General features: G+C 52.7%; 51 protein-coding genes, 1 other RNA gene and 2 pseudogenes (2 of these 54 running past the window's edge). 27 read left to right on the forward strand and 27 right to left on the reverse strand.

The window, feature by feature from the left end; all coding sequences use genetic code 11:
- The 6 genes in view from KO1_RS04715 to KO1_RS04740 are tightly spaced (at most 10 nt apart) and all read left to right on the forward strand, a layout consistent with a single transcriptional unit that may run on beyond the window.
- Positions 1–342: the 3' portion of a hypothetical protein gene (locus tag KO1_RS04715; protein WP_016808669.1), read on the forward strand. Its footprint begins 303 nt before the window's first position; the window shows 342 of its 645 coding nt (coding positions 304–645); its start codon lies off the left edge, out of view; it ends in the stop codon at positions 340–342.
- A complete protein-coding gene (locus KO1_RS04720) occupies positions 343–1653 on the forward strand; it encodes an ABC transporter permease (RefSeq protein WP_024273840.1) in 1311 nt (436 codons plus the stop codon). It begins immediately after the preceding gene.
- Between the two features lie 9 nt (positions 1654–1662).
- Complete coding sequence (locus tag KO1_RS04725; RefSeq protein ID WP_064406848.1) at positions 1663–2451, forward strand: outer membrane lipoprotein-sorting protein; 789 nt, start codon at positions 1663–1665, stop codon at positions 2449–2451.
- A complete protein-coding gene (locus KO1_RS04730) occupies positions 2448–3836 on the forward strand; it encodes a hypothetical protein (protein ID WP_024273841.1) in 1389 nt (462 codons plus the stop codon). The genes KO1_RS04725 and KO1_RS04730 overlap by 4 nt, the downstream gene beginning before the upstream one ends.
- Before the next feature lie 9 nt (positions 3837–3845).
- A complete protein-coding gene (locus KO1_RS04735; protein WP_004099500.1) occupies positions 3846–4778 on the forward strand; it encodes an ACP S-malonyltransferase in 933 nt (310 codons plus the stop codon).
- Between the two features lie 10 nt (positions 4779–4788).
- Positions 4789–5775, forward strand: a complete 987-nt coding sequence (locus tag KO1_RS04740) for a YcdU family protein (RefSeq protein WP_004099501.1) — start codon at positions 4789–4791, stop codon at positions 5773–5775.
- Between the two features lie 150 nt (positions 5776–5925).
- Here the strand turns inward: KO1_RS04740 and KO1_RS04745 are convergent, their stop codons facing one another.
- The 10 genes from KO1_RS04745 to KO1_RS04790 form a co-directional block, all read right to left on the reverse strand.
- Positions 5926–6252, reverse strand: coding sequence for a hypothetical protein (locus KO1_RS04745; RefSeq protein WP_004099502.1), 327 nt, complete (start codon positions 6250–6252; stop codon positions 5926–5928).
- A gap of 796 nt (positions 6253–7048) precedes the next feature.
- The gene (locus KO1_RS04750; RefSeq protein ID WP_004099503.1) at positions 7049–8434 is read right to left on the reverse strand and encodes an MFS transporter; all 1386 of its coding nucleotides are present in this window, start codon (positions 8432–8434) and stop codon (positions 7049–7051) included.
- A 156-nt stretch (positions 8435–8590) separates the two neighbouring features.
- Positions 8591–9769 (reverse strand): Gfo/Idh/MocA family protein, encoded by a 1179-nt coding sequence (locus tag KO1_RS04755; RefSeq protein ID WP_017146503.1) that lies wholly within the window; start codon positions 9767–9769, stop codon positions 8591–8593.
- A gap of 89 nt (positions 9770–9858) precedes the next feature.
- The gene (locus KO1_RS04760) at positions 9859–11259 is read right to left on the reverse strand and encodes an MFS transporter (RefSeq protein ID WP_017146502.1); all 1401 of its coding nucleotides are present in this window, start codon (positions 11257–11259) and stop codon (positions 9859–9861) included.
- A gap of 404 nt (positions 11260–11663) precedes the next feature.
- Positions 11664–13028: an MFS transporter gene (locus KO1_RS04765; RefSeq protein WP_004099507.1), complete on the reverse strand. Its 1365-nt coding sequence runs from the start codon at positions 13026–13028 to the stop codon at positions 11664–11666.
- Between the two features lie 10 nt (positions 13029–13038).
- Complete coding sequence (locus KO1_RS04770; protein WP_064406849.1) at positions 13039–13857, reverse strand: sugar phosphate isomerase/epimerase family protein; 819 nt, start codon at positions 13855–13857, stop codon at positions 13039–13041.
- A 64-nt stretch (positions 13858–13921) separates the two neighbouring features.
- Positions 13922–15625 (reverse strand): FAD-dependent oxidoreductase, encoded by a 1704-nt coding sequence (locus tag KO1_RS04775; protein WP_017146500.1) that lies wholly within the window; start codon positions 15623–15625, stop codon positions 13922–13924.
- Between the two features lie 10 nt (positions 15626–15635).
- Positions 15636–15956, reverse strand: a complete 321-nt coding sequence (locus KO1_RS04780; RefSeq protein WP_004099512.1) for an NIPSNAP family protein — start codon at positions 15954–15956, stop codon at positions 15636–15638.
- A complete protein-coding gene (locus KO1_RS04785; protein WP_024273843.1) occupies positions 15946–17646 on the reverse strand; it encodes an FAD-dependent oxidoreductase in 1701 nt (566 codons plus the stop codon). Before KO1_RS04785 ends, KO1_RS04780 begins: the two co-directional genes overlap by 11 nt.
- A complete protein-coding gene (locus KO1_RS04790; RefSeq protein ID WP_017146498.1) occupies positions 17643–18464 on the reverse strand; it encodes a shikimate dehydrogenase family protein in 822 nt (273 codons plus the stop codon). Before KO1_RS04790 ends, KO1_RS04785 begins: the two co-directional genes overlap by 4 nt.
- A 153-nt stretch (positions 18465–18617) precedes the next feature.
- Between KO1_RS04790 and KO1_RS04795 the strand changes: the two genes are divergently transcribed.
- Positions 18618–19376: an IclR family transcriptional regulator domain-containing protein gene (locus KO1_RS04795; protein WP_004099518.1), complete on the forward strand. Its 759-nt coding sequence runs from the start codon at positions 18618–18620 to the stop codon at positions 19374–19376.
- Positions 19377–19429: 53 nt separating this feature from the next.
- Here KO1_RS04795 and KO1_RS04800 read toward each other — a convergent pair whose 3' ends face one another.
- The 8 genes from KO1_RS04800 to KO1_RS04835 all read right to left on the reverse strand — a co-directional run bounded on the left by KO1_RS04800 (position 19430) and on the right by KO1_RS04835 (position 27412).
- Positions 19430–19762 (reverse strand): hypothetical protein, encoded by a 333-nt coding sequence (locus KO1_RS04800; RefSeq protein WP_004099519.1) that lies wholly within the window; start codon positions 19760–19762, stop codon positions 19430–19432.
- A 282-nt stretch (positions 19763–20044) separates the two neighbouring features.
- Positions 20045–20932, reverse strand: a complete 888-nt coding sequence (gene cyoE / locus KO1_RS04805) for a heme o synthase (protein WP_004099521.1) — start codon at positions 20930–20932, stop codon at positions 20045–20047.
- An 11-nt stretch (positions 20933–20943) separates the two neighbouring features.
- Positions 20944–21273 carry a cytochrome o ubiquinol oxidase subunit IV gene (locus KO1_RS04810; RefSeq protein WP_004099523.1) on the reverse strand — a complete coding sequence of 110 codons (330 nt, stop codon included), beginning with the start codon at positions 21271–21273 and terminating at the stop codon, positions 20944–20946.
- A complete protein-coding gene (locus KO1_RS04815; RefSeq protein WP_004099525.1) occupies positions 21273–21884 on the reverse strand; it encodes a cytochrome o ubiquinol oxidase subunit III in 612 nt (203 codons plus the stop codon). The genes KO1_RS04810 and KO1_RS04815 overlap by 1 nt, the downstream gene beginning before the upstream one ends.
- Positions 21874–23865, reverse strand: a complete 1992-nt coding sequence (gene cyoB / locus KO1_RS04820) for a cytochrome o ubiquinol oxidase subunit I (protein WP_024273844.1) — start codon at positions 23863–23865, stop codon at positions 21874–21876. The genes KO1_RS04815 and cyoB overlap by 11 nt, the downstream gene beginning before the upstream one ends.
- Positions 23866–23884: 19 nt before the next feature.
- Positions 23885–24832 (reverse strand): cytochrome o ubiquinol oxidase subunit II, encoded by a 948-nt coding sequence (gene cyoA / locus KO1_RS04825; protein WP_004099529.1) that lies wholly within the window; start codon positions 24830–24832, stop codon positions 23885–23887.
- Between the two features lie 480 nt (positions 24833–25312).
- Positions 25313–26788, reverse strand: coding sequence for a muropeptide MFS transporter AmpG (gene ampG / locus KO1_RS04830; RefSeq protein ID WP_004111020.1), 1476 nt, complete (start codon positions 26786–26788; stop codon positions 25313–25315).
- Positions 26789–26833: 45 nt separating this feature from the next.
- Positions 26834–27412 (reverse strand): lipoprotein, encoded by a 579-nt coding sequence (locus tag KO1_RS04835; protein ID WP_004111021.1) that lies wholly within the window; start codon positions 27410–27412, stop codon positions 26834–26836.
- Between the two features lie 305 nt (positions 27413–27717).
- On the opposite strand from KO1_RS04835, the gene bolA reads away from it, so the two are divergent.
- The 9 genes from bolA to KO1_RS04880 all read left to right on the forward strand — a co-directional run bounded on the left by bolA (position 27718) and on the right by KO1_RS04880 (position 38163).
- Positions 27718–28035 (forward strand): transcriptional regulator BolA, encoded by a 318-nt coding sequence (gene bolA, locus KO1_RS04840; RefSeq protein ID WP_004133447.1) that lies wholly within the window; start codon positions 27718–27720, stop codon positions 28033–28035.
- A 347-nt stretch (positions 28036–28382) separates the two neighbouring features.
- On the forward strand, positions 28383–29681 hold the full coding sequence (gene tig / locus KO1_RS04845) for a trigger factor (RefSeq protein WP_004099537.1): 1299 nt from the start codon (positions 28383–28385) through the stop codon (positions 29679–29681).
- 315 nt (positions 29682–29996) lie between these two features.
- Positions 29997–30620 carry an ATP-dependent Clp endopeptidase proteolytic subunit ClpP gene (clpP, locus tag KO1_RS04850; RefSeq protein WP_003021624.1) on the forward strand — a complete coding sequence of 208 codons (624 nt, stop codon included), beginning with the start codon at positions 29997–29999 and terminating at the stop codon, positions 30618–30620.
- A 132-nt stretch (positions 30621–30752) separates the two neighbouring features.
- Positions 30753–32027, forward strand: coding sequence for an ATP-dependent protease ATP-binding subunit ClpX (clpX, locus tag KO1_RS04855; RefSeq protein ID WP_004099538.1), 1275 nt, complete (start codon positions 30753–30755; stop codon positions 32025–32027).
- A 183-nt stretch (positions 32028–32210) separates the two neighbouring features.
- Positions 32211–34565: an endopeptidase La gene (lon, locus tag KO1_RS04860; protein ID WP_004099539.1), complete on the forward strand. Its 2355-nt coding sequence runs from the start codon at positions 32211–32213 to the stop codon at positions 34563–34565.
- Positions 34566–34773: 208 nt separating this feature from the next.
- Positions 34774–35046 (forward strand): nucleoid-associated protein HU-beta, encoded by a 273-nt coding sequence (hupB, locus tag KO1_RS04865; RefSeq protein WP_002444653.1) that lies wholly within the window; start codon positions 34774–34776, stop codon positions 35044–35046.
- 213 nt (positions 35047–35259) lie between these two features.
- Positions 35260–37134: a peptidylprolyl isomerase gene (ppiD, locus tag KO1_RS04870; RefSeq protein WP_023320447.1), complete on the forward strand. Its 1875-nt coding sequence runs from the start codon at positions 35260–35262 to the stop codon at positions 37132–37134.
- Between the two features lie 148 nt (positions 37135–37282).
- Positions 37283–37651 carry a helix-hairpin-helix domain-containing protein gene (locus tag KO1_RS04875; RefSeq protein ID WP_016808684.1) on the forward strand — a complete coding sequence of 123 codons (369 nt, stop codon included), beginning with the start codon at positions 37283–37285 and terminating at the stop codon, positions 37649–37651.
- Positions 37652–37761: 110 nt separating this feature from the next.
- On the forward strand, positions 37762–38163 hold the full coding sequence (locus KO1_RS04880) for a YbgC/FadM family acyl-CoA thioesterase (protein WP_024273845.1): 402 nt from the start codon (positions 37762–37764) through the stop codon (positions 38161–38163).
- A gap of 264 nt (positions 38164–38427) precedes the next feature.
- Here the strand turns inward: KO1_RS04880 and queC are convergent, their stop codons facing one another.
- The gene (queC, locus tag KO1_RS04885) at positions 38428–39123 is read right to left on the reverse strand and encodes a 7-cyano-7-deazaguanine synthase QueC (protein WP_024273846.1); all 696 of its coding nucleotides are present in this window, start codon (positions 39121–39123) and stop codon (positions 38428–38430) included.
- A 66-nt stretch (positions 39124–39189) separates the two neighbouring features.
- On the reverse strand, positions 39190–40890 hold the full coding sequence (locus KO1_RS04890; RefSeq protein ID WP_024273847.1) for an SgrR family transcriptional regulator: 1701 nt from the start codon (positions 40888–40890) through the stop codon (positions 39190–39192).
- Between the two features lie 126 nt (positions 40891–41016).
- On the opposite strand from KO1_RS04890, the gene cof reads away from it, so the two are divergent.
- Positions 41017–41835 carry an HMP-PP phosphatase gene (cof, locus tag KO1_RS04895; protein WP_004111026.1) on the forward strand — a complete coding sequence of 273 codons (819 nt, stop codon included), beginning with the start codon at positions 41017–41019 and terminating at the stop codon, positions 41833–41835.
- A gap of 46 nt (positions 41836–41881) precedes the next feature.
- On the opposite strand, the gene KO1_RS04900 is transcribed toward cof, so the two are convergent.
- Positions 41882–42934 (reverse strand): PLP-dependent cysteine synthase family protein, encoded by a 1053-nt coding sequence (locus KO1_RS04900; RefSeq protein WP_004099565.1) that lies wholly within the window; start codon positions 42932–42934, stop codon positions 41882–41884.
- A 115-nt stretch (positions 42935–43049) separates the two neighbouring features.
- Between KO1_RS04900 and KO1_RS04905 the strand changes: the two genes are divergently transcribed.
- From KO1_RS04905 to amtB, 5 genes are all read left to right on the forward strand, one after another.
- A complete protein-coding gene (locus KO1_RS04905; protein WP_004099567.1) occupies positions 43050–43508 on the forward strand; it encodes an Lrp/AsnC family transcriptional regulator in 459 nt (152 codons plus the stop codon).
- A 42-nt stretch (positions 43509–43550) separates the two neighbouring features.
- A complete protein-coding gene (locus KO1_RS04910) occupies positions 43551–45323 on the forward strand; it encodes a SmdA family multidrug ABC transporter permease/ATP-binding protein (RefSeq protein ID WP_004099569.1) in 1773 nt (590 codons plus the stop codon).
- Entirely contained in the window at positions 45316–47094 is a 1779-nt protein-coding gene (locus KO1_RS04915; protein ID WP_004099570.1) for a SmdB family multidrug efflux ABC transporter permease/ATP-binding protein, read from the forward strand. The genes KO1_RS04910 and KO1_RS04915 overlap by 8 nt, the downstream gene beginning before the upstream one ends.
- 243 nt (positions 47095–47337) lie before the next feature.
- Positions 47338–47676 (forward strand): P-II family nitrogen regulator, encoded by a 339-nt coding sequence (gene glnK / locus KO1_RS04925; RefSeq protein ID WP_004099573.1) that lies wholly within the window; start codon positions 47338–47340, stop codon positions 47674–47676.
- 33 nt (positions 47677–47709) lie between these two features.
- The gene (gene amtB, locus KO1_RS04930) at positions 47710–48996 is read left to right on the forward strand and encodes an ammonium transporter AmtB (RefSeq protein WP_004099575.1); all 1287 of its coding nucleotides are present in this window, start codon (positions 47710–47712) and stop codon (positions 48994–48996) included.
- Between the two features lie 55 nt (positions 48997–49051).
- Here the strand turns inward: amtB and KO1_RS04935 are convergent.
- Both KO1_RS04935 and KO1_RS04940 read right to left on the reverse strand, forming a co-directional pair.
- Positions 49052–49792 (reverse strand): annotated as a pseudogene (locus KO1_RS04935) (DUF554 domain-containing protein).
- Between the two features lie 108 nt (positions 49793–49900).
- The gene (locus KO1_RS04940) at positions 49901–51385 is read right to left on the reverse strand and encodes a UbiD family decarboxylase (protein WP_024273848.1); all 1485 of its coding nucleotides are present in this window, start codon (positions 51383–51385) and stop codon (positions 49901–49903) included.
- A gap of 171 nt (positions 51386–51556) precedes the next feature.
- On the opposite strand from KO1_RS04940, the gene KO1_RS04945 reads away from it, so the two are divergent.
- On the forward strand, positions 51557–52483 hold the full coding sequence (locus KO1_RS04945) for a LysR substrate-binding domain-containing protein (RefSeq protein ID WP_004099580.1): 927 nt from the start codon (positions 51557–51559) through the stop codon (positions 52481–52483).
- A gap of 43 nt (positions 52484–52526) precedes the next feature.
- On the opposite strand, the gene tesB is transcribed toward KO1_RS04945, so the two are convergent.
- A complete protein-coding gene (gene tesB / locus KO1_RS04950) occupies positions 52527–53402 on the reverse strand; it encodes an acyl-CoA thioesterase II (protein WP_004099582.1) in 876 nt (291 codons plus the stop codon).
- A gap of 529 nt (positions 53403–53931) precedes the next feature.
- On the opposite strand from tesB, the gene KO1_RS04955 reads away from it, so the two are divergent.
- Entirely contained in the window at positions 53932–54441 is a 510-nt protein-coding gene (locus KO1_RS04955) for a YbaY family lipoprotein (RefSeq protein ID WP_004099583.1), read from the forward strand.
- Between the two features lie 39 nt (positions 54442–54480).
- On the opposite strand, the gene KO1_RS04960 is transcribed toward KO1_RS04955, so the two are convergent.
- The gene (locus KO1_RS04960; RefSeq protein WP_004099584.1) at positions 54481–54792 is read right to left on the reverse strand and encodes an MGMT family protein; all 312 of its coding nucleotides are present in this window, start codon (positions 54790–54792) and stop codon (positions 54481–54483) included.
- Positions 54793–54857: 65 nt separating this feature from the next.
- Positions 54858–55263: pseudogene (locus tag KO1_RS04965) on the reverse strand (dTDP-glucose pyrophosphorylase).
- A gap of 255 nt (positions 55264–55518) precedes the next feature.
- Between KO1_RS04965 and ffs the strand changes: the two are divergent.
- From ffs to KO1_RS04980, 3 genes are all read left to right on the forward strand, one after another.
- Positions 55519–55615: signal recognition particle sRNA small type (ffs, locus tag KO1_RS04970), an RNA gene on the forward strand.
- Between the two features lie 314 nt (positions 55616–55929).
- On the forward strand, positions 55930–56187 hold the full coding sequence (locus KO1_RS04975; protein WP_004099591.1) for a hypothetical protein: 258 nt from the start codon (positions 55930–55932) through the stop codon (positions 56185–56187).
- Positions 56184–56399: a hypothetical protein gene (locus KO1_RS04980; RefSeq protein ID WP_004099598.1), complete on the forward strand. Its 216-nt coding sequence runs from the start codon at positions 56184–56186 to the stop codon at positions 56397–56399. Before KO1_RS04975 ends, KO1_RS04980 begins: the two co-directional genes overlap by 4 nt.
- 133 nt (positions 56400–56532) lie before the next feature.
- Here KO1_RS04980 and yczR read toward each other — a convergent pair whose 3' ends face one another.
- A protein-coding gene (yczR, locus tag KO1_RS04985) for a MocR-like transcription factor YczR (RefSeq protein ID WP_023320453.1) crosses the window boundary here: on the reverse strand, positions 56533–57671 show its 3' portion. The gene runs 289 nt beyond the window's last position; the window shows 1139 of its 1428 coding nt (coding positions 290–1428); its start codon lies beyond the right edge, outside the window — the gene reads right to left on this strand; it ends in the stop codon at positions 56533–56535.

Here is a 57671-nt window from a genome sequence, read left to right on the forward strand (position 1 = left end):
GATGAAGCTGTGGATTTAAATCAAAACATACCACTCATCAGATATCTGCGTGCCAAGGTCGATGCGTACCTACCCGCCGAGTTGGGACGCTGCGTTATTACCCTCGAGGACACAGACATACTGCTAAAACAAGAATTAAGTAGCAGAATTCGAGATAACGTCAATGATATGCGCTACAGAGCATTTTATAACTGTAAACTTTATCAACAGGCTGGCCAATTATTATCAATATTACAGGTGGATAATCCAAATAAAAAAATTGATATGGCTTATAACGGTTCATCTACCTGGGGACTTGATGAAGTTACGCAAATTATTATACCCCTTATGAGGGCCAAATAAATGTCAGTGAATATGATCTTCGTAAATGGTTTTGTACTTATAATTGTTTTATTTATCATCTATTGTGTCGTTTTCCGCTTCCGTGATGCTAAGTTTTCTTTTTTGAATTTATTAAGGCATCGCAGAAGAACTTTGTCAACAATTTGTGCAATAATTCTTGGCGGTGTTGCTATATTTTTATATGGCGGCTTTATTAATTATTCTTTCTGGATTCTCCAGCAGCAAACAATCCGCACAAACATTGGTCATGTACAAGTTTATAACAAGGAGTACTTTGATACTGCAAACAAGAGTAAACATCTCATCAATAATTATGCTGCTCTAAAAAATGATATTATGCATAATTCTTCGCTAGCTAATGATATATCCACCCTTTCAGGGCAGCTTGAGTTTACAGGAGTTATTTCTCAATATGAAAATGAAACCTCAAGCTATTTTTCTGCTCAGGGGGTCGAGCCTTTACCTGCCCTGAAACTGGGTGCCTTTGATAAAATCATTTTAGGCAGTGATTTATCGCGCGTAAAACGTAATGAAATTACAATAGGCAGCGGGCTGGCAAAAACTCTTGCCGCGGGTTATGGCGACTGGCTTGATGTGATGGTAGTTAATACATCAGGTGGCCAGGGAGCTTTATCGTTAAAATTGCGTGGAATATTTGCATCCGGTATTAAAGATTATGATGATGTAGCATTGAAGGTTCCGCTAGATACAGCACAAAGGATTATGGGCACAGATGGCGTGAGTAAAGTACTTATATTGCTGAATAATAATAATATTGATGAATTTATAGTTAAGTTGAATAAATATATTGTTGACAATAAGTTGCCGCTGGTTGTGAAGGACTGGAAAGAAACATCTATTTTTTATCAACAGGTCGAGGGAATGCTCTCAGGCATATATTTCTTTATCAAACTTATTGTCGCGCTTATTGTCGTGTTTATGATTGGTAATTCAATAACGATGAATATTGCTGAGAGAACGCGTGAAATAGCCACCCTGAGAGCCATTGGTCTTGAGGCCACCCATGTGACATTATTATTTTGGCTGGAAGGTGTTTTTATTGGCGTGTTTGGTGCCATGGGGAGTGTTTTGGTGGGGTATTGCTTAGCTGCGATGATCAATGTTTATGGGATTGCTATGCCGCCATCCCCGGGTCAATCGATAGGATATACTGCGTTTATTAAGATTGATAATGTCGAGCTTTTCTGGACTACGCTGGTTTTACCGATTTTAACGTCAGCTCTTGCGTCTTTTCTTCCTTCGTATCGCGCATCACGGCTCAATATTTCTGCGGCGTTTAAATATTCCTGAGGAATGAGTATGAAACACCTGAAACTGCGCTTACTTATTCTTATTACTTTTTTTTCTTCATCCTGGTTAATAGCCGAGACTCCGGCACCTCAGGCTATAGATATTATACGTTTGGCTGATGATATACGTTCGCCTAATGTACCTTTCCGCTATACGGTAACTGTTCTTGAATATAAAGAGGGTGGCGAGCAGCCGGAGAGTAAACAAATTCTCGATGTGTCAATGCGTGTTATGAAACCTGAAAATGGCTCGCGGGCAGATGCGCGTTCTTTAGTCCGGTTTATTTATCCTCCACGGGATAAAGGGAAGATTATGCTTTCTGATTGGTACGATCTCTGGTTTTATACACCTGAACTACGAAAACCGATACCTATTTCACCGGCACAAAGGCTGAGTGGGCAAATCTCAAATGCAGACGTTATCGTCACTAATTTTGAGTACGCCTACGATTCTACAATCGAAGGTACTGAACCTTGCGGACAGAAAGTCTGTTATAGACTATCACTGATACGCAAATCGGATAAGGTAACTTATCCAAAGGTGATATACCTTGTAGAACAAGGAGATGATTTCAGGCCTTACCAGGCATCTTATTACTCCCTTGATAACCAATTGCTCAAAAAAGTCTCCTATAAAAATTACCAGAAAATTTTAGGTAAATATCGGCCATCTGAAATTGTCGTACAGAGTGCTCGATATGCAAAAGGCTATTCAGTGATGAAATATAGTAACGTAAGACTGGAAAAATTACCTGAGTATTTTTTTACAAAAGAGGCGATGTTAAGGGGGGGGCAATGAAAATATCTCTCTACGTCCTTATTCCCTTTTTTACTTTAGTCTCTACCCTGGTTCAGGGACACTGTCTGTCCGCAAGTGTGTTGCAAGATAATATGGATGTTACTTTGGCAGCGCAGATTTCATATGTAAATAAAGAACCGTCAATCTGGAAAATTGATGGTCGCAATCCGTACGTGGCCGACAATGTTTATAATGATATTGCGTTAGGCATAAAAGGTCAGTGCGATCTAGTGGATAATAATCTCAATATGGATTTTTCATTTTATTCTTTAGGTTATTATCCGATTCGCAGTCCCGGAGTCTTTGAAAAAGATAAAAATCGTGCAAGGATAATGATAGATCGACTGCGTTTTACCTATGCTTTATCTGATACAACACGCCTGGAAGGAGGGAAGCTGAGACCTTCAAAAGGGGCCTTTTTCTTAAGATCCCCCGCTGCATTGCTGACAAATTATTATTCCGGTTTTAAAACAAACCGAATATATGGGCCAGCAATGGAATCAGCTTATAGCGAATCATTTTGGGGGGGCACATTATCTAAAGAGTATCAGGATTATAATTTTTTACTTACGCTAGCTCCCAGATTGAGCAGTATCGATAAGTACTATGAATCATCAGGCAACTGGTCTGCAGCACAACGCTCAAATAGTGAAGAGCGTTACCTATTAACTTATAATGATTACCGACTAGCTAGTCATCGCCTGTCCGCTAATTTACTATTAGGCGATAATCCGGCGTTTTCATTATCAGAACTATATAATTATACATCACAGTTTTTAATTAATGCTGAGTTTTCCTGGCATAAAGGCCAGCAGTGGCGTCACTTCTCAAATGATAAAAAAGAGGCCGTACTGGCTGGCTCATTTCCATCCTCACTCTATTCTGTGGAGGATAAACAAGGCGTTGAGTTTGCGCTTGGCGGGCAGTATACAACTGATAGCTTTAGCGTATTCGGCTTAGAATACTATTTTCAGAGTGAGGGATATTCGAAAAAGGCCTGGCAGGAGCAGATTGATTTCATTCGCTTGATGGGATACAGGACTGGCTACGATTTTTTAGACCGGGCGTTTGATAGCTATAAGTATCTTATGGCCTCAGAGATTGGTAACACTTCAAATAAAGGCATGCTGTTATCCAAACATTACTTTAATACCTATTTTAGTCTGCGTAATAATGACCAGTCCACCCTGCAACCCTATGCAATGATAAATATAGCGGATGGCAGCGTATTATTTGGGGCCCATTTTATTAAACCCTTGCAAGGTAAGTGGGCGCCGTTTGAGTTATATGCCGGCGCATACAGCTCCCTGGGAGGTTCTGAATCAGAGTTTGCGCTATTTGGTGAAACACTAAGCATTTATGTCGGTTTTAAATACTATTTATAAGGATATTTTATGGTATCACAGCTATCAACACCTTCTGTCGCTCTTATCTTTGCAGGACAAGGTAACCCTGTTATTGGAATGGGGTCTGATTTGTGGGATCTGAATGCAGTCACAAAAAATATTTGGGACTGCGCGAGCGATATTACCCAAATTGATATTCGCCGTTTATGCGAGCGCGGGCCGATGAGTCGCCTGGTCCAGACAACGGCTCAGCAAGTTGCCGTTACGGCTATTAACGTGACGCTCTATTGCCTCTGTCTGGAAAAAATGCCTGATTTGCCAATCGTGGGTTCTTGCGGGCATAGCGTTGGCGAGTACAGCGCGCTTTTCGCTGCGGGTGCATTTAACCTGGAGGCGCTTTTTAGGATGATACATACCCGTTCAAAGATTATGAATGATTTAAGTAAAATTCATAAAGGAGCTATGCTCGCGGTTAAGGGCGCTGATTTTGAAACCTTAACTAACATGATTTCCGCATCTGGTATACCTGTCGAGGTGAGTTGTGATAACAGCTGTCGTCAGCAGGTTATCGGTGGCACGACTGCTGATCTGGGCCGTATCTCACAGATCCTTTATGGTGCCGGTTTAGAGGCGGTTAAACTGGGGGTTAGCGGCGCATGGCATACGCGTCTGATGGCCGATGGTGTTCAGATGATGCGCGATTTTTTGCAAAAAATCGATATTTGTTCGCCTAAATACAGCGTGCTGATGAATGTTACCGGGCAAGCAGAATTCCTTCCTGAGCAGATCAAAGAAAATCTGGCTCTACATCTGACGCATACGGTGCAATGGTCAAAATCTCTTACGGCTCATTTACAGAATTCTCAGCCGGTAACTTTTCTGGAGTTCAGCAATAAAGCTTATTTAGGACAACTCCTTTATGACTTCCGGCGTTTCGCGCCAGAAAATGTCGTGCATTGTAGAAAGCTGATTGGCTTGTAATGGAGGCGCTATGATCCCTGACTATTTAACATTTACTCGTTATCAGGATAAACGAGTGATTATTTATCTTTATCTTTTAACTATGTTTTTACTTTTCCTTTTCTGGAAAAACAATGGTTATAACTTACTGCCAAGTAATGTATTGAGCCTGAGCGTTATCCTGGCATTAATTGTCTTTTCTTTTATTTACGAGCTGAAAAACTATTGGGGTTATAAATGTGTCATGAAGCATATAGATTTTTCCTGTTTTCAGGGGAAAGCTATATCCTCGTATGAGGCGTTTTTGTGGCATCCGGCAGTGGTTACCTTCTCATACTTTGCGATCTTTTATCTTCTCATTACGAGCTGCCTGTCGTTTATGTCATCGGGTCATGCACTACTTTGTATTGCTATTATTTCGCCATTGGCTATTTACCTGGCGTTTAAATATGCACGTTATAGCTATGTGAAGCGAATGAAGGATTTTACTGCCCAAAAGGTAGTCTGGCGCAATCTACATCATTACGTCGGTTTTAATCTTTTTATCACCTTTTTAATGAATAGCTTGATAGTCAGCCCGTTAGCAAATGAGGATGATTTTTCTTTGGCGGATGGTTTTTTTTCAGCCAGATTAATGATAGCGATGTTTATTCTTTGCGTTATTGTTTTGTTTTTAGATATGATCTTCATCCGTCCATCGAAACGCTACATTTTTCTCGGGCGATTGTTCCTGAGGGAATTTGACTTCCATCTATCAAAGTCAATCCCCTGGCCATGGCTCTATAATAAAGCGATGTGGCTTAGATTATTCATGGTTTTAATCACTCAGTTTATTTGGATTGTATTGCTCAATGTCATTTTGGCATTTTCGGGATTGAGTATTTATTTTGAATTTTATTTTTTATCCTGCTCTCTGCCTTCATTTTTTTATTTCTATCTACATGCTTACTGGCATTGGCATAATGATTATATCGTCGCATGTGATATGTATTTTCGTTGCGATCGAATTGAACGTTAAAATGAAATAAAACTTACTAAGGAGATATGCACGACAGCATTGCAGTTTACAATCCTGAATGAGCGGATGTAGATTATATGTGAATGTTAATCTGAAAAGATGTATTGTTGAATGGATAAAGCCAGTCAGTTCCCTGACTGGCTTGGTTTTTTATTTCTGTAAAGAAGAAACTACGTCGCCCCAGTTCGTCGCTGCATCATAGACGAAGTTTGACCAGATACCTGATTTTTCATACATCATTGAATTCAGGTGATCTGCCAGTATGCTACCAATACTGGATGGGGAGCCACTCAGCAAGTTGCTAAGCATATCCAGAGAGGTTTCCAGCGCCGTTTTGGCAATGGTAAGGGAGCCATCAAAGCCGACTTTCATCAGTCCAAGTGCGGATTGAATAGTGAAATCAACCAGGGCACAAGGCAGGTCAAAGAGGCCAGCACCCGAGATATTTTCCATTTCATATTGTGTTAATTCTTTCATTTTTTATTCCTGTGCTATTACTATTTATAATTACTTAGTTGCGGGCAAGCTGAGTACACCCTCGTAAATATTAACCAGGGCTTTGTTTTGATAATAGTGAATATTTAAATGAACCGGTAATTCATTATGAATAGTTAACGTGATGATAAATTCGTGCTTCTAATAAAAATTCCGAATAATTGCGTTTTTTATAATTGATTGATTTTATATTTTATGGATATGGGTTTACTACCAATCTTTTATCTCTCTTACTGAAAGTAATCGCTATGTGGCATTTTTAGAACGTAATTTTTAAATTTTATGCTGCGGGTATTATGAATTCACATAGTGATGTTAGATTGTTTTATGTGAATGGCCCTATACTGCTATCCATAAAAATAAGCTATCTATAATTCACCGTCGCTTTCTTCGTTCTAATATAGATAATCCCTCAGGCAGTTCATGTTTGTCCTTTACCTATTTCAAAAAAGTTGTTTTTGATGTTTATCACCAGGTCAGAACAGCTGCACGGTGATAATCCCAGAGACTGAGCGGCGCTGCTATCCTCCCGGTGCGTTTATTGCGAAGCATCTCATGCCGCTTTCTGCTTGTCTGCCTGGGCTCAGCCCTCTTATGGGGAGGTGAAGTGGGGATTTGAAACGTAGCGTTAGCTTAAAGAAGATGAGAGGGATAACGCTAAACCAACGCTTAAAGCGGCGAAGATAATTGGGAGGGGAGACCGTCACGCAAGCTTTCGCCAGTACGCAGCAGGGACATCATACCTGCCACGTACCATGTCCCTGGCTGCTTAACCACTTTACGCGGGAACGGTCTGAACTGCCCCCTGCTTAATCACCTGCTCAATCTCAAAGCGGTTAGTCACCTTACTGTCGATTTTGATATACACCGAACGTTCGTTGTTAACTACCAGTACCTCTTTAACTCCTGCTTGAGCCTGTAGCCGTTGCTGTAGCATTTCATCCGCCACCACGTCGGCAGGGATCTCGACCCGCAGGCTACTAACGTAAGGCGGTTCGCTCATGGTGCTGGCCACCAGTAACCACAGCATTGCCAGCAGGGCGCCAAGCAGGAAAACGGTTTGTGAATCAAAAAAGCCGTCTACCCAGCCGCCTAGCGAACCGCCAATCGCGACTCCAAGAAACTGGCTGGTAGAGTAAATCCCCATCGCTGTTCCTTTGTAGCCGGCAGGTGATTCTTTACTGATTAACGAAGGCAGTAACGCTTCGAGCAGGTTAAACGCGAGGAAAAATAGCTGAACGCCGGCAACCAGTTCCCAGAAATAGCCTCCCGCTCCCCAAAGTACGATCTCGGCGATCAGTAAAATGGCAACGCAGAGCAGAAAAACGCGCTTCATTTTGCGCTTTACTTCGGCGTAAATAATAAACGGCACCACGGCAACAAAAGAGACCAGCATGGTGACCAGATAGATTTTCCAGTGCTCAGCTGCGGGAAAACCGGCAGCTTCCAACTGACCCGGCAGGGCAACAAAGGTGGACATCAGCATAATATGCAGGCACATAATGCCGAAATTGAGCTTCAGTAGTTTTGGCTCGGCAAGCACTTTGCTAAAGCAGCCTTTCACCATACCGGATTCACGGTTAAGCACGTGATTATGGCTATTTGGCACAACCCACAGCGTAAGCAGAATCCCGAGCATCGCCAGAGCGGCAATCATCCAGAATAAGGCGTGCAGGCCTAACTGGTGGGTGATAATAGGTCCGAGGACCATGGCGATGGCGAAGGTAATACCAAAGCTGACGCCGATAAACGCCATGGCTTTAGTGCGATTCTGTTCGCGGGTTAAGTCGGAAAGCAGCGCCATTACCGCTGCGGCAATCGCTCCGGAGCCTTGCAGCGCGCGGCCAAGAATAATGCCCCAGATCGATTCGGAAAGCGCGGCGATAATGCTGCCGAGAACGAAGATTAACAAGCCGCCGACGATAAGCGGTTTACGGCCAATGCGATCGGAGAGGAGGCCAAAAGGAACCTGGAATATTGCCTGCGCCAGTCCATAGATGCCTATAGCCAGGCCAATAAGGGCTTCACTTGCGCCCTGGAGCGCCATGCCATAAGTGGTCAGAACCGGCAGGACCATAAACATGCCGAGCATGCGCAGAGAGAAAACGGTCCCCAGACCCCAGGTTGCGCGCAGTTCGCCTGGCGTCATTTTGTTATCGTTCATTACCACCTCAATCTAAAAACTGCGCCTAGTGTAGTGGGGGGAGCCAGAAGCGTAAATAGATGTTTGTTTAACAGATATTACTGCTGTGTTGCACGATGAGGTGAGGGCGGTAGACAAAAAGAAACCAGCGGAGCGGGCTCCGCCGGCTAGCGGAGATTATTGGCAGTTAAAATCAACCCATTGGCCGCCTGCATCGGCGGATTTGACGCATTGCTCAACCCAGTAGACCCCGTGGAGCCCGGCTTCGACGTCCGGATACCAGAAGTTATCCAGAAACGCCTGGTCACTGCGATCCATTGCATCGATAGCGATGGCGTAACGGCGGTAAAGGTTGGCCCATGCCTCAAACAGCCCTTCCGGGTGGCCGCCGCCGATGCGGTCGTCTGCCAGCGCCTGCGGACTTAAATAGGGCATTCCACGTTCCAGAACGCGCGCGGGTTCGCCCTGCACCTCATAGCTGAGCTGATTTGGGCGCTCATCCCACCACTCAAGGCTGGCTTTTTCGCCAATGACGCGGACTTTTTGTGAGTGCATAGCGCCGCTGTTGACTGCGCTGGTCCACAGTGAACCGACGGCGCCATTATTATATTCCATCAGCACGAAGGCGTTATCTTCCAGCGGCGCGCGCGATTTGACGAAGCTCTGACGTGCGCACATCAGCCGGGTGATATTCAGATTTGGCACCATGGTTTCCGCAATAAATAGCGGGTGAGTCGCCAGATCCCCCAGCACGTAGCTAGGGCCGGCATATTTGGGCGTTACCCGCCAGCGGGTAGATTCAGCCTGCAGTTCAACGGCTTCATTATGAAAACCGTGGGCAAACTGCATATTGATAATGCGGATCTCCCCGAGCATACCCTCCGCGATCATCTGCCGCGCCTGCTGAATCATCTGGTGCCCGGCGTAGCCGTAGGTAACGCCGATTATTTTGTTCTGCTTTTTGCTCAGCGCCAGCAGCTCGCGGGCCTCGGCGGCGGTAAAGCACAGCGGTTTTTCGCAGATAACGTGCAGCCCCGCTTCCAGCGCTGCTTTGGTGATCGCGAAATGGGTATTGTTCGGCGTAGTGACCGAAACGGCTTCAATGCCGTCAGGGCGTTTGGCTTCCTCTGCAAATAGCGTTTGATAGTCGGCGTAGCAGCGCTCGGGGGCGATTCCGAGCTGCTCGCCAAATTGACGGCCGCGTTCGGCATCGATATCGAGCGCGCCGGCCAGCAGGGTAAAGACATTGTCGCGCAGCGCTGCACAGCGGTGGCTGTAGCCAATCTGGCTGGTGCCGCCGCCGCCGACCATTCCCCAGCGCAGGGAGCGAGATAAGGGTTTCATGCCGTTTAACATGATGATGCACTCCTCTAAATAGAGACTTCGGATTTCAGATGTTCTTCTGGATAGCCCGCACCCGGAGAGCGCGGACCGGGTTTCGGGCTTTACATTTCTCCACGCGCCTCGCGCTCTTTCAGCTCTTGCATAATCTGTGGGTACTGTTTATCCAGCCGATAAAACAGCAGGGTGATGATGACCACAATCCACAGGAAGAACGAGCCGTAGAGATAAACGTTATTAATCATGTCGATAGCGCTTTGCGGTTGAACGCCGGATCCGCTGCTGGAACTGACGTAGCCCGAGAGGCTTAACAGGCCGGAGATAACCGCGGCGGCAATGCCTGCGCCGAGCTTCGTACCGACAGACCCCGCAGAGAAGATCATTCCCTCCTGGCGGACGCGCGTTTTCCACTGGCCGTATTCGACGGCGTCGCCGCAGAAGCCGAATAGCACGGCATTCAGCGGCGCGAAGCCGATACCGCGAATAATGGCGTTGGCCAGCGCCCAGTGGTAGTCGTCAGAATTAAACATAAACAGCACCTGGCCTATGGTCGCCAGCACAATGCCGCAAAGGGCCACATTGCGTTTACCGTATTTTCGAATGGGGACGGAACTCAGGAAGGTGAAAATAATGATGCAGGCGGTTTCGGCCACGAAAATGGAGCTGTAGAAAGTATCGTCGCCTAGCACGTAGCGGCAGTAGTAAGGTAGCGCGATACCAACCACGGTGTAATAAACGCTCTGGGCTGTCCAGAGGATCGCACTGGCCCAGAAGTACTGGTTACGGAAGAGGGCGTAAAGCTGCGTTTTTACCGCTACGTTTCCCTGCTTTTCACGCGCTTTGATAACCACTTTTTCTTCACATTTGTAGAAGCAAAACAGCAGTAACAACAGCGCCAGAAAAGCCCAGATGGCCATGGTTTTAATCCATGCTGCCTGATCGTCGCCGAAATATTTCACCAGCGGCAACGTACAAGCTACGGCGAGGATGCGGCCAAATGGCGACATCGACATGCGGGTGATGCTAAGCATATCCCTTTCCCAGGAGGTCCGGGTCATCATCGCGGAGAGGCTGCCATAGGGGAGATTGATCGCGGTGTAGCACACGGTGGTACAGAAGTTATAGGCTACCAGCAGGTAGAGAAACTGCAGCGTTCCGGTGGTTTGGGGCACGGTAAACAGCAGAATCGCCGATACGGCGTAGGGGACGCTCATCCACAGCAGCCAGGGGCGTGATTTTCCCCAGCGAGAGTTTGTGCGCTCAACCATCAGACCCATAATGACATCGGAAACACCGTCAAACAGACGTGAGATCAGCATTACCAGACCGACCGTGGCGATACTAATGCCGACATAATCCGTATAGAAAAGCGTTAAAACTGTGCCGATCATGCCGAAAACGACGTTACAGGCGGTATCGCCTCCACCATAGGCTATTCGGGTTGTCCAGGTTAACTTATCGCCGCGTGATGCTACGGGAGAAATAAGGATCTGCTGTTCACTCATGGTCTATTCCTTTGTCGGGGGGACAAGTAAGGACCTCAGCGCCAGTTCCACCGGCACTACCTTATCCTGATGTCAGCCAGAACATAAGGAAATGTTTGTTTCGTTTCAATGGTTATATGAAATTTAACTTCTGTATATGAGAGGCGGATCGAAAAATAGAAAAGATTGTGCGTCCGATGTGGCTCGGGGAATCATCAAGTCATTCTGATTAATAAGGTTATTTGCTGCCTTTTTTGACGCTCATTGATTCATCTTGTATATGCTATTTGTGATTTTGAGTGCTGATTTTGTGAAGTGAATCGATAAGGCATCAGGTTTTTATTTTTCATTATTAATGTAAATTGAAATTAATTTTTCTTTTTTGTGGTCGGGCATGCTGCAGCATGCCCGACTGATTAACGCATTTAACCGGTATTGCCGAACGCGGCGGTGGAGGAGGTGGATTTTGGCGCCGAATCAGCCGCGAAAATTCCTTTGGCCGCGAGCCCGGCGACGGTGATCGCGGCGGGGATGCCAAGGATCAGAAAAACGCTTTCGAAGCTAATATTCAGCGCCAGCATCTCAGCTCCGGCAAAAGCGCTGAGGATGGCGCCCATGCGGCCCACGCCGTGCATCCAGCTGGAACCTGTAGCCCGCGCTTCGGTAGGATAGTAGCGGGCGGAAAGCGCATTCATACCGGTATTGGCGCCGTTTAAACAGGCTCCGCTGATAAACGCCAGCAGGCAGATGAGCGCAAAGCTTGCCGCTGCATATCCCATTGCCATCGTAAACAGGCCGCCAACGGCGTAAATCATTCCGAGCGCCCGATGCGGATTAATCCGGTCCATCAACCAGCCCGCAAACAGCGAGCCAATGGTTCCTCCCGCCTGGTACATTGCGGTCATCACCGCCGCCTGGCCAACCGTTAATCCCACCTCTTTCACCAGCGTCGGTAACCAGCTACCGAGAAGATAGACCAGAAAGAGCCCCATAAAATAGACCAGCCAGAGCATCATCGAACCGAAGCGATACTGGCGGGAGAGAACGATGCGCATCGCATTTGCCTGCACGGGCTGGGCTGGGAGAGTGAACTCGGCATCATCGGCGATTTGGCCCGGATAGAGGCGCTGCAAAATCAGCCGAATACGTCGGGCTGGCGCGCGCTTAACCACCAGAAAACGCACCGATTCCGGTAACAGCCAGATCAGGAGCGGCGCGAACAGCAGCGGGAGGATGCCGCCGAGCAGCATCAGCGAGTGCCAGCCAAACTTCGGGATTAGCCATGAGGCGGAGAATCCTCCCGCCGCGGCGCCAAAGGTGAAGCCGCAAAAAATAATCGTAATCAGAAACGAGCGCTGACGCTCAGGCGCATACTCCGACACCAGAGTGCCGATATTCGGCATGGCGGCGCCTAATCCGAGCCCGGTCAGAAAACGAAAAAGCACCATCTGTTCGATGTTTTGCGAAAGGGCGGTGGCAATGGTCCAGAAGCCGAAGAAGAAGACGCTATTGATGATGATTTTTTTCCGCCCCAGCCAGTCGGCGAGCGGCCCGGAGAATATAGCGCCCAGCGCAAGGCCTATCAGCGCGGCGCTGATGACAAAACCGAGTTCATGGTTGCTTACTCCCCATTCCTGCTTCAGCGTCGGGGCGATAAATCCCATGATGGCGATATCAAAGCCGTCCAGCGCAATCACGCAGAAGCCTAAAAACACCACCAGTTTTTGAAAGCGGCTGAGCGGATTGGCGTTGATTAACTCCCTGACGTCCAGGCGTTGAGTCTGTGTCATGGGATGCTCCTTATGCGCAAGGGCGCAGGTAGGACTGCGCGGCGTTAAACAGCAACTGAGCGCGAGTGAGTGCCGGCAGCGCGCCGCGTTCGCCGCTTAGCGGAACCTCGATAGAAACCGGCAGCGTCGCCGGAAGCGCCGCCATCAGTCCATGCAGATCGAGCCCGCCTTCGCCGGGCACCTTACGCGCGGCGCGGGCCTGGTAAATCAGCTCCTGTTCATCTGCTGGGATCTGCGGCGAGGCATCGCAAAGCTGCATATAGTTGAGGCAGTTTTTCGGCAGCGCGGCGAGCGTAGACAGCGACTCGCCTGAGCGCCAGAAATGAATCGCGTCGATCAAAATACCGATATCCTGGCGGCCGCTGGCGGCGATAAGCGCCTGGGCTTTGGCGATGGTGCGCAGCTGTGTCCAGGGCATGGGCTCCAGGTTCATGGTTAAACCATACTCCTGGCCAGCTTCGGCAAGCCGGGCCAGATTTTCCGCGCTGCGAGCGCGGTTGTCATCATTTCCGGCGACTAAAACCTGTCTGGCGCCCAGACGCGCGGCGGTATGGAGAAAGAGCTGCAAACGAGCGTCCAGCGAAAAATCTGGCGTCAGGCGGACTATCTCAACGTCCGAGACGCGAATACCGGTTTCTATCAGCGCTGCCAGGGTATCGCGGACAGCGGCAGTATCGCCCAGCATGCCATAGTCAGGGTCGGTCGCCGTGGCGGGAAGCAGGCGCAGGCCGACGTGAGTAAATCCGGTTTGGGCCGCGATCCGCACCTGTTGCGGTGGCGGGACGTCGAGTAGGGTAAGCGCGGCGAGTGACAGGGTTCGCATGTTCATAAAGGACTCCAGTACAGTTGCAGGTGATTGTTGTTATGCGTATTGCCGTCCCTGGTAAAATGCTTTACTGCGTTGCTTTATTAATGTTTTCTGCCAGTTTTTTACCGACCATGTAGCCAAAGGTCATGGCCGGACCAAGCGTGATACCGCCGCTGGGATAGAATCCCCGCATCACGCTCGACATATCGTTGCCGATGGCGTAAAGGCCCTGAATCGGCTGCTGCTGCGCGTTGAGAACCCGCGCATTCTCATCGGTAATTAAACCGCTGAAGGAGCCCAGCGAACCGGGCAGAATGCGTACCGCATAAAAAGGCGCGCGGCTGAGTTTCCCAAGCGTAGGGTGAGGGGAACGGCTGGCGTCCCCCTGCGCGCGGTTGTATGCCGACGCGCCGCGCTGATAATCCTTATCCTCTCCCTGGTCTACAAAACCGTTAAAACGGGCGATCGTTTCCGCCAGCTGCTGCGAATCGATAGCGCATGCTTTCGCCAGCGCTTCCAGCGTCTCGCCGACGTACAGATAGCCGGTGCGTCGCCAGGACTCCGGGGCAAAAGGAAAAGGGCGGGCATGGCCTAACCCATAGCGCCGAAGCGCACGGCTATCGCCAATCAGCCACGCCTGTGGCGCTTCGCCAGGCGGCGTGGCCTCCAGCAGCGCGGCGATAAAATCGTGGTAGGAATCAGCCTCATTGGTAAAGCGTTTACCGTTGGGCAGTACGGCAATAAAGCCGGGCTTGGCGCGTTCAACCAGATGTGGGAAGACCAGCTGCAGACCGCTGGCCTGCGTCACGCGCGAAACGGGCGCCCAGGCCATCGCATGCCTGAGCGTGGTATCAAACTGGCCGCCGACCGTTTCGCCAAGGCGGATGCCCTCCCCCTGATTACCCGGAGGCGCGGCGGAGAAGTGGCCATAGCCGCTGGCGGCGTGCGGCACGTTTTCGGCCAGGCGCTGTCTGTCGTGAGGAAAGCCGCCGCAGGCGAGGATCACCGCACCGGCCCGAACCTCTATCCGGCCGTCGTCGCTGCGTAATATCGCGCCCTTTACTCCGTTTCCGGATGCGAGCAGCCGTTCAACCGGCGCATTAAGCTGAAAAGTCACTCCTGCATCCAGCGCCGAGCGCAGCAGCCGGGCAACCAAAGCGTTGCCGTTAACCAGATGCTGTCCGCGTCCGGCGCGCAGTCGCTGCCAGCCGTGGCGCAGCAGGCGACGGCTGGCATACAGCGCCGATCGCGGCGAGCGAGTGGCGTTGAAAAAGTGTGCCATATCCGTGCCGCCGGCAATGCCCATCCCCGCGAGGCTGATAGTCTCCAGAGGCGGGCGCAGGCGATGCAGCCAGTCGCCGAGCAGCCGCCCATCGAAAGGCTGCGCCGTGACCGAGCGCCCTCCGGCGGCCGATCCCGGCGAATGATGAAAATCGGGCATTTTGCTGCCGGAAAGAAACTGCACGGCAGTATGGCGGCGGAAAAAGTCAATCATCTCCGGTCCGTGCCGTAAGTAGGCAAGCAGGCGCGCATCGGCCGGTTCACCGTTCATTTCATGCTGCAAATAAACCAGCGGTGCGTTGGGCTCTTCCTTAATCCCCTCTTCACGCGCCAGCGGATTATGCGGGATCCACAGCCAGCCGCCGGACCAGGCGCTGGTGCCGCCAATCACCGACTCTTTCTCCGCAACCAGCACGCTGGCGCCGCCAATGGCGGCAGTGACGGCGGCGGAGAGCCCCGCCGCGCCGGAGCCGACCACCAGAACATCCACGTTCATCTGCCCGCTCATAACCGACTCCTTATTGCAGCGGTGAAAAATCAGTAGGGCGCAGAAGAACCGACTCCAGGCGCTCAACGGCGGCCAGTTCGCGGTTCTTGCGTGAAAACGTCAGCCAGCGTTCGTCCTGCGCCATGCGCGCCCGACGCACCAGGCGATCGTCCAGGCTTTCATAGGCCCAGATATGCACCACTTGATTAACCACCCCAATTTCAGTAAAGAAAAAGCCGATGAGTTTGCCGAGATGTTCGGTTTGTACGGCGTAAGCATCGCTTTTATATAACGCCAGCCAGTCGGCCATTTTCAGCGGATTAATGGTGTAGGTACGTTTTTCATAGATCATAATTTTCTCCTGTTGAGAGTGCGTGTTGTTGCGCCATATGGCTGGCTGAGAGATAGCCGAAGGTGAGCGCCGGGCCGAGAGTAATGCCTGGACCGGGATAGGTGCCTGCCATAATCGAATCCATATCGTTACCGACGGCATAGAGCCCTTTAATGGGGCGCCCCTGCTGGTTAATGACCTGAGCATTGGCGGTAGTGACCAGGCCGCGCGAGGTGCCGAGATCGCCGGTATAGAGGGTAATGGCGTAAAACGGCGGGCTGGTCAGCGGAGCGTTACAGGCGTTTGGCCGATGGCCGGGATCGCCCATCGCGCGGTTATAGCTGTTGCCGCCTTTGGCGAACTCCGGGTCGTGGCCCTGGGCGGCATCGCGGTTATAGCGTGCCACCGTTTCTGCCAACGTCTGCGGGTCCAGCCCGAGCTGTTGCGCCAGTTCCGCCAGCGTTTCGGCCTGGTGCAGATAGCCCGCCTTCACCAGCGCGTCGTTATTCACCGGAGCAGGGCGCGCAAGGCCCAGGCCATAGCGCTTCATGGCCAGAGCATCACAAATCAGGAAGCAGGGGGCGTTTTCTGCCCGGCTTTGCATGGCGCTGGCGAAATGGTGATAAGAATTTGATTCATTCACGAAGCGAACCGCTCGCTGGTTAACGGCAATGACGCCGGGTTTCGCGCGGTCGGTGACCAGGTGAGGGAAGCGCTCTTGCGTGCCGTCGGGACGCCGTAAAACCGAGACCGGCGCCCAGAAAAAGTTAGACGGCAGATCGGCGCCTTCGCGGGCATTGACCGCGGCGGCAAGGCGCAGCGCGGCGCCGTCGTTGGCGGCGGGCGACATGGTGTAGTGCTCGCGAGTAGCAGGGCGATAGCGTTCAGCCAGTTTGCCTGCGGCAAAACCTCCCGCCGCCAGCACCACGCCGCAGCGGGCTTTGAGGAGCTGTGGCTGCCCATCGTTCTCGATTTCCACGCCGGTTATTTCGCCATTGCGTTCGCTTAGCGAAAGCACATTCACGTTGAGCCTGAGCTGCATTCCTTTGCGAAAGGCGAGCGTCGCCATGCGCGCTATCAGCGCGTTACCCATCGCCAGCCGTGTTCCTCGAGGGTATTTGAGCCGATCGCGGCCGTAGCGCAGCAGCAGCTTGCCGCAGTGGGTGATAGAGCGCAGGGAGCGGCGCAGATCGAGAAAGTGCTGGATATCGACCCGATTAACCATCATTCCGCCAAATAGCAGCATCCCCGGCGGAGGAGAACGGAGATCGCGGAAATATTCGCCTAGCTTGCGCCCGTCAAACTCCACCACCTCCAGCGCCCGGCCGACGTCGACGGCACCGGGTTCATCCGGGTAATAATCCGGAGAAAGCGGACGCAGGCTATATTTCACCGCCCCCTCTTTTTCAAGAAACGCCAGCGCCTCGCGTCCCGAAGAGATAAAAGCTTCGATCAGATCCTGACGATAGTTGGGCTCGCCGATGATGGTCCGCAGATAGGTTTTGATTGCCTGCTGACTATCGTCTGTAGTCATTGTTCGCGCCTGATCGCTATCGTGGATCCATACCGCGCCGCCGGAAATGGCGGAGGTGCCGCCAAACTGCGGTGCTTTTTCCAGCATCAGCACCGACAGTCCTTTACAGCAGGCGGTCACCGCCGCGGCAAAGCCTGCTGCGCCGCTGCCGATAACGATGACATCCCAGCTTTTCATGCTGCCGCTCCTTGTTCCTGCGGAATGGCGCCAATGAACTGCCCCATGAGTTTCATCTGCGCCAGCGCCATCTCCGGCCCGGTCTGGATAGTGCAGCCGCGATCGCGGGCGAAGGCCAGAAGCGGGGTGACGATCGGCGCGGTTACCACGTCAGCGACATGCGTTGCTGCGGGAAGGGTTTCCAGCAGCGCCTGCGGCAGCGGTAAAGAAGCGAAACCGGTCATTCCCGCCGGAGAGCCATTCACCACTAAATCCAGACCAGTAAGGGTAGCGGGCAGGTCGCTGAGCTGAACGTGGGGAAAATGGGCTGCCAGTCGGTTATGCAGTTGCTGAAGGGTAGCGGGATTCTGGTCATGCAGGGCCAGCTGAAGGATGCCCGCTTCGCATAATCCCCAGGCAATTGCGCTGCCGACGCCGCCGCAGCCGGAGAGCAGCGCCTTTTTACCCGCGGCATTAAATCCATGCGCCTCTGCGGCAAGCTGGAAGCCGACGCCATCCAGCATATCGCCTTGCAAACGGCCATCGGCCAGCTTACGGATGACATTGACGGCATTCAGGTGTCGGGCTCGCGGCGTTAACTCATCAACCAGGGCAGCGGCACGCTGTTTATGCGGAACGGTAACCAGCACGCCGCTCATGTTGTGCCAGCCGCGTAGCGTATTGAGATAATCAGCAACGGCATGCGGAGCGATATCCACCGGGATCATGACACTATCCATCTGTCGTTCGGCAAAGTAGCGGTTGAAGTTCTCCGGCGATTTAACCTGGGTAATCGGGTGGCCGATAACGGCGACGACCTGAGTGAATCCACTGACCATTTCCAACCTCATTTTGTTAAATGAATGTTGTGAAAGTATTTCAGCGGAAGCTGAGAGCGACAACGCAGAATTCGGCCATACTGGTTGTTAATCGCACCACCACTGCGATAATCGCGCTAAACTGATCATATTGTTGCGAAAGTGTGAACAGCTATGCAAAACCAGATTCATTCCCGCGATCTAATCGTCGGCCTGCAAAAGGGGCTGGCGCTGATCCAGCTATTTTCGAAAGAGTTTCCGCGTCTCACGGTGCCGCAGGCGGCGAAAATGAGCGGTCTGACGCCTAGCGCCGCACGCCGTTTTTTCCTCACGCTGCTGCATGAGCGCTATCTGCAGACCGACGGACGTCACTACTGGCTGACGCCCAAAGCGTTAAGGCTGGGGCAGGCGTATGTGGATTCGGCGCAGTTTCCGCGGATGGTGCGACCGATCGTGGAGTACATCGCCAGCCGAACGGAAGAGCATGCTTCGGTAGGTGTGATTGATGACGATGAGCTGGTTTATATTGCCCGCAGCAAGCATACGCCGTTTAACTCGACTTCAGTGCGTCTGGGAGAAAGGGTGCCGATTTACTGTACCGCCGGAGGGCGGCTCTGGCTGGCTTCGCTGGCGGAAGATGAATGTGAAACCGTTTTGCAGCGGATCCGCCGCGAACAGCGCACGCCCTATACGGTAACGGACGTAGCGGCTTTAATGGAAAAGATCGCTCAGGTGCGTCGGCAGGGCTATGCCGCGATTGAGCAGGAGTTTGAAATTGGCATGCTGGTGCTGGCGGTGCCGCTGTCCGACAGGGAAGGGCTCTACTGGGGGGCGCTGAGCTTAACCAGCCATCAGTCGAGAACCTCGCTGGAGGCGCTGTGTCGCGATCATCTGGATTTACTCTATAGCGCCCAGGCGATGCTGGTGGGCTAACCCGCGTCGCAGTGCGGAGTAGAAATGGGCAGGCTGATAGCCTGCCCGCATAATTACGCTTTCGCGACGTCGATAAAGCTGTTCCAGTCGGAACCTGCGTTGTTAACGAAGGTTGACCAGCTGTTAGAGGCCGTATTAACGAAGCCATTCCAGTTATCCAGACCTGCGGAGACAAAAGCGTTCCAGTCCACTTGACCGCTGAGGAATTTGCCAAACTGTACCGTGCTATCGATCACGAAGTTAGCGAAGGCTGCGCCGGAGGTCGCGACAAAAGAGCTGAAACCAACTCCCGAGTTGACCACGAAATTGGTAAAGCTCGTGGCAGCATCGACGAGGTTGAAACCACCGGAAACGCATTCCATTTCGCAAATATTTAATTCTTTCATTTTTTATTCCCTTATTGGACATATTGTAAATTGCGAGCTACTTGCTCGAGCGAAAGGCTAACACCATGGGAAAGAGAGAAACCAGATGCCAGGCTGAGGGATATGCTTATTTTTCTATCAATTTTTAATGAATCTAATACATATGATGTACATCATTCACCTGTTAGAAAATGAAGCGAATAGCCAGTTTCTTTAAATAATGTGAATTAGAAGGAAGGGTAGATAAAAAAACAGCCCCCGATCTTACGAACGGAGGCTGTAGAACGATAGCTGACCTGCGAGTTATCTCGCCATTGCCAGCAGGCTATGTGAATCCGGCACCATAAAGTCAACGGACATCATCACCGACAGCGCGGTAATGGCGACAATCGAAAAGACGAACAGCTTACGCGCCCAGACTTTATCATCCGCCACTTTATAGCCGCGCAGCGCCATACCGAGCCACCAGACGCTCACGGCCGCAGCGACAACCAGATATTTATATCCGGCGTAGCCGCCCAGAGAGAGCATCAGCGTAGCCACGGTGAAGGCGATGATGTAAACGGTAATATGATTTTTGGCGACTGAAATGCCTTTCACCACCGGCAGAACCGGAATATTTGCTGCCTGATAATCCTTAAAGCGGAAGATCGCGATAGCGTAGGAGTGGGGCATCTGCCACAGGCTGAAAATCGCCAGCAGAATCGCGGCACCGCTGTCAAAATCACCGGTAACCGCACAGTAGCCAATCACCGGCGGCGCAGCGCCGGAGAGAGAACCAATCAACGTGCCGTAGACGGAGTGGCGCTTCATGTACAGGCTGTAAACGCCGACATAAACGACGAACCCCATCACCCCCAGCCAGCAGGCCAGAGGATTAGCGCCAAACCACAGGAGCATGAAGCCAGCAATACCCAGCACGGTGGCGTATACCAGCGAAGCTTCTGGCGAGATCAGCCCTTTGACCAGCACCCGGTTTTTCGTCCGTTCCATCTTACGATCGATATCACGGTCGATATAGTTGTTGAAAACACAACCCGAGGCGACCACCAGGGATACTCCGAGGAGCGTCCAGAGAAATAGCGGATAGTCGATGTGGCCTTTGGAGGCCAGCAGGAAACCGCCAATCACGGAGATCAGGTTGCCAAAAATGATGCCTGGTTTCGTTACTTGCAGGTATTGCTTAAACATACTCGCCGCTCTTAGTGCATCATCATGTTGTAGTTCAGGTTCCACATAATCCAGATGGAGCCAACGACTACGATAGCAATGATGATTACGGTGAAGATAAATGCGGTCAGGTTCCAACCTTCGTCCGATTTACTGTTCATATGCAGGAAGTACACGAGGTGTACCACAATCTGCACAACTGCAGTAACCAGGATGGTTCCCAGAATTGCCGCATGCGATGCGGAGCCACTCATCACCATTGCAAACGGGATAACCGTCAGAATGATCGACAGAATAAATCCTGTCATGTAGCTCTTCACGCTGCCGTGAGAAGCGCCGCTATGATCGGTAGAATGACTCATTACATCGCCCCCATCAGATAAACAACAGAGAACACGCAGATCCACACGACGTCCAGGAAGTGCCAGAACAGGCTCAGGCACATAATACGGGTGCGGTTAGTGCTGGTCAGCCCACGACGGGAAACCTGAACCATCAGCACCGCCATCCAGATCAGACCTGAAGTCACGTGCAGACCGTGGGTGCCGACCAGCGCGAAGAACGCTGACAGGAAGCCGCTGCGATCCGGACCCATACCTTCAACAATCAGATGATGGAATTCATAGAGCTCCATCGCGATGAATCCTGCCCCGAAGAGGAAGGTCAGCGCGAGCCAGGAAACGACCTGGCTCTTGTTGTTTTTGTACATGGCGATAGCCGCCATGCCGTAGGTGATGGAGCTGAACAGCAGCAGCGCGGTTTCAACCAGAACGAACGGCAGTTCAAAAATATCTTTACCGGTCGGACCGCCCGCCGTGCCGTTCACCAGAACGGCATAGGTAGCGAACAGAGTGGCGAAGATAATGCAGTCGCTCATCAGGTAGATCCAGAAACCGAATACCTTCATCGGTCCTGTATCATGGTGCCCGTGTTCGTGCGCGTGGGCGTTATGCGCAAGAGTATCAGTTGCCATTTTTCAGCCCTGCTTTGTTAATCTCATCGAAATGCTGATTTTCCAGTTTTTCGACTACTGCAACCGGCACGTAGTAATCCACGTCCTCGTCAAAGCTCTTAATGATCCAGGTCGCCAGGATGCCGACGAAGCTTACAATCGCCAGCCACCAGATATGCCAGATCATTGCGAAACCAAACAACGTTGCGAAAGCTGCAATGACAATGCCCGCGCCGCTGTTTTTCGGCATATGAATCTCTTCATAGCCAGCCGGTTTCTTATACGCTTCGCCTTTTTCTTTCATTTCCCAGAACGCGTCACGCTCGTGAACGACAGGAACAATAGCGAAGTTGTAGAACGGCGGAGGAGAAGAGGTTGCCCACTCCAGCGTACGGCCGCCCCATGGGTCACCGGTGAGGTCGCGGTTCTGCTCGCGATCGCGGATAGACACGTAGAACTGAATCAGCTGGCAGAGGATACCGCAGGCGATCAGCGCCGCACCGCAGGCTGCAACAACCAGCATCGGATGGAACTGCGGGTCAATCTGCTGGCTCAGGCGACGGGTCATACCCATGAAGCCCAGCACGTACAGCGGCATAAACGCCACGAAGAAACCGATGATCCAGAACCAGAAAGCGCGTTTGCCCCAGGTTTCGTTCAGCGTGAAGCCAAAGGCTTTCGGCCACCAGTAGGTCAGACCTGCGAAGCAACCGAACACCACGCCACCGATGATGACGTTATGGAAGTGCGCGATCAGGAACAGGCTGTTGTGCAGCACGAAGTCTGCGCCCGGTACCGCCAGCAGAACGCCGGTCATACCGCCTACGGAGAAGGTCACGATAAAGCCAATCGTCCACAGCATTGCTGAGTTGAAGACGATGCGGCCCTGGTACATGGTGAACAGCCAGTTGAAGATCTTAACCCCGGTCGGGATAGCGATGATCATGGTCGTAATACCGAAGAAGGCGTTTACGTTCGCGCCCGCACCCATAGTAAAGAAGTGGTGCAGCCAAACGATGAACGACAGAACGGTAATACATACTGTTGCCCATACCAGCGAGGTGTAGCCAAACAGACGCTTACGCGAGAAGGTTGCGGCGATTTCGGAGAAGACCCCGAATACTGGCAGAACCAGAATGTACACTTCCGGGTGACCCCAGGCCCAAATCAGGTTGATGTACATCATCATGTTGCCACCCATATCGTTGGTAAAGAAATGGGTGCCCAGGTAGCGGTCCAGGGTCAGCAGCGCGACGGTGACGGTCAGAATTGGGAAAGAGGCGATAATCAGGATGTTGGCGCACAGAGATGCCCAGCTAAATACCGGCATCTTGAACATGGTCATGCCAGGGGCACGCATCTTGATAATCGTAACAAAGAAGTTAATACCGGTTAACGTTGTACCAATACCGGATAGCTGGAGAGCCCAGATCCAGTAATCGACCCCGACGCCTGGACTGTACTCGATTCCCGATAGCGGCGGATAGGCCAGCCAACCGGTCTGCGCGAATTCACCGACGCCCAGAGAAAGGTTAACCAGAATCACGCCCACAACGGTGAACCAGAAGCTCAGGTTGTTAAGGAATGGGAAGGCAACGTCGCGCGCACCGAGCTGAAGCGGAACCACCAGGTTCATCAGACCGATAACAAACGGCATCGCTACGAAGAAGATCATGATAACGCCGTGGGCGGTAAAGATCTGATCGTAGTGATGAGGCGGCAGGAAGCCTGCTTCCCCGGCTGAGGCCAGCACCTGCTGGCTACGCATCATAACGGCGTCAGCAAAGCCACGCAGCAACATGACGATTGCTACGATAACGTACATGATACCGAGACGTTTGTGGTCAACCGAAGTCAGCCACTCGTTCCAAAGGTAGGACCACTTACCGAAGTAAGTGATGGCAGCCAGAAGCGCCAGCCCCCCAATGATAATTGCAGCCACCGTAACCACAATAATGGGTTCATGGTAGGGCACTGCATCCAGTGTAAGTTTTCCGAACATCGTTTTCTTCCTCGGCCCCTTAGTGAGCGGTTTCCGCGTGGCTCATGTCCATGCCTTCCATTCCTTCGTGCGCTGCATGCTCGCCCTCGGGTTGGGTCATATCCATGCTCTTACCGTGAGACATAAATTTGTTCACCACATCTTTAAACAAATCAGGTTTCACGTTAGAGAAGTATTCCACTTTGTTGTATTCGCTAGGCGCAGCCAGTTTGTCGAACGTTTCCATGGAGTCCATAGCGTTCGCAGACTGTTTGGCTTTCGCTACCCACTGATCGAAGGTTGCACGATCCGGCGTGGCGATAGCTTTGAACTTCATTCCTGAGAAGCCCGGGCCGCTATAGCTGGCGGAGATACCGTCGTAAGTACCAGGTTCGTTCGCGATGAGGTGCAGCTGAGTCTGCATCCCGGCCATTGCGTAAATCTGGCTACCTAAACGTGGGATAAAGAACGAGTTCATCACGGAGTTGGAGGTCACTTTGAAGTGTACCGGTACGTTCGCCGGGAAGGCGATTTCGTTGACGGTAGCAATGCCTTGTTCCGGATAGATGAAGAACCATTTCCAGTCCATCGAAACGACTTCGATGGTGATAGGTTTTTCATCGTGAGCAAGCGGTTTGCTCGGCTCTAATGCGTGAGTTGTTTTCCAGGTCAGAACGGCCAGGAACAGGATGATCAGAATAGGAACCGTCCAGACCACAGCTTCAACTTTGTTGGAGTGTGACCAGTTCGGGCTATACTTCGCATCTTTATTGCTCGCACGATACTTCCAGGCAAATCCTACTGCCATCAAGACGGCTGGAATAACGACGATCATCATCAGGCCAAAGGCCGTCAGAATCAGAGAGCGTTGCTCCAGTCCAATCTGTCCTTTTGGGTCGAGGAGTGCAGAATCACAACCACTGAGTAATACAGTGCCTGCGATTAATGACATCCATCCCAAACTTTTATTGTATTTCCTAAGTCTCATTGAACGACCTCAATTCCACGGAATCTGGTGGCGCTTAAAGTGTACGGGCATTTTACGGGAAGGTTGCATTACTGTAAACATAGTTGGAGCTGTGTCTGTTCTATGTTAGCGGCTTCTGCTTGCCTTGTCACATATGTTACGGAGTGTGACATTATAGCTTGCAAACCTTGATTTACGCGGGATTGATAACGAAAGGGATAAGAACGAAAGGGTTTATAAGAGAATGAGCATAACCACCTGCAAAACAACACAAATAATTAACAATTAATTATCAAATTAAAGACATCATAAAAGCCGAAAATAAAACCAGCTGAGCTGAATCGGTTAAATTATTTATAGATTCGCATAAAAATTGTCAATAATTTCCAGAAATCTAAAACGCACAAAACAACAAATCAGGTACATTGAATATAAAATCGTTAATAAGACGTTATAATTACGTTTAGTAATTACAACGTCCATTTACGTTCTTGCGCTGATTTAAATCAACTCGGTTTTGCGCAATGCGAGGTAGTCAAGGAACGCGCCGAGCAAAATACCCGCAACGGCGGTAAGAACGGCAACCTCAAGCAGGCCCGCGAGGAAGGAAAAGGTGGTGTAATCCAGCGCGTTGAGGACCAGCAGCAGTAGCCATATCGCCAGTATCAGGCAGCCAATCGCCAGAATAACTAATGCCAGCCCGTAGGCCTGAGGAAAAAGCGTGCGCGGCATAAAGCTCTCCGAACGTTGAGTATGTTCAAGCGTACGACGACAAATTAACAGCAGCAAAATCCCCGGAACCGCAGCAACAACGGAAAAGAGATAGAAAGCAGGCCATCCGTGAGCTTCGACAAACCAGCCGGCGATAGGCCCCACATATACGCGCCCAACGGCGGAGAGCGCTGAGAGCAAAGCGAACTGGGTGGCTGAAAATGACTTATTGCACAGCGTCATCAGCAGCGCAACGAATGCCGCCGTGCCCATTCCGCCGCACAGGTTTTCGAAAAACACCGCCGTCGCCATGGAGAAAAGGTGTTTATCGGTAATTGAGAGCAGCCAATACCCGGCGTTGGATACCCCCTGCAGCAGGCCGAAAATCAGCAGCGCGCGGAAAAGCGTCAGGCGCTGCATAAGCACGCCGCCATAAAGCGCACCGACAATCGTGGCGAACAGGCCGAGCGTTTTATTGACCATGCCCACTTCGCCCGCATCAAAACCGACGCCGCGAATCAGGAAGGTGGTGGTCAGACTCATGGCAAACGCGTCGCCAAGCTTATAAAGGACGATAAGCAAGAGAATAAGCCAGGCATTATTGCGGCCGAAGAAGTCGCGCAGCGGTGCGGCGACGGCCTGCTCCAGCGTCTTCGGCACCGGAATGACGTCGCTGGGTTCCGGGGCCAGCAGAGTAGCAATAATGCAGGGGATTAGCAGTGCGGCCATCAGCCAGTACATTCCCTGCCATCCCAGCCAGCGATCGGCCAGCCATAGCGCCAGCCCGCCGGAAACCAGCATCCCCAGACGATAGCCCAGCACGCTGATTGCCGCCCCGGTGCCTCGCTCTTCAGCGGCCAGCACGTCGGTCTTCCACGCGTCAAACACGATATCCTGCGAGGCGGAGCAAAAGGCGATAACGACCGCCAGCGCCGCCATCCAGCGTAGTTGCGTGGAAGGTTCAAGGAATCCCATCGCCGCAATGGCAATAAGTAGCAGGATCTGGGTCGCCAGCAGCCAGCCGCGTCGACGACCAAGAAACGGCGGCGTATAGCGGTCCATTACCGGCGACCAGAGGAATTTAAAGACGTAGGCCTGCCCGACGAGCGAGAAAAAACCGATGGTTTTGAGATCGATGTTTTCAACGGTCATCCACGCCTGTAGCGTGCCGGAGGTCAGGGCTAGCGGTAATCCAGAGGCGAAACCGAGAATCAGCAGGATAGCTGATTTTGGCTGCGTGAAAATGCGTAAATAATGATTGGACATAGCATATCGTGCAGACCCGACGCGAGGCCGGGTCTGCAACTCAAATTAACGCGCGTTTTGCTTGATGAAATCGTGAATGCTGGTGTCCTGCGCCATGTCGGCGATGGTATCGGTCATGACGCTGTTTACCGCATCGGCGATATTTTTGTTCGAGGCCTGGAAGGCGCCTTCAACAGAGTAGCTGGCACGGTAGTTTTTCGTCATCTTATTGCCGTTGGCGGCGGTCGCGATAATCGCAATATCCGCTTTGGTCGCAATGTTGTAGCGTACGTTGCCTTGAGAAACGTCGGCGTACAGTTTGTTGACGATGATTTGCAGGTCAACCGCGCCGTTTGGACCAATCATGTAGCCACGCGAGGTCATCTGCTTCTCAAGCACTTCCTGCAGCAAGAAACGCAGATCGCGGGAGGCGGTTAGCGTAACCTGCTGATTATCACGGGTGACTTTCGCCAGCGCCTGATCCGGACGCTGATCGGCGCCGTTAATGCTGACGGTCACGCCCATCAGGCTCGGATCCTGCTGCGGCAGCGTGATTTTCGGCGATACCTCAATAGTGGTCGGCGGAGTGGCGCATCCGGCCAGCATAAACAGCGCGACCAAAGGAAAGAGAATTTTCTTAAACATGTTCAGGGTCTCAACGCATGGTGGAGTGGTAATGAGGAAAATTCCCGCCATCATAACATCGCCAACGGCAAGGGGAAGTGGCAACGCATGTAAATTCATCGTCTTGTGCGTTTTCTGGCCTTGCCATATCGGTTATCGCCATCCGGACGGGGCTTCAGCGAGACAGAATCAGTAAACCTGATACTTTTGCCGCAAAATATCAGAGGAATGCTAATTTTTTGTTGTTTTCGCCCAATGGAAGCGGTAAAAGCGGCTAACATTTAAAGGGAATGGCGGCAATACAGCGTTGTCGGAGGAGAAAATTCATGATGATACGTGAACAGATCGAAGCAAAACTTAGGGCAGCGTTCGACCCGGTGTATCTTGAAGTCGTGGATGAAAGCTATCGCCACAACGTTCCTGCGGGCTCTGAAAGTCATTTTAAAGTGGTGTTGGTAAGCGATCGCTTCCTTGGCGAGCGTTTTCTTAATCGTCACCGTATGATTTACGGAACGTTGACTGAGGAACTATCAAGCACCGTGCACGCTCTGGCGTTGCATACCTACACAATCAAAGAGTGGGAAGGGCTACAGGATACCGTCTTTGCTTCTCCTCCTTGTCGCGGAGCTGGAAGTATCGCGTAGAAATCACATTTGCAACCGCTGGAGCTTTTCCAGTATGTTGCGTGGAGATTTATGAGAAAACGGCCTGCGGGCCGTTTTGTTTTGCCTGAAAATTGTGCGATGCGCGCATTTTGGCAGGCAAATTTGCTCGGGAAATGTGAAAAAAGCCGCAGCAGTGGGCGACAACCGTTCTCGACTCACAAAAGTGATGCCGCTATAATGCCGCGTCTTTTATTATGAATGTCTTCGGGATGATTCTGACGACAGGGAATGTGTTTCTGATTTGAAGAGGGCATCCCGGTTCTGCGAAGCAACCAGTTCGCGCTTCCAGAGTTGACCGAGCACTGTGATTTTTTTGAGGTAACAAGATGCAAGTTTCAGTTGAAACCACTCAGGGCCTTGGGCGCCGTGTAACGATTACTATCGCCGCTGACAGCATCGAGAATGCTGTCAAAAGCGAGCTGGTCAACGTAGCGAAAAAAGTTCGCATTGACGGCTTCCGTAAAGGCAAAGTGCCGATGAATGTTGTTGCTCAGCGTTATGGCGCATCTGTTCGCCAGGACGTGCTGGGTGATCTGATGAGCCGCAACTTCGTTGACGCGATCATCAAAGAAAAAATTAATCCGGCCGGCGCGCCGAACTATGTTCCGGGCGAATACAAGCTGGGTGAAGATTTCACCTACGCGGTAGAGTTCGAAGTTTATCCGGAAGTTGAGCTGCAGGGTCTGGAAGCGATCGAAGTTGAAAAACCGGTTGTTGAAGTGACCGACGCCGATGTTGATACCATGCTGGATACTCTGCGCAAGCAGCAGGCTAACTGGAAAGAAAAAGACGGCGCAGTTGATGCTGAAGACCGCGTTACCGTTGACTTCACTGGTTCCGTTGACGGCGAAGAGTTCGAAGGCGGCAAAGCCTCTGACTTCGTCCTGGCGATGGGCCAGGGCCGCATGATCCCGGGTTTTGAAGAGGGTATCAAAGGCCACAAAGCTGGCGAAGAGTTCACCATCGACGTGACCTTCCCGGAAGAGTACCACGCTGAAAACCTGAAAGGTAAAGCGGCGAAGTTCGTTATCAACCTGAAAAAAGTTGAAGAACGTGAACTGCCAGAACTGACTGAAGAGTTCATCAAACGTTTTGGCGTTGAAGATGGTTCCGTAGCCGGTCTGCGCGCTGAAGTGCGTAAAAACATGGAGCGCGAGCTGAAAGGCGCCGTGCGTAATCGCGTTAAGTCTCAGGCTATCGAAGGCCTGGTAAAAGCTAACGATATCGACGTACCGGCTGCACTGATCGACAGCGAAATCGACGTTCTGCGTCGTCAGGCTGCTCAGCGTTTTGGCGGTAACGAGAAACAGGCTCTGGAACTGCCGCGTGAGCTGTTCGAAGAGCAGGCTAAACGCCGCGTTGTTGTTGGTCTGCTACTGGGCGAAGTGATTCGTACCAACGAGCTGAAAGCTGACGAAGATCGCGTAAAAGGTCTGATCGAAGAGATGGCTTCCGCTTACGAAGATCCGAAAGAAGTGGTCGAGTTCTACAGCAAGAACAAAGAGCTGATGGACAACATGCGCAACGTTGCGCTGGAAGAGCAGGCCGTTGAAGCCGTGCTGGCGAAAGCTAAAGTGTCTGAAAAAGCCACTTCCTTCAGCGAACTGATGAACCAGCAGGCGTAATTTCGCCTCAAGGTTTAAGGTTTGAGTAAAAACCCGTTGCCGAAAGGCTGCGGGTTTTTTTATTGCAATGATAGCCTTAGGATGAGTGCGAAAAGGCGATTTCAGTGATAGCGTTACGGCAAAAGATTGTTATGCTTGAATTATGGCGACGTCATCCCCATAACCGGGAGACGTAACTGCATTGGCATAATCATGCGCCGTAATGAAGCGTGCATCTATGCACTTCTGCCCGACAGCAGAAATTCTGGCTGATAATCCGTCCGTAAGGTTACAATCAGTGCAGCGGTTTTTTTCAAATTAATCCAGGAGACGGAAATGTCATACAGTGGCGAACGAGACAACTTTGCACCCCATATGGCCCTGGTGCCGATGGTCATTGAACAGACCTCACGCGGCGAACGTTCATTTGATATTTACTCCCGTCTGCTCAAGGAGCGCGTCATTTTTCTGACCGGCCAGGTAGAAGATCACATGGCTAACCTGATCGTGGCGCAGATGCTGTTTCTGGAAGCGGAAAACCCGGAAAAAGATATCTATCTGTACATTAACTCTCCGGGCGGCGTGATTACCGCCGGGATGTCTATCTATGACACCATGCAGTTCATTAAACCAGATGTGAGCACCATTTGTATGGGCCAGGCGGCCTCTATGGGCGCATTCCTGCTCACCGCCGGGGCGAAAGGCAAGCGTTTCTGCCTGCCGAACTCACGCGTGATGATTCACCAGCCGCTGGGCGGCTACCAGGGCCAGGCGACGGATATCGAAATCCACGCCCGCGAAATCCTGAAGGTGAAAGGTCGCATGAATGAACTGATGGCACATCATACGGGTCAATCTCTTGAGCAGATCGAGCGTGACACCGAGCGCGATCGCTTCCTGTCTGCCTCAGAAGCAGTGGAATACGGCCTCGTCGACTCCATTTTGACTCATCGTAATTGATGCCCCTGGCGCAAGGGTGCCGCTATACTTGGTTGTAAGAGGGCGGCACAACGCTTCATAGCGGTTTGCGCCTGAGAATGGCATTTGCGTCGTCGTGTGCGGCACAAAGAACTTAATAAGAGGTTTGGACTCATGACAGATAAACGCAAAGATGGTTCGGGCAAACTGTTGTACTGCTCTTTTTGCGGCAAAAGCCAGCATGAAGTGCGTAAGCTAATCGCCGGGCCATCCGTGTATATCTGCGACGAATGCGTTGATTTATGTAACGACATCATTCGCGAAGAAATTAAAGAAGTCGCGCCGCATCGCGAGCGCAGCGCGCTGCCGACTCCGCACGAAATTCGCCACCATCTGGACGATTACGTTATCGGCCAGGAGCCGGCGAAAAAAGTGCTGGCGGTGGCGGTATACAATCACTACAAACGTCTGCGCAATGGCGACACCAGCAACGGCGTAGAGTTGGGTAAAAGCAACATTCTGCTGATCGGACCGACCGGTTCCGGTAAAACGCTGCTGGCGGAAACGCTGGCGCGCCTGCTGGATGTGCCTTTCACCATGGCGGATGCCACCACTCTGACCGAAGCCGGTTACGTGGGTGAAGACGTTGAAAACATCATCCAGAAGCTGCTGCAGAAGTGCGACTACGACGTACAGAAAGCCCAGCGCGGTATCGTCTACATTGATGAAATCGACAAAATTTCCCGTAAATCGGATAACCCGTCGATCACCCGCGATGTCTCCGGCGAAGGCGTGCAGCAAGCGCTGTTGAAGCTTATTGAAGGCACCGTTGCCGCGGTTCCGCCGCAGGGCGGGCGTAAGCATCCGCAGCAGGAGTTCCTGCAGGTTGATACCTCTAAGATCCTGTTCATCTGCGGCGGCGCCTTTGCAGGACTGGATAAGGTCATTTCTCACCGTGTTGAAACCGGTTCTGGTATCGGTTTCGGCGCGACGGTTAAGGCTAAATCCGACAAGGCCAGCGAAGGCGAGCTGTTGTCTCAGGTTGAACCGGAAGATCTGATTAAGTTTGGTCTGATTCCTGAGTTCATCGGGCGTCTGCCGGTGGTGGCGACCCTGAGCGAGCTGAGCGAAGAAGCGCTGATTCAGATCCTCAAAGAGCCGAAAAACGCCCTGACCAAGCAGTATCAGGCGCTGTTCAGCCTTGAAGGCGCTGAGCTGGAGTTCCGCGACGAAGCGCTGGATGCTATCGCTAAGAAAGCGATGGCGCGTAAAACCGGCGCTCGCGGCCTGCGTTCTATCGTTGAAGCCGCGCTGCTCGATACCATGTACGATCTTCCGTCAATGGAAGATGTGGAAAAAGTGGTCATCGATGCCTCGGTTATCGATGGTCAGAGCAAGCCGCTGCTGATTTACGGCAAACCGGAAGCGCAGCAGGCATCTGGTGAATAATTAACCAATTTGCTCAAGCAGTTAACAAAAAGGGGGGATTTTATCTCCCCTTTTATTTTTCCTGCATTCCCGCCGTTGAATGTATGGAATACATCCCCATATACTGGTTTACATATTAACGGCGACGCGTCGTTGAGTTGCGTCGTCGGCTACCTGGCGGACTTTAAACTAAGAGAGAGCTCTATGAATCCTGAGCGTTCTGAACGCATTGAAATCCCCGTATTGCCGTTGCGCGATGTGGTGGTTTATCCGCACATGGTCATACCCCTGTTTGTAGGGCGGGAAAAATCTATCCGTTGTCTCGAAGCAGCCATGGATCATGATAAAAAAATCATGCTGGTTGCGCAGAAAGAAGCCTCGACGGATGAGCCGGGTGTAAACGATCTTTTCACCGTCGGGACCGTGGCGTCTATTTTGCAAATGCTGAAGCTACCGGACGGTACTGTCAAAGTGCTGGTCGAAGGTTTGCAGCGCGCGCGCATCTCTGCGCTATCTGATAACGGCGAGCATTTTTCGGCGAAAGCTGAATATCTCGAATCGCCGGCGATTGACGAACGCGAGCAGGAAGTGCTGGTTCGTACCGCTATCAGCCAGTTTGAAGGCTACATCAAGCTGAACAAGAAAATCCCACCGGAAGTGCTGACGTCGCTGAATAGCATCGACGATCCGGCGCGCCTTGCGGATACCATCGCAGCCCATATGCCGCTGAAGCTGGCGGACAAGCAGTCCGTGCTGGAGATGTCCGACGTTAACGAACGTCTGGAATATCTGATGGCGATGATGGAGTCAGAAATCGATCTGCTGCAGGTTGAGAAGCGCATTCGCAATCGCGTGAAAAAGCAGATGGAGAAATCTCAGCGCGAGTACTACCTGAATGAGCAAATGAAAGCCATTCAAAAAGAGCTCGGCGAGATGGACGACGCCCCTGACGAGAACGAAGCGCTGAAGCGTAAGATCGACGCGGCGAAAATGCCGAAAGAGGCAAAAGAGAAAACCGAAGCGGAACTGCAAAAACTGAAAATGATGTCCCCGATGTCGGCGGAAGCAACCGTCGTTCGCGGCTACATTGACTGGATGGTGCAGGTACCGTGGAACGCCCGCAGCAAGGTTAAAAAAGACCTGCGTCAGGCTCAGGAGATCCTCGACACCGATCACTACGGTCTGGAGCGCGTGAAGGATCGCATCCTTGAGTACCTCGCGGTGCAGAGCCGTGTTAACAAGCTCAAAGGGCCAATCCTGTGCCTGGTTGGGCCTCCGGGGGTTGGTAAAACCTCGCTGGGTCAATCTATCGCCAAAGCAACCGGACGTAAGTACGTGCGTATGGCGCTGGGCGGCGTGCGTGACGAAGCGGAAATCCGCGGTCACCGCCGTACCTACATTGGCTCAATGCCGGGCAAACTGATCCAGAAAATGGCCAAAGTGGGCGTTAAAAACCCGCTGTTCTTACTGGATGAGATCGACAAAATGTCTTCGGACATGCGGGGCGATCCGGCATCGGCGCTGCTGGAGGTGTTGGATCCGGAACAGAACGTGGCTTTCAACGACCACTATCTGGAAGTGGATTACGATCTCAGCGACGTGATGTTCGTCGCGACCTCTAACTCCATGAATATTCCGGCGCCGCTGCTGGATCGTATGGAAGTGATTCGCCTCTCCGGCTACACCGAAGATGAGAAGCTGAACATCGCCAAACGCCATTTGCTGTCAAAACAGATAGAGCGTAATGCGCTCAAAAAAGGCGAGCTGACGGTTGATGACAGCGCGATTATCGGCATTATCCGTTACTACACTCGTGAAGCGGGCGTGCGTGGTCTGGAGCGCGAAATCTCGAAACTGTGTCGTAAAGCGGTCAAACAGCTGTTGCTGGATAAGTCGCTGAAGCATATTGAGATTAACGGCGACAACCTGCATGACTTCCTGGGCGTGCAGCGCTACGACTATGGCCGTGCGGATAGTGAAAATCGCGTGGGTCAGGTGACTGGCCTGGCGTGGACGGAAGTGGGCGGCGATCTGCTGACCATTGAAACCGCCTGCGTTCCGGGTAAAGGCAAGCTGACCTATACCGGTTCACTGGGTGAGGTTATGCAGGAATCTATCCAGGCTGCGCTGACCGTGGTGCGTTCGCGTGCGGATAAGCTGGGTATTAACTCAGACTTTTATGAAAAACGCGATATCCACGTGCACGTACCGGAAGGCGCAACGCCGAAAGATGGCCCAAGCGCCGGTATTGCGATGTGTACCGCACTGGTTTCCTGCCTGACGGGTAATCCGGTGCGCGCCGATGTGGCGATGACCGGGGAAATCACCCTCCGCGGTCAGGTGTTGCCAATCGGTGGTCTGAAGGAAAAACTGTTGGCTGCACACCGTGGCGGCATTAAGACTGTTCTGATTCCTGATGAAAATAAACGTGACCTTGAAGAAATTCCAGATAACGTTATCGCCGATTTAGATATCCATCCGGTGAAACGAATCGAGGAAGTTCTGGCACTTGCACTGCAGAACGAGCCGTTTGGTATGGAAGTCGTCACGGCAAAATAGTGATTTCGCGCAAATAGCGCTAAGAAAAATAGGGCTGGTAAGTAAATTCGTACTTGCCAGCCTTTTTTTGTGTAGCTAACTTAGATCGCTGGCAGGGGGGTCAATTACAACTCTGTTGTAAGGGCATGACAGTCCTGATATAACTGCTGCGCGGTCGCGCCACGAAGGATTCTGGTGCGATATAAATTATAAAGAGAGGAAGAGAACAGTGAATAAATCTCAACTGATTGACAAAATTGCTGCCGGTGCGGACATTTCTAAAGCCGCAGCTGGACGTGCGTTAGATGCTTTAATCGCTTCTGTTACTGAATCTCTGCAGGCTGGGGATGACGTTGCGCTGGTAGGGTTTGGTACTTTTGCTGTTAAAGAGCGCGCTGCCCGTACCGGTCGCAATCCGCAAACAGGCAAAGAAATCACCATCGCTGCTGCTAAAGTACCGGGTTTCCGTGCAGGTAAAGCGCTGAAAGACGCGGTAAACTGATCGACTTCCCCACTGGGGTCTGTGACGAAGTACAAGGGCGCATCGCAAGATGTGCCTTTTTTATTTGCCAGAATGAGACTTAATGTGACTTTATACGCACTTGTGGGCTGACAATCACCCCGTTTTCTTGTCAAAATACGTCCTCACGCGCGGCGGCCATCACATGCTATGCTGCGCGAGCAAAAGTCATCTACAGCGGAGCGTTGTTACACCATGATGGACAACCTACGCACGGCCGCCAACAGCGTCGTGCTCAAGATTATTTTCGGTATCATTATCGTCTCGTTCATTTTGACCGGGGTGAGTGGTTACCTGATTGGCGGTGGAAACAACTATGCCGCAAAAGTTAATGACCAGGAGATTGGTCGCGCACAGTTTGAAAATGCCGTTGCCAGCGAGCGTAACCGCATGCAGCAGCAGCTTGGCGATCAGTTTTCTGAACTGGCGGCCAATGAAAATTACATGAAGACCATGCGTCAGCAGGTGTTGAACCGTCTGATTGACGAGGCGCTGCTCGATCAGTACGCCCGTGAACTGGGCCTTAATATCAGCGACGACCAGGTCAAGCAGGCTATCTTCAAGACCCAGGCTTTCCAGGCGGATGGCAAATTTGATAACGAGCGCTTCAGCCGTATCGTTAATCAAATGGGGATGACGACGGACCAGTACGCTCAGGCATTACGTAATCAGCTGACGACTCAGCAACTGATTAACGCCGTTGCCGGTACCGATTTTATGCTGCCGGGCGAATCCGACCAGCTGGCGGCGCTGGTGTCGCAACAGCGCGTCGTCCGTGAAGCGACGATTGACGTAAACGCGCTGGCGGCGAAGCAAACCGCCACCGACGATGAAATCAACGCGTTTTACCAGCAGAACCAGGCGCGTTTTATGGCGCCTGAGCAGTTCCGCGTCAGCTACATCAAGATGGATGCTGCGAGCATGCAGGAAAACGTCTCTGACCAGGAAATTCAGTCATGGTACGACCAGCATCAGGATCAGTTCACTCAGCCGCAGCGTAATCGCTACAGCATCATCCAGACCAAAACCGAAGCGGATGCTCAGGCGGTGCTTGATGAACTGAAAAAAGGCGCTGATTTCGCTGCGCTGGCCAAAGAAAAATCAACCGATATCATCTCTGCCCGCAACGGTGGTGATATGGGCTGGCTGGAAGATGCGGCTACCGTGCCGGAGCTGAAAGAGGCCGGTCTGAAAGAAAAAGGCCAGCTTTCAGGCGTAATTAAATCTTCCGTCGGTTTCCTGGTGGCGCGTCTGGATGACGTTCAGCCCGCTCAGGTAAAACCGCTGGCTGACGTTCGTAATGATATCGCGGCGAAAGTGAAGCAGGAGAAAGCTCTGGATGCTTACTATGCGCTGCAGCAAAAAGTCAGCGACGCGGCGAGCAACGATAACGAATCCCTGGCTGGCGCGGCTCAGGTTGCCGGTCTGAAAGTGGTTGAAACCGGCTGGTTTGGTCGCGATAACCTGCCGCAGGAGCTGAATTTCAAACCGGTTTCTGACGCTATCTTCAACGGCGGTCTGGTTGGCGAAAACGGTACGCCGGGCAGCAACTCCGATATCATCACCGTCGACGGCGATCGCGCGTTTGTTCTGCGCATCAGCGAGCATAAACCGGAAGCGGTCAAACCGCTGGCGGAGGTGAAAGCGCAGGTGAGCGATATTGTTAAGCACAACAAAGCGGAGCAGCAGGCGAAGCTGGATGCCGATAAGCTGCTGACGGCCCTGAAAGAGGGTAAAGGCGACGAAGCGATGAAAGCCGCCGGACTAAGCTTTGGTGCACCGCAGACGCTGTCGCGTACCGGTCAGGAAGCGCTGATCCAGTCTGTCTTTGCGCTACCGCTGCCGCAGGCGGGTAAGCCAAGCTACGGCGTGGGTACGGACATGCAGGGTAATGTAGTACTGCTGGCGCTGGATGAAGTGAAAGCGGGTACGATGCCGGAAGAGCAGAAAAAGGCGATGATTCAGGGCATCACCCAGAATAACGCACAGATCGCCTTCGAAGCGCTGATGAGTAACCTGCGTAAAGCGGCGAAAATTAAGCTCGGCGACATTATCGATCAGCAACAATAATTACGTGCTGCTTCGCAAAAGCAAGTAACGTGATGCAATTATCAAAGGCCGCTTTCGCGGCCTTTTCCATTTCTGCATTTTGCCTTTTGTACTCTTTTTCCCTCATCGCTATCGTGACCTTGCTGTCTACAAACAAGGAGATAACAGCATGAAACGAGGATTTAAAACGCTTCTTACCGTCGCCGTACTGGTTTGCGCAGCGGGAAGTCAGGGCGCTTTTGCCGCGCCTTCCAGCGGGAAGACGTCGCCGGCAACAAAGGAGAGCGTGCAGACGCCGCAGGCAAAGGCACCTGATGTGTTGAACGCGCCCGATAGCGAAGGCACCAGGGTGAGTATCAATAACGCCAGCGCCGAAGAACTGGCGAAGGGGCTGAACGGCGTTGGCCTGAAGAAGGCGCAGGCTATTGTCAGCTATCGTGAAGAATATGGGCCATTTAAAACCGTTGACGATCTTAAGCAGGTGCCGGGGATGGGCAATTCGCTGGTAGAGAGAAATCTGTCACATTTGAAGCTGTAAATTTTCTTCACAAGTTTGCACAGTCGTTATTATTTGCCAGACTGAAGAGGTCACATTAGTGGTGTGACCTCTGACCTCAAAACAACAATTAAAGATAAGGCATTTGCGCTATGCAGACACAAATCAAAGTTCGCGGCTATCATCTCGACGTCTATCAGCATGTCAATAACGCGCGGTATCTGGAGTTTCTCGAAGAGGCGCGCTGGGATGGCCTGGAAAGCAGCCCGGCCTTTCACTGGATGACCGCTCGCAACATCGCCTTTGTGGTGGTCAATATCAATATCAACTATCGCCGACCGGCGGTACTGGGCGATGTATTAACCGTCACCAGCAAGCTCGAACAGCTGAACGGAAAAAGCGGGACGCTAAGCCAGGTGATTACCCTTAACCCTAACGGCGAGGTGGTCGCCGATGCGCTTATCACTTTTGTCTGCATTGATCTAAAAACGCAGAAAGCGCTGCCGCTTGAGGGCGAACTGCGCGAAAAGCTGGAGCAGCTGGAGCCTCGCTAACAGGCCAGCCGGAGGGGGATGTCCCGGAGGCGGTGCTGCGCACCTGTCCGGGCTACTTCTCCACAACCACCTGCGATCTGGTAACGCGGGCTACGCGTCCTCAGCAGCCTGCGATCCGGTAGCCCGGGCAGGCGCATCGCGCCGCCCCCGGGAGCAAGCGCACAGAAAGGGGCAGAACTATCCCCGAAGGCGCTGCTGCGTATCAGACCAGGCTATGCATCGTGAGCCGCCTGCGATCCCGCCACGCCGCCGGGAAATAACCGGCTACTGCAGTCCTGTTTTCTGCTTCATGTCAGTCATCACCCCAACCTTATCGCCCAGATACTGGCGCAGCCCGTTGGCGCGGAGGTTACAGGCGGCGCACTGCCCGCAGCCGTCGCCTTTAATGCCGTTATAGCAAGTCAGGGTTTCATGGCGTACCAGGTCCAACTGGCCCCAATAATCGGCCAGTGCCCACGTCTCGGCTTTATTCAGCCACATCAGCGGCGTCTCAAAGCGAATATCTTTCGCCATTCCCAGGCTGACGGCCTGGTGCAGCGCTTTGACGAACTCATCGCGGCAGTCCGGGTAGCCCGAAAAGTCGGTCTCGCAAACGCCGGTGATGATAGCTTCCGCTTTAACCTGATACGCGTAAATGGCCGTCAGGGTTAAGAACAGAATGTTGCGACCGGGCACGAAAGTGTTGGGGATGCCGCTGGCGTCCGGTTCATAATCCGGAACCGGAATGCTATCGCGGGTCAGGCTGCTGACCGCCAGTTCGTTAAGCAGCGTGACATCAAGGACTTTGTGGGCAACGGCGCCCAGCTTTAGCGCCAGTTCGCGAGCAACGTCAATCTCCGCGCGATGACGTTGGCCATAATCAAAAGTGACGCAATGCACTTCATCATACTGTTGCAGAGCCTGCACCAGGCAGGTCGTCGAATCTTGTCCTCCACTGAAGACAACTACGGCGCGTTTCATGGTAATTCCTGACAATCGAAGTGAAGCGCATATGGTAGCGCCTGATGAAGATGACCACCAGCCCCGTCACAGCGTCGAAGCCGGTAGCCAGGCGCTGGCGAAATCAAACCAGCCTCGCGCGTTCAGGCGCAGCCCGTTGACGCCAGGCGGTGCGCTGATGCGATAATTATAATTAAACAGCGGCGTCATGATGGCATCGTCCATCAGTGTGTTAAAGACGTTGCGCAAAGCTTCGCTGCGGCTGCGTTCGTCCGGTAATACCTGAACGGCATCCAGCGTTGCCTGAAGATGCGCATATTGCGCCCCGGTCAACAAATTAGGCCACAGGGCATCGCAGCGTAGCCACTGCTCCAGCGCATAAACCGGCGCTTCGCCAATCAGGCGATCGCCCATCATCAGGTCCGCCTTCGCAAACTGCTGGCAACCATCCCAGTTTTTCGCGTCATGAAAAATTATCGTCAGCTCGCAGCCGAGTTCTGCCAGCCGTTGCCGAAGGCGCTCCGCCATGGCGTGTAGCTCTACGGGAAGGTGATAGAGCAGAGTTAGCCGTTCGGGCAGCGGTGTATCACCATTTTCTGGCCACTGCGGAATAGTCCATCCCGGCAATACTTCGTTGCTCGGCGCGATCAGGTCTTCATCCAGCGGCAGCGTTTCTAACAGACCGGAGCGATGAATCAGCGAAACCAGTCTTTGGGCCTGCGCTTTATTCAGTTGGGGGCTCTGGCGCAGCGTCAGATAGCAAAATCCAAGACTGATGCTATTGCTGACCTGGCGCAGTCTGGTCAGCTCATCAGGGTCGCCAATGGTTATCTGTACCGGATGACGACAGCTGGTGCCCAGATCCTGTTCGAACAGCTGCGGCGTGATCCAGAATTCAACGGCCTGCAGCAGCGGATGGGTGAGATGATAACGCTGATGGTTTTCCAGCCGCACCAGTTCCTGAGTAAATAGTTTCAGGCGAAATGGCCCGCTGCCGATCGCCGGATCGTCCGGATGCGCCAGCACGCTGCAGTAGCTGGCAAGGCGGAACGGCAGCCAGTAATCGGCGCGGTGCAGGGTGATAGTCAGGCACTGAGAGTGGGTGACGCTAATCTCGCTGATACTGGCGAACAGCGTACGCATCGCGGGGAGCTGCAACAGCATCAGAAGGCGCTGCTGCAGCTGTGAGGTTTTTATCGGATCGCCGTTATGCCAGAACAGGGTGGAACGAATATAAAAGTGCCAGCGCAGACCGTCAGGCGACACCTCCCAGTGATGGGCTAAATCGCCTATCGGGCAGGTACTTTGCGCATCGAAACGGGTCAGGCCGGAAAATATCTCCCCTGCCAGGTGCTGCTCCGCGCGTCCCGGCATAAAACCCGGGCGCAGCGGCTCCAGCGGACGGTAATAAGGAATACGCAGGGTAGGCGTATCGTTCTGCCATTGGCCGCCGAGAAAGGGGGAAAGCAGCGCTTTAAGCTCTACAGGCGCCAGCTGGGCCAGTTCGAGGGCGTTCTGCTGCTGTCCTTTACTTAGCGCCTGCTCCATCATTTCATTGCGCAGCGTTTCCGGCGCTTTGTAAAACTGGAGTAGCCCGCGCTTTCCGCGACCGGAGCTGGCCTTCCAGCTTATCCAGCCGGATTCTTGCGCCTGGCGCAGCAGGGTTCGGATATGTCGTTCGCTGCAAAAGCAGCGCTCGGCCAGCTCGCCGACGGTCACCTGCTGCGGCTCGCCGGAAGAGGGTAGCCAGAGTCGCTGATACTGATGCAGACGGTTTAATAGCCTCATCGCTGTTTAGTCCTGCGGTAGATGATAAACCCGGAACAATAAAATTTATCTATTCACTATTACTTCCGTATATCTCAGGCAATACTGCAACACAAGCAAAATCCACCACGATAGGGGGAACAGGACATGGCCAGACTGGCTGCATTCGATATGGACGGTACGCTACTGATGCCTGACCATCGTCTGGGAGAAAAAACGCTTTCGACGCTAAAACGCCTGCGCGATCGCGACATCACCCTGACTTTCGCCACCGGTCGTCATGCTCTGGAGATGCGCCACGTTATCGGCGAGTTCTCTCTGGATGCGTTTTTAATTACCGGCAACGGGACACGCATTCACTCTCTTGAAGGTGAAGAGCTGTATCGTCGCGATCTGGCCCCTGATGTGGCGGAAGAGGTGCTGCATAGCGCCTGGGATACCGCGGCGAGTATGCATTTTTTCAACGACGGCGGCTGGTATACCGGGCAGGAGATTCCAGAAATTCTGCAAGCGCACGTCTTTAGCGGCTTTCGCTATCAGCTATACGATCCAAAGCGAATGCCGGCGCATCAGGTCACCAAAATCTGCTTCTGCGGCGATCATGACGATCTCCGGCGGCTAAGGCTGCAACTAAGTGAAGCGCTCGGCGGCCGAGCGGATCTCTGTTTTTCAGCGATGGATTGTCTGGAAGTTTTGCCCGGGGGCTGTAACAAAGGCGCGGCGCTGGCGGTATTAAGCCAGCATCTGGGCCTGACGTTGCAGGATTGCATGGCGTTCGGCGACGCCATGAACGATCGGGAAATGCTTGGCAGCGTCGGGCACGGCGTGATCATGGGCAACGCGATGGATCAGCTGAAATTTGAACTTCCGCATCTACCGGTTATTGGCGACTGCCGTCATCAGGCCGTTTCCCATTTTTTGACTCATTGGCTGGATTATCCTGATCTTCCTTATTCCCCCGAATAAAGAGACCCTGCCAGCAAGCCGGATATCCTGTGATATCTGGCTTTTTTTATTTTGCCTGCAGCATTTGCGCAATTTGCGCCTGCCAGGGAGAGACGTCGCCTATATTGGCCGCCACCCACTGCGGGTTGTAGTAGCTTTCCAGATAACGTTCGCCGCTGTCGCACAGCAGCGTGACGATAGAGCCGGTGCGTCCCTCTTCGCGCATCCGTACGGCCAGCTGCAGTACGCCCCACATGTTGGTGCCGGTTGAGGCGCCGACCTTGCGCCCAAGCAGCGTTTCCAGCCATAGCGCGGTGGCGACGCTGGCGGCATCCGGTACCCGCAGCATCTCATCGACCACGTCGGGAATAAACGATGGTTCGACGCGCGGCCGGCCAATGCCCTCAATTTTACTGCCGACCGGGCTGCGCAGGCTGGCGTCGCGGCTTTGCCAGTAGTCCAAAAACACGGAGTTTTGCGGATCAACCACCAGCAGCTGCGTATCGTAACCCTGACTGCGAATATAGCGTCCGATAGTCGCAGAGGTACCGCCGGTGCCCGCGCTCATCACAATATACGACGGCTGCGGATGCGGCTCATGGCTCATCTGACGGAAGATACTGTCGGCGATATTATTATTCCCTCGCCAGTCGGTAGCCCGTTCGGCAAAGGTAAACTGATCCATATAATGACCGTTCAGCTCGCGCGCCAGCGTTTCGGAGGCGGCATAGATTTCACAGGCGCTGTCGACGAAATGGCAGCGACCGCCGTAAAACTCAATTTGTTCAATTTTACGCTTTGCCGTACAGGAAGGCATCACGGCGATAAACGGCAGGCCTAAGAGACGAGCGAAGTAAGCTTCAGAGACGGCGGTCGAACCGGAAGAGGATTCGATAATCGTCGTTCCTTCTTTAATCCAGCCGTTGCACAAGCCATACAGAAACAGCGAGCGGGCCAGGCGATGCTTCAGGCTACCGGTTGGATGGGTGCTTTCATCCTTCAGATAGAGTTGGATCCCAGGGAACGCCGGCAGCGCCAGACGTATAAGGTGCGTGTCGGCGGAACGCTGATAATCGGCATTAATTTCACTAATCGCGTGTTTTACCCAGGCGCTGTTCATCTCAAATTCCTGTTTGTCATTTTGTGCCCAGCTTAGCGGAAATCTAAGGAAAAATTGTTGCCATTTAGCCTTTCAATTACAATAAAAGGAGTAAATTTTTCTCCTGAGGCGCCCAATGTTAGATAAAATTGATCGTAAGCTGCTTTCTTTACTGCAAACCGACTGCACCCTCTCTTTGCAGGCATTGGCCGATGCCGTTAATCTGACCACCACGCCCTGCTGGAAGCGGCTGAAGCGGCTGGAAGACGAAGGTATTCTTCGCGGACGCGTCGCGCTGCTGGATGCGGAAAAGGTCGGGCTTGGGCTGACGGCGTTTGTACTGATTAAGACTCAGCACCACAGTAGCGACTGGTATTGCCGCTTTGTCAGCGAGGTCTCGCAGATGGCGGAAGTCCTCGGCTTCTGGCGTATGGCCGGCGAGTATGACTATCTGCTGCGGGTCCAGGTGGCGGATATGAAGAACTATGATGATTTTTATAAACGTCTGGTTAACAGCGTGCCGGGACTCTCGGATGTCACTTCGAGTTTTGCCATGGAACAGATAAAATACACTACAGCCTTGCCTATTGATTAACGGCAGCAGCCGCTACGAATTACACACTCAGGATTTAACTGCTTGCGATTATTTGCCCAACTTAGCTGGTATTTCCGCCGGGAGTGGCGCCGTTACCTCGGCGCTATTGCTCTGCTGATTATTATTGCCATCCTGCAACTGGTGCCACCGAAAGTGGTGGGCATCGTGGTTGACGGCGTAACAAAACAACATTACACCGCGGAAAAGGTGTGGATGTGGATTGGCCTGCTGGTCGTTATTGCGGTGATGGTCTATCTGCTGCGCTACGTCTGGCGCGTGCTGTTGTTCGGCGCATCGTATCAGCTGGCCGTCGAGCTACGTGAGGATTTCTACCGCCAGCTCAGCCGCCAGCATCCGGCCTTTTACCTGCGCCACCGTACCGGCGATCTCATCGCTCGCGCAACCAACGACGTGGATCGGGTGGTGTTCGCCGCCGGTGAGGGGGTGCTGACGCTGGTGGATTCACTGGTGATGGGCTGCGCGGTGCTGATTGTGATGTCGACGCAAATCAGCTGGCAGCTCACTCTGCTGGCGCTGCTGCCGATGCCGCTGATGGCGCTGGCGATTAAGCGTAACGGCGATGCATTACACGAGCGTTTTCGCGTCGCTCAGGCGGCCTTCTCCAGCCTCAATGACCGCACCCAGGAGAGCCTGACCAGCATTCGCATGATCAAAGCTTTTGGTCTTGAAGACCGACAGTCGGCGCAGTTTGCTGCCGACGCTGCGGATACCGGGGCGAAAAATATGCGCGTGGCGCGCATTGATGCTCGCTTCGATCCGACGATTTATATCGCTATCGGGACCGCTAACCTGCTGGCTATCGGCGGCGGCAGCTGGATGGTGATCCAGGGCAGCCTGACCCTGGGTCAGCTCACCAGCTTTGTGATGTACCTCGGCCTGATGATCTGGCCAATGCTGGCTCTGGCATGGATGTTTAACATCGTGGAGCGCGGTAGCGCGGCCTACGCGCGCATTCGCACCATGCTGGAGGAGGCGCCGGTAGTGAACGACGGCAGCGAGCCGACGCCGGAAGGGCGCGGTACGCTTAGCGTCGCCGTGCGCGAGTTTATCTATCCGCAGGCGAACAAGGCCTCGCTGGAAAAAGTTAACTTTACGCTCCAGCCCGGGCAAATGCTGGGAATTTGCGGCCCAACCGGCTCCGGTAAGAGCACGATTCTGGCACTGATTCAGCGTCATTTTGACGTTACCGATGGCAATATCCGCTTTCATGACGTTCCCCTGACCCGACTGCAGCTGGATAGCTGGCGCGCCAGGCTGGCGGTAGTCAATCAGACGCCGTTCCTGTTCTCCGATACCGTCGCCAGCAATATTGCTCTCGGTAAACCGGACGCCACGCAGGAGCAAATCGAACGCGTTGCCCGGCTCGCCAGCGTGCATGAGGATATCCTGCGCCTGCCGCAGGGGTATAACACCGAAGTCGGCGAGCGCGGCGTTATGCTTTCCGGGGGGCAAAAACAGCGTATTTCCATCGCCCGCGCGCTGCTGCTGGAGGCGGAGATCCTGATCCTGGATGATGCGCTGTCGGCGGTGGATGGTCGAACGGAGCATCAGATATTGCACAACCTTCGCCAGTGGGGTGAGGGGCGGACGGTAATTATCAGCGCTCATCGCCTGTCGGCGTTGACCGAGGCCAGCGAAATTCTGGTAATGCAGCATGGGCATGTTGCCCAGCGCGGTCGTCATGAGGCGCTGGCGACGCAGCCGGGCTGGTATCGCGATATGTACCGTTATCAGCAGCTGGAAGCGGCGCTGGATGATGTTCCGCTGGAAGATGAGGAGGTCGCCGGTGCGTAGTTTTACTGAACTCTGGCCGACATTAAAGCGCCTGCTGGCCTACGGCTCTCCGTGGCGTAAACCGTTAACGATAGCGGTTGCTATCATGTGGGTCGCGGCGGTGGCGGAGGTGAGCGGCCCGCTGCTGATCAGCTACTTTATCGACAATATGGTAGCGAAGAACTCGCTGCCGTTGAAGCTGGTCTGCGGCCTGGCCGCAGCCTACATCGGCCTGCAACTCCTCGCCGCGGGTCTGCATTACTGCCAGGCGCTGCTGTTTAACCGCGCGGCGGTGGGCGTGGTGCAACAGCTGCGCAGCGACGTCATGGACGCCGCCCTGCGTCAGCCGCTCAGCGAGTTTGATACCCAGCCGGTCGGGCAGCTCATCTCGCGGGTGACCAACGATACCGAAGTGATTCGCGATCTCTATGTGACCGTCGTGGCTACCGTCCTGCGTAGCGCGGCTTTGATTGGCGCGATGCTGGTGGCGATGTTCAGCCTTGACTGGCGAATGGCGCTGGTGGCTATTGCTATTTTCCCGGCAGTACTGATCGTGATGATGATTTATCAACGCTACAGTACGCCCATCGTCAGGCGGGTTCGCGCGTGGCTGGCGGATATCAACGACGGTTTTAATGAAGTGATTAACGGAATGGGCGTTATTCAGCAGTTCCGTCAGCAGGCGCGGTTCGGCGAACGGATGCGCGAGGCCAGCTACGCGCACTATCTGGCGCGTATGCAAACTCTGCGCCTTGATGGTTTCCTGCTGCGCCCGCTGCTGAGCCTGTTCTCTTCATTAATACTCTGTGGTCTGTTGATGCTGTTTGGTTTCAGCAGCAGCGGAACGATTGAGGTTGGGGTTCTGTACGCTTTTATTAGCTATCTTGGACGACTAAACGAGCCGCTGATCGAACTGACGACCCAGCAATCAATGCTGCAGCAGGCGGTCGTCGCGGGCGAGCGCGTTTTCGAACTGATGGACAAACCGCGTCAGGCGTGGGGCGACGATAGCGAACCGTTGCGCAGCGGCTCGATTACTATCGAGCATCTCTCTTTTGCCTACCGTGACGATAGCCTGGTGTTGCAGGATATCAATCTCGACATACCGTCGCGCAGCTTTGTGGCGCTGGTCGGCCATACCGGGAGCGGTAAAAGCACCCTGGCCAGCCTGATGATGGGCTACTACCCGTTAACTCAGGGAGAGATTCGCATCGATGGTCGTCCGCTGTCGTCCTTAAGCCACAGCGCGCTGCGTCAGGGGATTGCGATGGTGCAGCAGGATCCGGTGGTGCTGGCTGACACCTTCTATGCCAACGTTACCCTCGGTCGAGACATCAGCGAAGAGCAGGTCTGGGAGGCGCTGGAGGCGGTACAGCTGGCGGAGCTGGCCCGTGAAATGGAAAACGGTATTTATACTCAGTTGGGCGAGCAGGGGAACAATCTCTCCGTTGGGCAGAAACAGCTGCTTGCGCTGGCGCGGGTGCTTGTCGATACGCCGCAGGTGCTGATACTTGATGAGGCGACGGCTAATATTGATTCTGGCACCGAACAGGCGATTCAGCAGGCGCTTGTACGGGTGCGCGAGCATACGACGCTGGTGGTCATTGCGCACCGCTTATCGACTATCGTTGAGGCTGACACGATCCTGGTGCTGCATCGGGGGCAGGCCGTCGAGCGCGGCAACCATCAGCAGCTGCTGGCGGCCAAAGGCCGCTACTGGCAGATGTATCAGCTGCAGCTGGCGGGTGAAGAACTGGCCGCCAGCTCGCAGGAAGAGTCGCTTATCGCCTGATGCACCATAAACAGGCAGCTTCTGCTTTGCGGTTTCCGGTGGTGCAAAAACGTCACAGAATGCGCACTGAAATGGTGCATTTTAAGGCTAAAGCGGCTTTTTTCCGCTTCGTTTCCGCCTGATTCTTCTTTTTCCTCCTCAAAAAGGGCCGCCTGGCGGCCCTTTTTCATTTCTGGCATAGCCCTTGCTTTATTAGATTCGTGTTAGCTGCGGCCATTACCGAATTCTGACTGGAGGGGACTTATGAAGCTGGTTACCGTGGTAATCAAACCATTCAAACTGGAAGACGTGCGTGAAGCATTATCTTCAATGGGGATTCAGGGCCTGACGGTCACTGAGGTTAAAGGGTTCGGCCGTCAGAAAGGCCACGCGGAGCTCTATCGCGGCGCCGAATATAGCGTCAATTTTCTGCCGAAAGTGAAGATTGACGTCGCGATTGCCGACGATCAGCTGGATGAAGTCGTCGATGTCATCAGTAAAGCGGCTTACACCGGAAAGATTGGCGACGGCAAAATTTTTGTCGCCGAGCTGCAGCGCGTCATTCGCATCCGTACCGGCGAATCTGACGAAGCGGCACTGTAACTTTCAGACCACACAGTGATGGGGAACGAAACAATGAAGATAGCAACAATGAAGACAGGTCTGGGAGCGCTGGCTCTTCTTCCGGGGCTGGCGATGGCCGCACCGGCGGTAGCGGATAAAGCCGACAACGCCTTTATGATGATTTGCACCGCGCTGGTGCTGTTTATGACCATTCCGGGCATCGCGCTGTTCTACGGCGGGCTAATCCGCGGTAAAAACGTTCTTTCCATGCTGACGCAGGTTATCGTCACCTTTGCACTGGTCTGCGTGCTGTGGGTGGTTTATGGCTACACGCTGGCTTTCGGTACCGGCGGCAGCTTCTTCGGCAACTTCGACTGGGTGCTGCTGAAGAATATTGAGCTGAAAGCGCTGATGGGCAGCTTCTATCAATACATCCACGTTGCCTTCCAGGGCTCGTTTGCCTGTATCACCGTCGGCCTGATCGTCGGCGCGCTGGCGGAACGTATTCGTTTCTCAGCGGTACTGATTTTTGTTGTGGTATGGATGACGCTTTCTTATATCCCGATCGCCCATATGGTATGGGGCGGTGGTCTGCTGGCTACCCACGGCGCGCTTGATTTCGCCGGCGGAACGGTTGTACACATTAACGCCGCGGTTGCCGGGCTGGTGGGCGCTTATATGATGGGTAAACGCGTGGGCTTTGGTAAAGAAGCGTTCAAACCGCATAATCTGCCGATGGTATTCACCGGCACCGCTATCCTCTACGTTGGCTGGTTTGGCTTTAACGCGGGTTCAGCCAGCGCGGCGAACGAAATTGCCGGTCTGGCTTTCGTTAACACCGTGGTTGCCACAGCGGCGGCTATCCTGGCGTGGACCTTCGGCGAGTGGGCAACCCGCGGCAAGCCGTCTCTGCTGGGCGCCTGTTCAGGGGCGATTGCCGGTCTGGTCGGCATCACTCCGGCCTGTGGTTACATCGGCGTCGGCGGGTCTCTGATCGTGGGGATTGCCGCGGGTCTGGCGGGTCTGTGGGGTGTCACCGTACTGAAGCGCTGGCTGCGCGTTGATGACCCGTGCGATGTGTTTGGCGTCCACGGTGTCTGCGGTATCGTCGGATGCATCCTGACCGGTATCTTCGCCGCGACTTCTCTGGGCGGCGTCGGTTATGCGGAAGGCGTGACCATGGGCCACCAGGTTCTGGTACAGCTGGAAAGTATCGGTATCACCATCGTCTGGTCCGGCGTGGTCGCCTTTATTGGTTACAAAGTCGCCGATATGACCGTTGGCCTGCGCGTACCGGAAGATCAAGAGCGTGAAGGTCTGGACGTCAACAGCCACGGCGAAAACGCCTACAACGCCTGATTCATCGTTACCTTGTTAATCGTAAAAGCGGAGCCAGGCTCCGCTTTTTGCATGGTTAGCTAATCGATTGGATCCAGGGCAATAGCGTTGAGACCCAAAGCCAGGAGAGGGGCATGACGATGATCAGACCTGGCAGTAAATTGGCGACCGGGAATGATTTAATACCGCAAATTCTCAAACCCGTCACAAACATAATAAATCCGCCTAACCCGGAGAAATCAGCAACCATATCAGGCGTTAGCATTGGCATTATTGATTGCCCGATTAAGAGCAGAATCATTTGGACGATAAATTGCGGGATCGCGATAGTGGCGACCGAAAGACCAAGCAGGGTGGCAAAAATACCGGCAGTCAGGATATCGAGAAATGATTTAGTTAACAGTATCGATATGTCGCCGGTTATTCCTTCCTGCATAGCGCCAAAGATGCCCGTTCCCGAAGCCACGAAGAGCACCAGAATTCCAACGAATTTGTCGAGATACTCCTCTTGCGATAACGTGCTGCCGCTTTTCTGTGGGGCAATTTTATCAATGATAAAACGTAGTTTTGATGCGCCACGGCCAATGTTTCTCTCGATAGAAAATATTTCACCGATAATTGCGCCGAAGAGTAACTAGGCGACAACAACGGGTAGTGCATGTAATTTGATAATAACCGTAATCCCCATTCCCATGGAGGCTGCGCCAAAAGTCAGAGGCAGCGCGGTACGGAATTTATCACTTAATCGATCCCCAATTAAGCCGCCGACGATCCCGCCGATAAGCGTTGAAGTAGAGTTAATGATTGGCCCAATCATTGTTTTTCCTTGTTAGTATTTGCTAAATATCGCTTGCTGTTGTCGGACCGCAAACGCACTCACTTTCCGGCAGGTTTTGCGGATTGCGAACCTGCCAAAAGTGAGCGACTATTTTTTGAAGCCGGGAATAAAGCGATTGACATCCACTTCAAGGAATTTGCTGCGCTGAAAATTCTCTTTCAGGTTCCAGGGAACGGTACAGTCAAAAATTGTTTTACAGGCGATTCCGTGGCCGAGTATTGACGGGCTGAATGCTGGGTCGGATGAAGGATCGAGCGGGTGACAGCGTACTCCGGGAATAAAAATAGTACTGACATCCCCCTGGTAACGCGTTGTCATTGCCCACATCACATCGTTAATATCAAATACATCCACATCCTCATCAACCAACATGACATGCTTCAATTCTGAGAAAGCTGAAAATGCGAGAAGTGCGGCTTGACGCTGCCTGCCCTCATCTGCTGGTCCGCGTTTTTTTACCTGTAAAACGGCGAGATACTTGCCCGTGCCCGGCGAGGGGCAATGAACGTTCTGCACGAAGCCGGGCAGTGCCTTTTCAACCATTTGTAAAATACTGGCTTCCGTTGGGATACCGGCCAGATTGGTGTGCTCATCGCTTGGCCCGATGCAGGTTTGCAGGATTGGATGACGGCGATGAGTAATGGCTTTGACTTTGATGACCGGCACCTGCGCCTGGGCGCTGCCGGTATAGCCAGGAAACTCTGGCATGGCTTTACCTGTATCAGTGTTCTGATCTTCACGGACCCTTACGTCAGGCAAGAGCTCGCCTTCGATGACGACTTCGGCATTAGCGATAGCCAGTGCATTCACGCTGACACAATCGGTGAGTTCTACTGCCTGGTTGCGCAAGATACCGGCAATTGATAGCTCGTCAAAACCTAAAGGCGTTGTCGGGGGCTCGAAGCAGGCACCGATTTCAATTGCCGGATCGACGCCAATACTAATGGAGATAGGCAGGGCTTTTCCGGCGGCTTCCGCTTTCTGGCGAAAAGTATCAAGGTGGCGTCCCGGAACGAAATACATTGAGATTTCATCTTTGCTCTGGACGCACAAGCGATGGATCGTGACGTCATGCTCGCCAGTTTCTGGATCGGCGGCGTAGCACATGCCCAGCGTAAAGTACGGGCCAGCATCTTCCGGGGTATTAGTTGGCGCGGGCAAGATTTTCAGGATATCAAAGTCAGGATCGGTCGCCAGGTGGATAACTTCCTGACATACGGCCTGGTCGCGTGGAATAACAATCGGCGCAATAGGATTGGCGACGGAATCTTTAAGCATAAAAGCCAGGTTTTCAGGCGTGGTGCCAAAAAGGCGGGCGACGCGCTTGCGCGAGCAAAGCAAGCCGATCAAGACTTTGACATCATCGTATCCTTTGACTTTGTTAAAAATCATGGCCGGGCCAACTCGTGTGGGGCGCTGAACGGTGCCATGTGCGCCGACGTAGCGATATACGCCAGATAATTCTGCGATTGGATCAACGGGTTCATCGGTATAGATCAGTTCATCATCGTAGTGGCTTAATACAGCCAATGCGGAACGCAGATCGGTCACTTTTTGCTGTTCCTTAACCATTAAATTCTCCTTTAAGTATTACTAAACGATGATAGCGGCGGCTATATAGCGCCGACCCTGATTTTTAATCATCGTGACAGGCTTAATTTTCGATAAATAGAAATAAGAGTCCAATAACATTACCTATTGTTTTAATAAGGACCTATTATTAGTGACTTCAAGGAGGACGCTATGGATTATCGGCAACTACATGCCTTTGTGGTTCTGGCTGAAGAGCTGCATTTTGGGCAGGCGGCGTTGAGGCTGAACGTGACGCAGCCTGCGCTCACGCAGCAGATTAAAAACTTTGAGAACGCGCTCGGCATAATGCTGTTTGTTCGCGATCGGCGTCATGTTTCACTGACCGCGGAGGGACTATTTTTGCTTGACGAAGCGCGGATTATTCTGGGCCACTGCGACAGGTTTCTTGAAAGTGTAAACAGTTTGCGTCGCGGGCATCAAGGGCAGTTAAAAGTGGGTTATGTTGGCTCATCTATTCTCGATCCGGCATTAACTTTGTTAATAAAAAATTACCGATATAAGAAACCCGAGACCGATCTGATAATTGAAGAACATAACGCACATGATTTATTAACATTATTATTGGATAAACGGTTGGATATTGCTTTTGTTCGCTCACCGATACCGCAATATGAACAGCTGGAATATATGAATATCGCTACTCGTTCACTTATTGCCGTCTTGCCGCGTAATCATGAACTGGGCAATCGCCGAAAAATTTCTCTGGCATCGCTGCGCGAAGAGCAATTTTTTGTGCAAAAGGATCCCTACGGCGTAGGGCTAGGCTGGTCGGCGGTTAGCGCCTGCCGGGAGGCCGGGTTCACTCCTCAGAAAATTCAGTATACGCGTGATGTTTCGGTAGCTATCGGTTTAGTGTCAATGGGCATGGGCGTTGCGCTGGTGCCTGAAACGCAGAGCTCTGTACTCATGCCGGACGTGAGCTACTGTCTGCTGGAAGAAGCGTATGCAACAACCACCTTAACCTTGTGCTGGCGGCGGCATACTCAAAATAACCTTTTACGCGGATTTATAAACTATACCCGGGACCTTACCGGCCGCCAGCAGTACCAGTCAGCGCAATGTACGGCGGACCAGTAAGCTGGCGGTTTACGCTAAGCCTGGCGCTTACCGGCGGAAGCGCCTATTTTGCTGGGAAAAGGCTTCGGTTACGCATGACACCTTCCTGTACTGTCGACGCCACCAGCGTACCGTCCTGCGTATAGAACTCGCCGCGGACAAAACCGCGCGCGCTGGAGGCGGAGGTGCTTTCTACGCTGTAAAGCAACCAGTCGTTGATGTTGAACGGGCGATGGAACCACATTGAGTGATCGATGGTGGCCACCTGCATTCCCGGTTCCAGAAAACCGACGCCGTGCGGCTGCAGCGCAACGGGCAGGAAATTGAAGTCAGAAGCGTAGCCCAGTAGAGACTGATGGATGCGCAGATCTTCCGGTACAGCGCCGTTGGCGCGGATCCAGACCTGACGCGTCGGTTCTGCAACGTGACCTTTCAGCGGGTTGTGGAATTCAACCGGGCGAATCTCCAGCGGCTTATCGCAAAGAAATTTCTCTTTGACCTGCGGCGGCAGCAGATGGGCCAGCTTGCGGGCGATGTCCGTTTCAGAGGGCAGCGCATCCGGCGCGGGGGCTGCTGGCATGGTTTTCTGATGTTCGTAGCCGGGTTCTGGCGCCTGAAATGAGGCGGTCATGTAGAAAATCGGCTTCCCGTTCTGAATCGCCGCCACCCGGCGGGCGCTGAAGCTATTGCCGTCACGCAGGACTTCAACATCATAGATGATGGGTTTCTGGCTGTCGCCGGGACGCAGGAAGTAGCTGTGAAACGAATGGATCAGGCGTTCTGCGGGGACGGTCTCCTTTGCCGCATATAGTGCCTGACCGACCACCTGGCCGCCAAAGACCTGACGTAATCCCAGATCCTCGCTCTGCCCGCGGAACAATCCCTCTTCGATTTTTTCCAGATTTAACAATGCCAGCAGATTGGTTAATGCCTGACTCATAATTACCCTCAATCAATGATGACTGCCTTGCGCAGCGCGTTATTGAGGCAAAGTATAACCTGGAATCGTAAGTGGTCCGATGGGTGCAATAAACTGAATAGGGACGTTTTTTCCGACGTAAATCTCCCAGGCTGCGGGATTGTTAGTTATGGATGGTTGCAACTATTCATCGCCTGTTGGTTTCAGAACCCCGCGCGAGCTTTCGTGGCGGTCAACCCGTAAACGGGGAAGAGGCGCCATCTTCACTCTTGTGAGCCGAGGCTACGCGCCAGACGAGATGATTCATTTGCTTTTAGCTGCTTCCGGCAGGTGGTAATAACCCCTGTTTCCGGCCGACAGAGGATCCCCAGATAGCGGCATTATGCTCACCGTATCACTTTTGCTGCCGGGACGTTGCAGGCAGTAATAATCTGAATATGGCGCTTTTCCGGGCGAAAATTGAGAACTGTGCCACACTTATTCATGGTGAAAATGTTTCGCCGCATTGCATTGCGGTCGAACATGCTCAAAGGGATGAAAGGAGAAAAGAATGAAATTTGCCTATATGTTAAGTGCTATAGCCGTAGCGGCTACGTTGTCTGCCTGTGCGAATAATCACAACAGCAATGCAGCGAACCAGGCGGCGCCCGATCCTTATGGCATTGCTTCACTAAGCTCCTCGCAGCAGCAGCCTAACGTATCCGGGACTATCAATATTCGCCAGCGCGTGGCGTTACCGCCGGACGCAGTATTGACCGTAACTCTGTCGGATGCGTCGCTGGCCGATGCGCCGGCGCATGTGCTGGCGCAAAAAGCGGTCAGGACCGAAGGGAAGCAGGCGCCGTTTAATTTTGTTCTGCCCTATAACCAGGCGCAAATCCAGCCTAATGCCCGCATTCTTCTCAGCGCGGCGATTACCGTTAACGGTCAGCTGATGTTCATTACCGATACCGTACAGACGGTGATTAACCAGGGCGGCAACCGTGCCGATCTGGTGCTGGTGCCGGTCCAACAAACGGCGGTACCGGTGGCGAACAACAACGTTCCGCCCGTGCAGTAACTCCACATCATGCCCCTTCCCAGGGGCATTTTTTTGTCTTCAATAAATCCAGCGGTAGTGCTGTAGATCAATATGCCCACTGCCTGACACCTGGACTCCCTCCGCTAATAGCGCCTGGCGTTGACGCTGCAGGTCCGGCCCGGTGAGAGAGATATCGCCGTGACGGTTGACCACCCTATGCCAGGGGAGAGTGGAACCTTCCGGTAGACGTTTTAATACCCCACCAACCTGACGCGCCGCGCGCGGTGAACCCGCCAGCTGAGCAACGTCGCCGTAGGTCGCCACGCATCCTTCTGGTATTGAGGCGACAATTTGCCAGACGCGCTGCGGAAAAGTATCGTGAGAATCCATGGAAGGTCCTGTTGCCGGTAAAAGTTCAGAATAAGCGTTACATCATGGGCTGTACAGCGGGTGGATTAAGCCGGGTTGACTACGGTGAATTCCAGCGTCAGACCCAGCACCTGCATACCATGAACATTTTCATGCGGCGTATGGTTAGCAGGGCTTCAAGAAACTTCGGGCGTTCAGACTGGGCGTTAATCATCAGTTTGGCGCGCATGGCCGGGAGCTTAAGGGTTTATATCGGATACACCACGAGACCGCTGGCTTCGATGGGAAGTTTACGTAATTCAGCGTGCTGAAGGACGTCAACGGTTGAGTAAAGCAGCGCAACCGGGGGGACGGCCAGCAGCTGATTAGCGCTAATCGTGACAAAATCAATGAGCAGTCCCGGACGCAAAAAATGTAAACCGTGGAAGGGCACAGACACTTCAGGAATGGGCGGCATTGTCAGGGTGGTGATGAACGCGGTGATTCACTCATTCATATTCCGTTGAGATAGTGCCTTGATGATAAAAGGGGCGGTGAATAATCCACATTATGGCTGCCGGAAGGGGTTTTTGCTGAGAGTATGCTCGCAATCTCTTGAGGGGCGCGGGATCATTTATCGTGAAAAGCCTGTGGAGACGCGACTTTGCGCAATAAACCAGCACCCGATCGGCGGTGGCTTGCAATTCAAGGATTCAGCAGGGATAATGCGCCAGCGCGTTAGGTAACTAGCGCTCTCAATGGGGGCTCTGTTGGTTCTCCCGCAACGCTACTCTGTTTACCAGGTCAGGTCCGGAAGGAAGCAGCCAGAGCAGACGACGTGTGTGCCGGGATGTAGCTGGCAGGGCCCCCACCCATTTCAGCGTGTCCCTGGCGCGATTCGCACAAATCAGCTGCTTCATATCCCCTTCATGGTTAATATCCTTAATTAAAGTGTGAATTTATTTCGTTTCTAAAACTCCATTTTTTTATGCTAAAAATTCACTACGTCATAAATTTGAAATTTAAGTGAAATATTATTGTCATCTTAATGTCATATATCAGGTGCAGATTACTGATGGGAAACTGTTGTTAGATATAAGCCAAAAATATATCTCTGGATCAGCATGTTAAGTTCGTGTATTAGTTATATGATGATTATATTTCACGGGAAGCGTGACTATGACTACTGTGGTTCTGAACGTCAAAATTGATAGTGAGTTAAAAGAAAAGCTGCGTCAGTATGCGGAAGAAAATAACGAAAATTTAGGAACAGCTACGGAGAAACTGCTGCTGCTGGCCTTCCAGGTAGCGGAATCAGCAGACGAGGCGGGGGTTTCGGAAGAAGATATTGATAGCCAGCACACCGAAGAGGAAGCATCTCCATTAACCCCTAAAGAAATCAAAGCATTACGTAAACTCCTGAAGAAGAAAAAATGAAACAACAACTCTCTACAGCCAGCAACTATAGCGAAGCGTGCGCCATGCTGCGTTCCGGCTATGTGAAGCATGTACGCCTGAACTGGAATATCGGTAGTGATGAGTTCTTTCGCATTGCCTCCGACTGGTGTGATACGGGCGCAAAAATTAAAAAAGACGAAGACGGTTTTATTATTTCCCTTAAAGGTTTTCCGATTCCGCGACAGCATTAATGAAAATATTTCATTTTTGTCATCGGACTGACACGACACGAAGACAAACTTGAAGCGCAATTTTATAAAAACATCTCATATGCATCACGGATGATGGCTTTTGACGGGCTGGCTCCAGCCCGTCGATATTTTATTAAATAATTTTCCGTGGGCGGAAGCTCTCTTTCTGCTCCGTAAGACTATGCCATAACGGCTGCAATATATTAAAAGCGTGACGTAGTTCATCATCCGCAAGCGTAAACGGTAAGCGTAAATAGCGGTCAAAGGCGCCCGCCAGGCCAAATCGCGTTCCTGTTCCGATGTGAATTCCCCGGCTTTCCGCGCGAACGGAAAACAGCGTTGCCAGCATCCCGGGTAACTCAACCCAAAAAGAGAGTCCTCCTTCCGGCGGCGTGAAGCGCCAGTGGGGAAAATACTCCGCCATCAGCGCGCCGCACATATCCCGACGGGTTGCCAGCATGGCGCGCCGCGACGGCAACAGCATTTTCTCATTCTCCAGCAGCCAACAGCAGGCCAGCTGCTCCAGCAGCGGGGAGCCGAGATCGAGGGAGTCCCGCGCCTGAACCAGAGATGCAATGGTGCGCGAGGATGCGCGGATCCAACCTATGCGCAAACCGCCCCAGAAGCTTTTTCCCGCAGAGCCGATGGTTATCACCGGAGCATCAGGGTTATACGATGCTAAAGGTGGTGGCGGCGGGGCGTCGTACCATAGGTCGACCATCGTTTCATCTACTACCAGCGTGGTGCGGGTTTGCGCGGCGATGTCTGCTACCCGCTGGCGCGTGGGGCTATCCATACAGCGACCGGTAGGGTTATGAAAGTCCGGCATCAGCCATGCCAGCCGCGGCGCCGTTTGGGCAATTGTCGCCGCTAAACCGTCGCAGTCCCATCCCTGCTGCGGTAACGCCACGCTGACCGGGCGGCATGATGCTCCCTGAATCGCGCTAATCGCCATAGGATAAGTCGGCGCATCCACCACCACCCGATCGCCGGGCCCGGTAAATAAGCGCAAAACCAATGCCAGACCGCTAAGTGCCCCGTTAACAATCATTACTTCATCGCTTCGGGTTGGCAGGCCGCGTTCGCTATAGCGGTGGGCGATCGCTTCACGCAGAAGCGGCAGACCCTGCTGATCGTAACCGGTATTGGCTAAGTGCTGCGGCATGATTTTCAGGGCCTGGCTGAAAGCCTGATGAATTTCAGGCCCGGCGCTGAGCGCGGCGACGGCCAGATTGACCGACGGCGAGTCCGGTTTATTGGTCTTGATCTCCA

The organism is Klebsiella oxytoca NBRC 105695, assembly GCF_001598695.1.
In the GTDB taxonomy this organism is placed as follows: Bacteria; Pseudomonadota; Gammaproteobacteria; order Enterobacterales; family Enterobacteriaceae; genus Klebsiella; species Klebsiella oxytoca.

What these genes read in the sequence shown, in the direction of transcription:
- KO1_RS04775 (WP_017146500.1), bottom strand. Translation starts at nt 15,625, where the DNA reads ATGAGCGGGCAGATGAACGTGGATGTTCTGGTGGTCGGCTCCGGCGCG.
- KO1_RS04790 (WP_017146498.1), bottom strand. Translation starts at nt 18,464, where the DNA reads ATGGTCAGTGGATTCACTCAGGTCGTCGCCGTTATCGGCCACCCGATT.
- KO1_RS04890 (WP_024273847.1), bottom strand. Translation starts at nt 40,890, where the DNA reads ATGAGGCTATTAAACCGTCTGCATCAGTATCAGCGACTCTGGCTACCC.
- KO1_RS04770 (WP_064406849.1), bottom strand. Translation starts at nt 13,857, where the DNA reads ATGAACATGCGAACCCTGTCACTCGCCGCGCTTACCCTACTCGACGTC.
- cyoE (WP_004099521.1), bottom strand. Translation starts at nt 20,932, where the DNA reads ATGTTTAAGCAATACCTGCAAGTAACGAAACCAGGCATCATTTTTGGC.
- KO1_RS04975 (WP_004099591.1), top strand. Translation starts at nt 55,930, where the DNA reads ATGACTACTGTGGTTCTGAACGTCAAAATTGATAGTGAGTTAAAAGAA.
- KO1_RS04980 (WP_004099598.1), top strand. Translation starts at nt 56,184, where the DNA reads ATGAAACAACAACTCTCTACAGCCAGCAACTATAGCGAAGCGTGCGCC.
- KO1_RS04740 (WP_004099501.1), top strand. Translation starts at nt 4,789, where the DNA reads ATGATCCCTGACTATTTAACATTTACTCGTTATCAGGATAAACGAGTG.
- KO1_RS04905 (WP_004099567.1), top strand. Translation starts at nt 43,050, where the DNA reads ATGTTAGATAAAATTGATCGTAAGCTGCTTTCTTTACTGCAAACCGAC.
- cof (WP_004111026.1), top strand. Translation starts at nt 41,017, where the DNA reads ATGGCCAGACTGGCTGCATTCGATATGGACGGTACGCTACTGATGCCT.
- KO1_RS04955 (WP_004099583.1), top strand. Translation starts at nt 53,932, where the DNA reads ATGAAATTTGCCTATATGTTAAGTGCTATAGCCGTAGCGGCTACGTTG.
- KO1_RS04810 (WP_004099523.1), bottom strand. Translation starts at nt 21,273, where the DNA reads ATGAGTCATTCTACCGATCATAGCGGCGCTTCTCACGGCAGCGTGAAG.
- KO1_RS04835 (WP_004111021.1), bottom strand. Translation starts at nt 27,412, where the DNA reads ATGTTTAAGAAAATTCTCTTTCCTTTGGTCGCGCTGTTTATGCTGGCC.
- KO1_RS04795 (WP_004099518.1), top strand. Translation starts at nt 18,618, where the DNA reads ATGCAAAACCAGATTCATTCCCGCGATCTAATCGTCGGCCTGCAAAAG.
- KO1_RS04760 (WP_017146502.1), bottom strand. Translation starts at nt 11,259, where the DNA reads ATGAGTGAACAGCAGATCCTTATTTCTCCCGTAGCATCACGCGGCGAT.
- glnK (WP_004099573.1), top strand. Translation starts at nt 47,338, where the DNA reads ATGAAGCTGGTTACCGTGGTAATCAAACCATTCAAACTGGAAGACGTG.
- amtB (WP_004099575.1), top strand. Translation starts at nt 47,710, where the DNA reads ATGAAGATAGCAACAATGAAGACAGGTCTGGGAGCGCTGGCTCTTCTT.
- lon (WP_004099539.1), top strand. Translation starts at nt 32,211, where the DNA reads ATGAATCCTGAGCGTTCTGAACGCATTGAAATCCCCGTATTGCCGTTG.
- KO1_RS04765 (WP_004099507.1), bottom strand. Translation starts at nt 13,028, where the DNA reads ATGACACAGACTCAACGCCTGGACGTCAGGGAGTTAATCAACGCCAAT.
- KO1_RS04875 (WP_016808684.1), top strand. Translation starts at nt 37,283, where the DNA reads ATGAAACGAGGATTTAAAACGCTTCTTACCGTCGCCGTACTGGTTTGC.
- bolA (WP_004133447.1), top strand. Translation starts at nt 27,718, where the DNA reads ATGATGATACGTGAACAGATCGAAGCAAAACTTAGGGCAGCGTTCGAC.
- cyoA (WP_004099529.1), bottom strand. Translation starts at nt 24,832, where the DNA reads ATGAGACTTAGGAAATACAATAAAAGTTTGGGATGGATGTCATTAATC.
- KO1_RS04725 (WP_064406848.1), top strand. Translation starts at nt 1,663, where the DNA reads ATGAAACACCTGAAACTGCGCTTACTTATTCTTATTACTTTTTTTTCT.
- KO1_RS04730 (WP_024273841.1), top strand. Translation starts at nt 2,448, where the DNA reads ATGAAAATATCTCTCTACGTCCTTATTCCCTTTTTTACTTTAGTCTCT.
- KO1_RS04780 (WP_004099512.1), bottom strand. Translation starts at nt 15,956, where the DNA reads ATGATCTATGAAAAACGTACCTACACCATTAATCCGCTGAAAATGGCC.
- KO1_RS04785 (WP_024273843.1), bottom strand. Translation starts at nt 17,646, where the DNA reads ATGAAAAGCTGGGATGTCATCGTTATCGGCAGCGGCGCAGCAGGCTTT.
- ampG (WP_004111020.1), bottom strand. Translation starts at nt 26,788, where the DNA reads ATGTCCAATCATTATTTACGCATTTTCACGCAGCCAAAATCAGCTATC.
- KO1_RS04755 (WP_017146503.1), bottom strand. Translation starts at nt 9,769, where the DNA reads ATGTTAAACGGCATGAAACCCTTATCTCGCTCCCTGCGCTGGGGAATG.
- queC (WP_024273846.1), bottom strand. Translation starts at nt 39,123, where the DNA reads ATGAAACGCGCCGTAGTTGTCTTCAGTGGAGGACAAGATTCGACGACC.
- tig (WP_004099537.1), top strand. Translation starts at nt 28,383, where the DNA reads ATGCAAGTTTCAGTTGAAACCACTCAGGGCCTTGGGCGCCGTGTAACG.
- ppiD (WP_023320447.1), top strand. Translation starts at nt 35,260, where the DNA reads ATGATGGACAACCTACGCACGGCCGCCAACAGCGTCGTGCTCAAGATT.
- KO1_RS04945 (WP_004099580.1), top strand. Translation starts at nt 51,557, where the DNA reads ATGGATTATCGGCAACTACATGCCTTTGTGGTTCTGGCTGAAGAGCTG.
- KO1_RS04735 (WP_004099500.1), top strand. Translation starts at nt 3,846, where the DNA reads ATGGTATCACAGCTATCAACACCTTCTGTCGCTCTTATCTTTGCAGGA.
- KO1_RS04800 (WP_004099519.1), bottom strand. Translation starts at nt 19,762, where the DNA reads ATGAAAGAATTAAATATTTGCGAAATGGAATGCGTTTCCGGTGGTTTC.
- KO1_RS04880 (WP_024273845.1), top strand. Translation starts at nt 37,762, where the DNA reads ATGCAGACACAAATCAAAGTTCGCGGCTATCATCTCGACGTCTATCAG.
- KO1_RS04940 (WP_024273848.1), bottom strand. Translation starts at nt 51,385, where the DNA reads ATGGTTAAGGAACAGCAAAAAGTGACCGATCTGCGTTCCGCATTGGCT.
- KO1_RS04960 (WP_004099584.1), bottom strand. Translation starts at nt 54,792, where the DNA reads ATGGATTCTCACGATACTTTTCCGCAGCGCGTCTGGCAAATTGTCGCC.
- KO1_RS04815 (WP_004099525.1), bottom strand. Translation starts at nt 21,884, where the DNA reads ATGGCAACTGATACTCTTGCGCATAACGCCCACGCGCACGAACACGGG.
- cyoB (WP_024273844.1), bottom strand. Translation starts at nt 23,865, where the DNA reads ATGTTCGGAAAACTTACACTGGATGCAGTGCCCTACCATGAACCCATT.
- clpP (WP_003021624.1), top strand. Translation starts at nt 29,997, where the DNA reads ATGTCATACAGTGGCGAACGAGACAACTTTGCACCCCATATGGCCCTG.
- tesB (WP_004099582.1), bottom strand. Translation starts at nt 53,402, where the DNA reads ATGAGTCAGGCATTAACCAATCTGCTGGCATTGTTAAATCTGGAAAAA.
- KO1_RS04745 (WP_004099502.1), bottom strand. Translation starts at nt 6,252, where the DNA reads ATGAAAGAATTAACACAATATGAAATGGAAAATATCTCGGGTGCTGGC.
- KO1_RS04900 (WP_004099565.1), bottom strand. Translation starts at nt 42,934, where the DNA reads ATGAACAGCGCCTGGGTAAAACACGCGATTAGTGAAATTAATGCCGAT.
- KO1_RS04720 (WP_024273840.1), top strand. Translation starts at nt 343, where the DNA reads ATGTCAGTGAATATGATCTTCGTAAATGGTTTTGTACTTATAATTGTT.
- clpX (WP_004099538.1), top strand. Translation starts at nt 30,753, where the DNA reads ATGACAGATAAACGCAAAGATGGTTCGGGCAAACTGTTGTACTGCTCT.
- KO1_RS04750 (WP_004099503.1), bottom strand. Translation starts at nt 8,434, where the DNA reads ATGAACGATAACAAAATGACGCCAGGCGAACTGCGCGCAACCTGGGGT.